Source organism: Adlercreutzia sp. CNCM I-6215 (assembly GCF_977072315.1).
The window spans coordinates 115,344-157,325 of sequence record NZ_CDRVMA010000007.1; the positions used below are offsets into that span (position 1 = coordinate 115,344).

General features: G+C 59.0%; 39 protein-coding genes (1 of these 39 cut by a window edge). 21 read left to right on the plus strand and 18 right to left on the minus strand.

Going from position 1 to position 41,982, the window contains the following annotated elements; translation table 11 throughout:
• The 4 genes in view from hemH to ileS are tightly spaced (at most 54 nt apart) and all read right to left on the minus strand, a layout consistent with a single transcriptional unit that may run on beyond the window.
• Window positions 1-75, minus strand: the 5' portion of a protein-coding gene (gene hemH / locus ACW4LP_RS07090) for a ferrochelatase (RefSeq protein ID WP_455803648.1). Its footprint begins 1,101 nt before the window's first position; only the first 75 of its 1,176 coding nucleotides appear in the window; the start codon lies at window positions 73-75; the stop codon falls past the left edge of the window.
• Window positions 68-1,126, minus strand: coding sequence for an RluA family pseudouridine synthase (locus ACW4LP_RS07095; RefSeq protein ID WP_173115260.1), 1,059 nt, complete (start codon window positions 1,124-1,126; stop codon window positions 68-70). The genes hemH and ACW4LP_RS07095 overlap by 8 nt, the downstream gene beginning before the upstream one ends.
• 48 nt (window positions 1,127-1,174) lie before the next feature.
• The gene (gene lspA / locus ACW4LP_RS07100; protein WP_241521320.1) at window positions 1,175-1,696 is read right to left on the minus strand and encodes a signal peptidase II; all 522 of its coding nucleotides are present in this window, start codon (window positions 1,694-1,696) and stop codon (window positions 1,175-1,177) included.
• 54 nt (window positions 1,697-1,750) lie between these two features.
• Window positions 1,751-4,597: an isoleucine--tRNA ligase gene (gene ileS / locus ACW4LP_RS07105; protein WP_455803664.1), complete on the minus strand. Its 2,847-nt coding sequence runs from the start codon at window positions 4,595-4,597 to the stop codon at window positions 1,751-1,753.
• Between the two features lie 247 nt (window positions 4,598-4,844).
• On the opposite strand from ileS, the gene ACW4LP_RS07110 reads away from it, so the two are divergent.
• Genes ACW4LP_RS07110 through ACW4LP_RS07120 form a run of 3 tightly spaced genes read left to right on the plus strand, consistent with a single transcriptional unit; the run spans window position 4,845 to window position 7,878 of the window.
• The gene (locus ACW4LP_RS07110; protein WP_173113076.1) at window positions 4,845-5,717 is read left to right on the plus strand and encodes a DegV family protein; all 873 of its coding nucleotides are present in this window, start codon (window positions 4,845-4,847) and stop codon (window positions 5,715-5,717) included.
• A gap of 43 nt (window positions 5,718-5,760) precedes the next feature.
• Complete coding sequence (gene dinB / locus ACW4LP_RS07115; protein WP_331458044.1) at window positions 5,761-7,005, plus strand: DNA polymerase IV; 1,245 nt, start codon at window positions 5,761-5,763, stop codon at window positions 7,003-7,005.
• A gap of 45 nt (window positions 7,006-7,050) precedes the next feature.
• Window positions 7,051-7,878 (plus strand): type III pantothenate kinase, encoded by an 828-nt coding sequence (locus tag ACW4LP_RS07120; RefSeq protein WP_173113079.1) that lies wholly within the window; start codon window positions 7,051-7,053, stop codon window positions 7,876-7,878.
• On the opposite strand, the gene ACW4LP_RS07125 is transcribed toward ACW4LP_RS07120, so the two are convergent.
• Together ACW4LP_RS07125 and glf are read right to left on the minus strand one after the other, a co-directional pair.
• A complete protein-coding gene (locus ACW4LP_RS07125) occupies window positions 7,875-8,894 on the minus strand; it encodes a glycosyltransferase family 2 protein (protein WP_114539097.1) in 1,020 nt (339 codons plus the stop codon). The genes ACW4LP_RS07120 and ACW4LP_RS07125 overlap by 4 nt on opposite strands.
• Before the next feature lie 55 nt (window positions 8,895-8,949).
• Window positions 8,950-10,179, minus strand: a complete 1,230-nt coding sequence (gene glf, locus ACW4LP_RS07130; protein WP_114539098.1) for a UDP-galactopyranose mutase — start codon at window positions 10,177-10,179, stop codon at window positions 8,950-8,952.
• A 209-nt stretch (window positions 10,180-10,388) separates the two neighbouring features.
• Between glf and pta the strand changes: the two genes are divergently transcribed.
• A complete protein-coding gene (pta, locus tag ACW4LP_RS07135; protein ID WP_197746015.1) occupies window positions 10,389-11,381 on the plus strand; it encodes a phosphate acetyltransferase in 993 nt (330 codons plus the stop codon).
• 187 nt (window positions 11,382-11,568) lie between these two features.
• On the opposite strand, the gene ACW4LP_RS07140 is transcribed toward pta, so the two are convergent.
• Window positions 11,569-13,026, minus strand: a complete 1,458-nt coding sequence (locus ACW4LP_RS07140; protein ID WP_227069504.1) for a response regulator transcription factor — start codon at window positions 13,024-13,026, stop codon at window positions 11,569-11,571.
• A 297-nt stretch (window positions 13,027-13,323) separates the two neighbouring features.
• On the opposite strand from ACW4LP_RS07140, the gene ACW4LP_RS07145 reads away from it, so the two are divergent.
• The gene (locus tag ACW4LP_RS07145) at window positions 13,324-15,282 is read left to right on the plus strand and encodes an FAD-binding protein (RefSeq protein WP_157011559.1); all 1,959 of its coding nucleotides are present in this window, start codon (window positions 13,324-13,326) and stop codon (window positions 15,280-15,282) included.
• A gap of 241 nt (window positions 15,283-15,523) precedes the next feature.
• Here the strand turns inward: ACW4LP_RS07145 and ACW4LP_RS07150 are convergent, their stop codons facing one another.
• From ACW4LP_RS07150 to rnd, 5 genes are all read right to left on the minus strand, one after another.
• Window positions 15,524-16,747: an acetate/propionate family kinase gene (locus ACW4LP_RS07150; RefSeq protein WP_114548381.1), complete on the minus strand. Its 1,224-nt coding sequence runs from the start codon at window positions 16,745-16,747 to the stop codon at window positions 15,524-15,526.
• 250 nt (window positions 16,748-16,997) lie between these two features.
• Window positions 16,998-17,264, minus strand: a complete 267-nt coding sequence (gene xseB, locus ACW4LP_RS07155; protein WP_022739854.1) for an exodeoxyribonuclease VII small subunit — start codon at window positions 17,262-17,264, stop codon at window positions 16,998-17,000.
• Window positions 17,265-17,314: 50 nt separating this feature from the next.
• Window positions 17,315-18,766: an exodeoxyribonuclease VII large subunit gene (gene xseA / locus ACW4LP_RS07160; protein WP_231699471.1), complete on the minus strand. Its 1,452-nt coding sequence runs from the start codon at window positions 18,764-18,766 to the stop codon at window positions 17,315-17,317.
• A gap of 12 nt (window positions 18,767-18,778) precedes the next feature.
• Window positions 18,779-19,444: a zinc metallopeptidase gene (locus ACW4LP_RS07165; RefSeq protein WP_114548382.1), complete on the minus strand. Its 666-nt coding sequence runs from the start codon at window positions 19,442-19,444 to the stop codon at window positions 18,779-18,781.
• 105 nt (window positions 19,445-19,549) lie between these two features.
• The gene (rnd, locus tag ACW4LP_RS07170) at window positions 19,550-20,698 is read right to left on the minus strand and encodes a ribonuclease D (protein WP_022739851.1); all 1,149 of its coding nucleotides are present in this window, start codon (window positions 20,696-20,698) and stop codon (window positions 19,550-19,552) included.
• Window positions 20,699-20,764: 66 nt separating this feature from the next.
• Between rnd and ACW4LP_RS07175 the strand changes: the two genes are divergently transcribed.
• Window positions 20,765-21,703 (plus strand): diacylglycerol/lipid kinase family protein, encoded by a 939-nt coding sequence (locus tag ACW4LP_RS07175; protein ID WP_455803649.1) that lies wholly within the window; start codon window positions 20,765-20,767, stop codon window positions 21,701-21,703.
• A 145-nt stretch (window positions 21,704-21,848) separates the two neighbouring features.
• On the opposite strand, the gene ACW4LP_RS07180 is transcribed toward ACW4LP_RS07175, so the two are convergent.
• The 3 genes from ACW4LP_RS07180 to ACW4LP_RS07190 all read right to left on the minus strand — a co-directional run bounded on the left by ACW4LP_RS07180 (window position 21,849) and on the right by ACW4LP_RS07190 (window position 25,766).
• Window positions 21,849-23,333 (minus strand): basic amino acid/polyamine antiporter, encoded by a 1,485-nt coding sequence (locus ACW4LP_RS07180; protein ID WP_455803665.1) that lies wholly within the window; start codon window positions 23,331-23,333, stop codon window positions 21,849-21,851.
• 194 nt (window positions 23,334-23,527) lie between these two features.
• On the minus strand, window positions 23,528-23,953 hold the full coding sequence (locus ACW4LP_RS07185; protein WP_455803650.1) for a hypothetical protein: 426 nt from the start codon (window positions 23,951-23,953) through the stop codon (window positions 23,528-23,530).
• Window positions 23,946-25,766, minus strand: a complete 1,821-nt coding sequence (locus ACW4LP_RS07190) for a hypothetical protein (protein ID WP_455803651.1) — start codon at window positions 25,764-25,766, stop codon at window positions 23,946-23,948. The genes ACW4LP_RS07185 and ACW4LP_RS07190 overlap by 8 nt, the downstream gene beginning before the upstream one ends.
• A 531-nt stretch (window positions 25,767-26,297) precedes the next feature.
• Here ACW4LP_RS07190 and ACW4LP_RS07195 point away from each other — a divergent pair.
• Together ACW4LP_RS07195 and ACW4LP_RS07200 are read left to right on the plus strand one after the other, a co-directional pair.
• A complete protein-coding gene (locus ACW4LP_RS07195; RefSeq protein ID WP_455803652.1) occupies window positions 26,298-28,178 on the plus strand; it encodes a DUF4368 domain-containing protein in 1,881 nt (626 codons plus the stop codon).
• Between the two features lie 26 nt (window positions 28,179-28,204).
• Complete coding sequence (locus tag ACW4LP_RS07200; protein WP_455803653.1) at window positions 28,205-28,558, plus strand: TnpV protein; 354 nt, start codon at window positions 28,205-28,207, stop codon at window positions 28,556-28,558.
• A 60-nt stretch (window positions 28,559-28,618) separates the two neighbouring features.
• Here the strand turns inward: ACW4LP_RS07200 and ACW4LP_RS07205 are convergent, their stop codons facing one another.
• Window positions 28,619-29,611 carry a helix-turn-helix domain-containing protein gene (locus ACW4LP_RS07205; protein WP_455803654.1) on the minus strand — a complete coding sequence of 331 codons (993 nt, stop codon included), beginning with the start codon at window positions 29,609-29,611 and terminating at the stop codon, window positions 28,619-28,621.
• A gap of 196 nt (window positions 29,612-29,807) precedes the next feature.
• Here ACW4LP_RS07205 and ACW4LP_RS07210 point away from each other — a divergent pair, with 196 nt between their 5' ends.
• From ACW4LP_RS07210 to mobQ, 11 genes are all read left to right on the plus strand, one after another.
• The gene (locus ACW4LP_RS07210; RefSeq protein WP_055194979.1) at window positions 29,808-30,389 is read left to right on the plus strand and encodes an MptD family putative ECF transporter S component; all 582 of its coding nucleotides are present in this window, start codon (window positions 29,808-29,810) and stop codon (window positions 30,387-30,389) included.
• On the plus strand, window positions 30,389-31,126 hold the full coding sequence (locus ACW4LP_RS07215; protein ID WP_455803655.1) for an energy-coupling factor transporter transmembrane component T: 738 nt from the start codon (window positions 30,389-30,391) through the stop codon (window positions 31,124-31,126). The genes ACW4LP_RS07210 and ACW4LP_RS07215 overlap by 1 nt, the downstream gene beginning before the upstream one ends.
• A 5-nt stretch (window positions 31,127-31,131) precedes the next feature.
• Complete coding sequence (locus ACW4LP_RS07220) at window positions 31,132-32,646, plus strand: ABC transporter ATP-binding protein (RefSeq protein WP_455803656.1); 1,515 nt, start codon at window positions 31,132-31,134, stop codon at window positions 32,644-32,646.
• On the plus strand, window positions 32,643-34,388 hold the full coding sequence (locus ACW4LP_RS07225) for an ABC transporter ATP-binding protein (RefSeq protein ID WP_455803657.1): 1,746 nt from the start codon (window positions 32,643-32,645) through the stop codon (window positions 34,386-34,388). The genes ACW4LP_RS07220 and ACW4LP_RS07225 overlap by 4 nt, the downstream gene beginning before the upstream one ends.
• A 14-nt stretch (window positions 34,389-34,402) precedes the next feature.
• A complete protein-coding gene (locus ACW4LP_RS07230; RefSeq protein WP_455803658.1) occupies window positions 34,403-36,139 on the plus strand; it encodes an ABC transporter ATP-binding protein in 1,737 nt (578 codons plus the stop codon).
• A gap of 11 nt (window positions 36,140-36,150) precedes the next feature.
• Window positions 36,151-36,522, plus strand: a complete 372-nt coding sequence (locus tag ACW4LP_RS07235) for a metal-dependent transcriptional regulator (RefSeq protein WP_455803659.1) — start codon at window positions 36,151-36,153, stop codon at window positions 36,520-36,522.
• Window positions 36,523-37,000: 478 nt separating this feature from the next.
• Window positions 37,001-37,414 (plus strand): RNA polymerase sigma factor, encoded by a 414-nt coding sequence (locus ACW4LP_RS07240; protein WP_278544760.1) that lies wholly within the window; start codon window positions 37,001-37,003, stop codon window positions 37,412-37,414.
• Between the two features lie 103 nt (window positions 37,415-37,517).
• Complete coding sequence (locus ACW4LP_RS07245) at window positions 37,518-37,970, plus strand: sigma-24 (RefSeq protein WP_021413289.1); 453 nt, start codon at window positions 37,518-37,520, stop codon at window positions 37,968-37,970.
• 10 nt (window positions 37,971-37,980) lie between these two features.
• A complete protein-coding gene (locus ACW4LP_RS07250) occupies window positions 37,981-38,442 on the plus strand; it encodes an RNA polymerase sigma factor (RefSeq protein WP_009296689.1) in 462 nt (153 codons plus the stop codon).
• A gap of 28 nt (window positions 38,443-38,470) precedes the next feature.
• Window positions 38,471-38,761, plus strand: coding sequence for a DUF3847 domain-containing protein (locus tag ACW4LP_RS07255; protein ID WP_455803666.1), 291 nt, complete (start codon window positions 38,471-38,473; stop codon window positions 38,759-38,761).
• 186 nt (window positions 38,762-38,947) lie between these two features.
• On the plus strand, window positions 38,948-40,393 hold the full coding sequence (gene mobQ, locus ACW4LP_RS07260; protein WP_455803660.1) for a MobQ family relaxase: 1,446 nt from the start codon (window positions 38,948-38,950) through the stop codon (window positions 40,391-40,393).
• A gap of 107 nt (window positions 40,394-40,500) precedes the next feature.
• Here the strand turns inward: mobQ and ACW4LP_RS07265 are convergent, their stop codons facing one another.
• Window positions 40,501-40,791 carry a type II toxin-antitoxin system YafQ family toxin gene (locus tag ACW4LP_RS07265; RefSeq protein WP_002596328.1) on the minus strand — a complete coding sequence of 97 codons (291 nt, stop codon included), beginning with the start codon at window positions 40,789-40,791 and terminating at the stop codon, window positions 40,501-40,503.
• The gene (locus tag ACW4LP_RS07270; protein WP_005924829.1) at window positions 40,788-41,066 is read right to left on the minus strand and encodes a type II toxin-antitoxin system RelB/DinJ family antitoxin; all 279 of its coding nucleotides are present in this window, start codon (window positions 41,064-41,066) and stop codon (window positions 40,788-40,790) included. Before ACW4LP_RS07270 ends, ACW4LP_RS07265 begins: the two co-directional genes overlap by 4 nt.
• A 126-nt stretch (window positions 41,067-41,192) precedes the next feature.
• Between ACW4LP_RS07270 and ACW4LP_RS07275 the strand changes: the two genes are divergently transcribed.
• Both ACW4LP_RS07275 and ACW4LP_RS07280 read left to right on the plus strand, forming a co-directional pair.
• The gene (locus ACW4LP_RS07275) at window positions 41,193-41,591 is read left to right on the plus strand and encodes a cysteine-rich VLP domain-containing protein (RefSeq protein ID WP_455803661.1); all 399 of its coding nucleotides are present in this window, start codon (window positions 41,193-41,195) and stop codon (window positions 41,589-41,591) included.
• Between the two features lie 113 nt (window positions 41,592-41,704).
• Window positions 41,705-41,890, plus strand: a complete 186-nt coding sequence (locus tag ACW4LP_RS07280) for a phage replisome organizer N-terminal domain-containing protein (protein WP_455803662.1) — start codon at window positions 41,705-41,707, stop codon at window positions 41,888-41,890.
• Window positions 41,891-41,982 lie beyond the last annotated feature (92 nt).

Genomic DNA, 41,982 nt, shown 5'->3' on the forward strand with positions numbered 1-41,982 from the left:
TGGCGCCTCCGGGGTGCCCGTGTTGGCAATGATGACGCCCACCTTGCGCGGCGCGGCGGCCTTCTTCTTACTCATCGGGTACCTCTCCTTCCACGGAAGGGACGGGAGAGGCGGCCATGAGCTCGGCCACCTCGCGCCCCGCGTCGGTCTTGCCCAGCGAGCGCTCGGCTAGCGCGTCAAGCGCCTCCTGCAGATCCTGCGGCAGGTTGTCGGCGAAGGCCATGGGCTCGCCGGTCGTCGGGTGCTCGAAGGCGATGCTGTAGGAGTGCAAAAATTGGCGGCGCAGCCCCAGCTGAGCCCGGGCGTCGCGGGGGCCGTGGGCGTTGTAGACCGGGTCGCCCACGATGGGATGGCGCGTGTACTGCATGTGCACGCGGATCTGGTGGGTGCGCCCGGTGAACAGCTTGCACTCGATGAGGCTGTAGCCGTCGTCCTTGGGGCCGGCCTCGAAGCGCTCGAGCACGCGGAAGGTGGTGATGGCCTCCCGGGCGCTCGGCGTATCGCGCACGGCCATGCGGCAGCGCTCGTCGGCCGAGCGCGCGATGGGCGCGTCGATCATGCCGGTATCGTGGGCCATGATGCCGTGAACGAGCGCGATATAGTGGCGGTCGACCGCCCGATCCTGAATTTGCGCCATGAGCTCGCATCCGGCCTCGTCGGTCTTGGCCGCCAGCATGAGCCCGCTCGTGTCGCGGTCGAGCCGGTGCACGATGCCGAGCCGGTCGGCCTCCTCCCCCTGCACGTTGCACAGGTTCTCCTCGCCGCAGTGCCAGATAAGGGCATTGACCAACGTGCCATGGGCGTGATCGACGGAAGGGTGGCAGACGAGCCCGATCTGCTTCGAGAGCACGAGCATGTCCTCGTCTTCGAAGCGCACATCCAAGTCGATGGGTTCGCCGTAGACCACCACGGACTCCGGCTCGTCGTCCACCTCGTAGACGATGGTGTCCCCCGCCGCCACGGCGTGCTTTTTGGAAACCGTGGCGCCGTTCACGAAAACGCGGCCCTCCTCGATGGCGCGCGCGGCGGCCGAGCGGGAAGCGTAGAGCCCCCGGGCGGCACACAGGGCATCCAGGCGGTTTCCTGCGTCCTCGGTGGTGGCGATATGGCAAAGCGAGCGTGACATGGCATCCATTCTATCGACGTCCTGCCAGAGGGTCATCCCCCGAACAGGCTACTTCTCCTCCGATGCGACCTCCTTCGCGGGCGCATCCTTCCTCATGGACCAGAGCATCCCCGCGAAGAACAGCACGAACCCGCAGGTAACCCCGATGTCGGCAACGTTGAACGTAGGGAAGCTGATAAACACCGTGTCGATGAAATCGACCACGTAGCCCAACGTGAAGCGGTCGAGCGCGTTACCCAAGCCGCCGGCCACAATCAGCGCGATCCCCACCGTCTCCATAACGCCGGCGCGCTTGCCGGCCGTGAACAAATACACCGTGAGCGCAACGCAGACGAGCACCGACATCACCCCGAGGGCGAAGGTCGATTCATCGAACATACCCCAGGCGGCACCGGTGTTGTGCACCAGGCGGAACTGCACCAGACCAAGAAAGGGACCAGCCACTACCTGGCCCACGGAGAAGCCGTTGAAGTAAGCTTTCGTGGCGATATCGAGGACAAGCCACAGCGCGGCAAGAGGAACGAAGATGGCGGCGTTGCGCTTGCGCCGGCTGGGAAGCCTCTCCTCCACGGCAGAGGCCTCCCCTTGCTCTTTCTCTATGGTTAACGTCTCGGGGGCGGCCACTTACTCGGCCCCGCCCTGAATGGCGTCCAGCGCGTCCCCGCAGCGCTCGCACACATCCGGATGGTTCGGGTTGCCGCCCAGCTCGCGAATGTTCCAGCAGCGCGGGCACTTCTCGCCCTCGGCCACCGTGACCGCCGCCGTGATCTCGTCGCCGTCGCCTTCCACGAACTGCACCTTGGCCACAATGAACAGCTCCTCGAAGACCGCCGGGTCGAAGGAGCCGGCCGTGGCCACCAGCGCCGCCGGGGCCGTCACGGTAAGCGACGCCTCCTGGCTCTTGCCGATGATCTTCTCGTTTCGCGCCTCCTCCAGCGCCTTGGTGACCACCTCGCGGACGGCCATCATCTCCTCCATGGTCGCCACTTGCGCGCCCGCATCGGCAGGCAGAGAAGGCACGAAGTCGCGCGCGCACGGCCAACCGGCCAGCTGCACCGAGGCCTCGCGGCCCTCGATGGCGCGGAAGGCCGGCGGGTAGCACTCCCACACCTCGTCGGTGGTGAACGACAGGATGGGGGCCATGACCCGCACGAGCACCTCCAGGATGTTCATGAGCACGGTCTGCGCGGCCCGGCGGCGCGGCGAGGCCGGCGCCTCGGCGTACAGGCGATCCTTGGTAACGTCCATGTACACGGCGGAGATGTCGTTCACGTAATCGTATAGGGCCCGGTAGACGCTGTTGAAGCGGTAAGACTCATAAGACGCCTCCACATCGGCGAGCAGCTGCGAGAGGCGCACGAGGGCCCACTGGTCGAGCGGCTCGAGCGCGTCCCAGTCCTCCACGAAGTCATCCGGCGTGAAATCGTTCAAGTTGCCGAGCAGGAAGCGGAAGGTGTTGCGGAAACGGCGGTAGGCGTCCGAGACCTGCTTCAAGATGTTCTCCGAGATGGACACGTCCTGGGAGTAGTCGCAGGACGACACCCAAAGGCGCAGCACGTCGGCGCCTAACTTGTTGCACATCTCCTCCGGATCGATGCCGTTGCCGAGCGACTTCGACATCTTGCGGCCCTCTTCGTCCACGGTGAAGCCGCAGTGCATGACCGACTTGTAGGGAGGCACGCCGTAGGCGCCGATGGAGGTGAGCAGCGACGACTGGAACCAGCCGCGGTGCTGGTCGGAGCCCTCCAGGTACATGTCGGCCGGGAAGGTGAGGCCGTCGGTCTCGGCGCGATGGCGGCAGACGCTCGTGTGCGAGACGCCGGACTCCCACCACACGTCCAGGATGTCCTTTTCGGGGATGAGCTCGGTGCCCCCGCACACCTCGCACTTGGTGCCGCGGGGCAGATACTCGCTCGGAGCCTCGGTGAACCAGGCATCGGCGCCCTTGGTGTTGAACAGCTCGATGACCGCATCGAAGGTTTCGGCCGTGGCCACGGTGTTGCCGCACTTGGCGCACTTGAACACGGGAATCGGCACGCCCCAGCTGCGCTGGCGCGAGATGCACCAGTCGGGACGGTCGGCCACCATGGCACCGATGCGGTTCTTGGCCCAAGCGGGAATCCACTCCACTTCCGAGTTGATGGCGCGCAGGGCGTCCTCGCGCAGGGCGTTCTTGTCCATGGAGACGAACCACTGGTCCGTGGCGCGGAAGATGACCGGCTCGTGGCAGCGCCAGCAGTGCGGGTAGGAGTGGTTGATCTTCTTCTCGGCCACCAGCGTCCCCTGCTCGCGCAGCCAGTCGATGATGACCGGGTTGGCCTCGTCGGTGGAAAGGCCGGCGAACTGGCCCGCCTCGCCGGTGAACACGCCGTTGTCGTCCACGGGCATGAGCATGGGGATGTCGAACTCCAGCGCCACGAGGTAGTCGTCCTGGCCGTGGCCGGGGGCCGTGTGCACGGCGCCGGTGCCGGTGTCCAAGGTGACGTGGTCGCCGTAGATGACCGTGCCTTTGATGTCGCGGCGGACGGGCGCGGTGTAGGTGAGGCCGAACAGCTGCTTGCCCGTCAGCGCCACCGGCTCGCCGTCGGCGCCGCGCACAAAATCATAGTCCTCCCAGCCGGCCACCTCGGCCACGGTTTCCACCAGCTCCTTGGCCATGATGAGGTTGTCACCGCCCACCGTGACCATGACGTAGTCGGCGTCCGGCGCCAGCGACACCGCCGTGTTCGCCGGCAGCGTCCAGGGGGTGGTCGTCCAAATGAGCAGGTAGGCGTCGCCCTCGGCTCCGGAGGCCTCGAACACGCCGGGCATGGCGTCCAGCTTGAACTTCACGTAGATGGAAGGCGACACCTCGTCGGAGTACTCGATCTCCGCTTCGGCGAGCGCCGTATGGCAGTGGGTGCACCAGTGGATGGGCTTGCGGCCGCGGTAGACCGAGCCTTTCAGGTACAGATCCTTGAAGATCTCCACGTTGCCGGCCTCGTAGTTCGGAATGAACGTGAGGTAGGGGTGTTCCCAGTCGGCGTTCACGCCGAGGCGCTTGAAACCGTTGCGCTGGATGTCGACGTACTTCTCGGCCCACTCGCGGCAGCGTTGGCGCAGCTCCACCTGGGAGATCTCGGCCATCTTCTCTGGCCCGAGCGTCACCTCAACCATGTGCTCGATGGGCTGGCCATGGCAGTCCCATCCGGGGATGTAGGGAGTGAAGTACCCGCGCTGGGCATGGCTTTTGACGACGAAGTCCTTCAGGATCTTGTTGAAGGCGTGACCGATGTGGATGGGGCCGTTGGCGTAGGGCGGCCCGTCGTGCAGCACGAAGGGCTTGCCGTCGGCGTTCTTCTCCAGCACGCGGCGGTAGATGTCCATCTCTTGCCATGTGGCGAGCCGCTCCGGCTCGCGGGCCGGCAGGTTCCCGCGCATGGGGAAATCGGTCTCGGGCAGGTTCATGGTGTCCTTGTAGCTGTTTGACACGGCGCTTCCCTCTTCCACTTCGAAATCGTCCTCTATGTCACGGCCTGCGCGCCGGTGGGGCGCCAGGCGTCTGTGAGCGCATCTTGCAAAGTATACGGCAAGGGGGCGCAACAGGGGCAATGGTTACAACTTTTTCTCAGGAAAGGCTTCATTGGCCGCAGCCGGTGCAACGAACCCAATTTGCGCTAGAATGTCCCCAACGCAACTCGGGCGCCGCGCGCCGCCCCCTACCGATAAGGAGCCCTCCATGGCCTTCGCTATCGTCACCGATTCCTCCTCCAACCTCACCGAGGAGGTCATCGACCAGTTCGACCTGCATATCCTCCCCTTAACGTTCATGGTGGACGGCGAGGAGCACCACAGCTACCTCAAGGGGCACAAAACCGACCTTAAGCAGTTCTATACCATGATGCGCGAGGGCAAGGTCATCACCACCTCGCTGCCGAACCTGAAGGATTCCCGCGAACTTCTGGAAGGACTTCTCGCCTCGGGCGAAGACGTGCTCTACATCGGGTTCTCCAGCGGGCTTTCCGGCACCTACCAGGCCATCGACCTTTTGCTGGCGGAACTGGCCGACGCCTACCCCGATCGCACGGTGCTTTCGGTGGACACCCTGGCCGCCTCCCTTGGCGAGGGGCTGCTCGTTTGGTATGCCGCCAAAATGCGCGAAGAGGGCAAGGGCATCCAGGAGGTTTGCGACTGGCTGGAGGCCAACAAGCTGCATCTGGCCCACTGGTTCACGGTGGATGACCTCATGTTCCTGTTCCGCGGCGGTCGCGTCTCGCGCACGAGCGCCTGGGCAGGCACCCTTCTGAACATCAAGCCGGTCATGCACGTAGACGACGAGGGGCACCTCATTCCGCTCGAGAAAGTGCGCGGGCGCAAGAAATCGCTGAAGGCGCTCGTCGACCACATGGAGCAGACGGCCACGGCGCCGGTGGCCGACCAGACGGTGTTCATCACCCACGGCGACTGCATCGAGGACGCCGAGTACGTGGCCGACCTCGTGCGCGAGCGCTTCGGCGTCACCGACATTCTCATCAACTACGTGGATCCGGTCATCGGTGCCCATTCGGGCCCCGGCACCATGGCCCTGTTCTTCCTGGCCAGTGAGCGATAACGGCGCTTGTCTGCCACCGTGGGAAGGGCCGGCCATCCTGCTGGTGGACCTGGACGCCTTCTTCGCCTCCGTCGAGCAGCTGGATCACCCGGCCTGGCGGGGCAAGCCCGTCATCGTCGGCGGCGACGCGGACGCCCACGGAGTCGTCTCCACCTGCTCCTACGAGGCCCGCGCCTTCGGGGTGCGCAGCGCCATGGCCTCGTCGCTGGCGCGAGAGCTGTGCCCTGATGCCATCTGGACCCACGGGAACTTCCACCGCTACCGCAAGGTTTCCGCCGCCATCATGGCCATCCTGAGGGACGAGACGCCCCACGTGCAGCAGGTCTCCATCGACGAGGCCTTCATGGACGTCACCCCCACCGCCGTGAACACCGAGCACCCGGTTCTCGTGGCCCAGCGCATCCAGGAGCGCGTGGCCGCCCTCGGCGTCACCTGCTCCATCGGCGTGGGCACCTCCAAATCTGTGGCGAAAATCGCCTCGGACCGCGACAAGCCCCGAGGGCTCACCGTGGTCTTTCCCGGCACCGAGGCGGCGTTTCTGGAGAAGCTCCCCGTGCGCACGCTCTCCGGCGTGGGCGCCGCCGCCGAGAAGACGCTTCTTGCCCACGGCGTGCGCACCTTGGGAGATATGGGCCGGGCCGACGGTGCCCTGCTGCGAAAGATCTTCGGGAAGAACGGCGAGATGATGCGCGATAGGGCCCTGGGACGAGATCGGTCGGAAGTGGCCGAGGACGACGAGGTGAAGTCGGTCTCCAACGAGGTGACCTATGCGCGCGATTTGGAGACGCGCGAGGACATCGAGGCGGCGCTTTCCACTATTTCGGCGAAGGTGGGAAGGCGTCTGCGCCGAAAGGGGCTCAAAGGTCGCACCGTGGCCGTGAAGGTGCGTTACGACAACCGCACGACCCGCTCGGCCCAGTGCGCGCTTCCCGCTCCCACCGACGACGACATCGCGTTCGCCCCCGTGGCGCACCGCCTGGCACAGGAGCTGTGGGCCCCGGGCATGAAGGTGCGCCTGCTCGGCGTGGCCGTGACCCATTTCGAGGAGGACGGCGCGCCGGTGCAGGAAACGCTCTTCGACGCGGCCGCCCTCGGAGGCGACGACCGTGCAGACGCGACCCAAGGCGCAGCGCTCATCCGCGACGAGAAGAAGCGCCGCAGCCTTCTCGCCGCCACCGACGCTTTGCAGGAGCGCTTCGGCGATGGCACGGTGCGCTTCGGCTTCGAGCTGCGCCAATCCGGCAACACCACCGGCTCCTCCTCGAAAAACGTCGAGGACTACAAGTAGCTTCCCTTACAATAGACGTCAGTAAACGCGACAGAAGGAGCGAGCATGGCGCTGGTTTTGGCGATCGACATACGGAACACGAGGACGAGAATCGGGCTGGCGCTTGACGGGCGGCTCGTCTCCCAGTGGGCCGTCCCCACCGATCCCGACGAGACGGCCGACGGCGCCGTGGCCTGCGTCCTCGGCTTCTTCGACGCCCTCGCCCGCGGCCTGGCGCCCATCGAGGAAGGCGCACCCGGCGCCATCGACCTTCCCGAGAGCGCGCCTTTGGCGGACGGGGCCATCATCGCCTCGGTCATCCCGGCCCTCACCGGCGTATGGGCCGACGCGGCGCGGCGTCTCACGGACGCGCGCCCGCTCACCGTGGGCCCGGGCCTGAAGACGGGCCTCAAGATGAACTTCTCCGATCCTGTGGCCGTGGGCGCCGACCGCGTCGCCGAGATGGTGGGCGCCAAGAGCACCTACGGCGCGCCGGCCCTCGTCATCGATCTGGGTACCTCCACCACCTTCGAGCTTTTGGACGAGACGGGAGCCTTCCGCGGCGGCATCATCGCCCCGGGCATGAAACTCGGCGCCCAGGCGCTGGCCCGCGGGGCCGCCCAGCTGGCCGCCGTGGAGCTTCGAGCCCCCAAGTCGCTGCTCGGCCGCACCACCGTCGAGGCCATGCAGGCGGGCATCGTCATGGGGGAGGTGGCCCGCATCGACGGCCTCATCGATATGATCTGGGCCGATTGCGGCTACACGACCCCCGTCATCCTCGTGGGCCAAGACGCCGAGACCATCGCCGCGCTCATGGCGCACGCCGTCACCGTCGACCAGACCCTCGCCCTCCGCGGCCTTCTGGAACTCTATACCGCGAACACACGACGTTAATTAAACTTGAAGATTTTCTGGGCGATCTGGTAGCCCTTGAGTCCGATCTTCTCGCCGGCCTCCGTGGGCAGATTCGTGGCCAGATTCAGCGCGTTGGAGCGGACCCGGCGGTACAGCGACGGGTTTTGCTCCTTCAAATAGGCCCATATGTCCTTCAGATCCTGCTCGTCGGTCTCGCCTCCGCGCATGCGCAGAAACACCGAGCAGATGCACATCATCATGGAGAGGTAGTTGCGCAGGTAGTGGCGCAGATGGCGGTTGCGCACGGCCTGCGGGTCCACGTTGTCAATCATCTGCCGTGTGACGCGCAGCTGCTGGTCCATGCGGCCCATCATGACCTTCTCGTTGACCGACTGGTCCTCGCGGCCGATGAAGTAATGGTAGGCGTCCACGTTGAAGTAGCGCATGGTGCGCACGTAGACCAAGGGCTCGTAGACGAAGATGTTGTCCACGTAGAAGGTGTGCTCGGGCAGCTCAAGGTGCATTTTGCGCAGCATCTCGGTGCGATAGTACACCGAGTGCATGAGCAAATACTGACTCGGCAGGAAGGTTCCCACCTCGTCCCAGCCGAACTCGTAGCCCTCGGGCAGCACGTTGCCGTAGCCCATGACCTTCTGCTCCCCCTCGTCCACCTTGTCGTAGACGTAGTTGGCCACCACCATGTCGCAGGGCACCGGCGCATCCAGCTGGCTGCGCAGATACACCATGAGCGGAAACATCGCCGCGGGATCCAGCCAGTCGTCGGAGTCGACCACCTTGAAGTAGAAGCCGCTCGCGTTCGCGAGCCCCGTGTTCACCGCGCCGCCGTGGCCCTTGTTGGGCTGATGGATGGCGCGGACAATGTCGGGGTGCTCGTTCTGCCAGCGGTCGCAAATGGCCGCCGTGTCGTCCTTGGTCGACCCGTCGTCCACGAGCAGGATCTCGATGTCCTCGCCGCAGGCGAGCAGCGTCTCCACGCAATGATCCATATAGGCTGTCGAGTTGTAGCAGGGCACGGCGAACGTGATGGTCTTCAAAAGCGCCTCCTTCGTCGGGGTCTCGGTGCGCGGGTGTTCCACCTCGCGCGGCGTCCTAGGCGTCGGCCGTCTCCGTCAGGATCTTCTCGGATGCGGCCAGGGCGTCGGCGACCACCTTGTCCATGTTGAAATAGCGGTACTCGGCCAGACGCCCCAGCGGATGGAAGTTCGGCAGCGCGTCGGTCAGGCGGCGGTAGCGCGCGTAGAGCGCGTCGTTGTCATCGTTGATGATGGCGTAGTAGGGAATCTGGGTCGCCGGATCCTCGTAGGCCCGGGAGTACTCGCGCATGATGGTGGTCTTGTCGCCGGTCTGCTCCGTGAGCCACTTGAACTCGGTGATGCGGGTGTAGTCCTCGGTCACCGTGTAGTTCACGGTGCCGCAGGGCAAATGGTAGGTCTCGTCGAAGGTCTCGTAGACAAAATCGAGGGAGCGGTAGGGCAAGCGCCCGAAGCGTCCCAAGAACAGCTCGTCGAGGGGGCCGGTGTAGACGATGGGTCCCTCGAAGGACGCGCCCTTGATATGAATGGCCTCCAAGGGGGCGTCTTCCTCGCGGCCGGCGAAGACGAGATCGAAGACGCTTTCCGCCTCGGTGCCCAGGCAGACGGTGATCTTCTCGTGGCCGAGCAGGTTCTCGAACAGGCGCGTGTAGCCATCGATCGGCATCCCCTGGAAGGCGTCCTGGAAGTAGCGGTTGTCCCGGGAGATGAACACGGGCACGCGCGCGGTCACCGAGGGATCCACTTCCTCGGGAGTGAGGCCCCATTGCTTCTGGGTATAGTAGAGGAACACGTTCTGGTAGACGAAGTCCGCCACCTCCTGAAGCTCCGGATCCTCCTGGGCGCGCAGCTCGTTGATGGTGACCTTGCGCTCGTCGCCGAAGGTGTCGACGAGCTTCTCGATGAGCCGGGCCGCCTTCTCGTCGCCGAAGGCAATTTCCATGGAGTTCTTGTTGAAGGGCACGGGCATGTAGGTGCCATACCAATCGGCAAGCACCCGGTGCTGGTAGCTCGACCACTCGGTGAAGCGGGCAAGATAGTCGTAGGCGCGCTGGTCGTTGGTATGGAAGATGTGCGGCCCGTAGCGGTGCACGAGCACCCCGGCCTCGTCGTACTCGTCGTACATGTTGCCGGCGATGTGCGCGCGCTTCTCGATGACGAGCACGCGAAGACCGCCCTCTTCGGCAAGCTGCCGGGCACTGACAGCCCCGGCAAAACCGGAGCCGACAACGACGGCGTCGTAGTCTTCGATGGCGATATCGCGGAAATCGGCGTAATTAACGGCCATAACGGGTTCTCTCCCTCGTACTCGTTGATGCGAATGGGGCGCCGGCGCTCGGGCGGCGTCGTTCGGAGGATATTGTACCCAGCCCGCATCCGATGGCCTCCAAACCCCATACAAACCGAATAAATGAACCTGCCGCACGGTCGCGCCGTGCGGGGCGACGGCCCGTGCTCTATCATGAGGGCAGGATACCCGTGAGAAAGGACGTTCCCGTGAGCCAGTTCCTCGATTCCATGATCGCCCGCGCGAAGGCCGACAAGAAGACCATCGTGCTTCCCGAGGGCAACGACATCCGCACCCTCAAGGCCGCCGAGGCGATTCTCGCCGAGGGCATCGCCGACCTCATCGTCTTGGGCGACGCCGACGACATCACCGCTGCCGGCTGCAACTTGGAGGGCGCCCGCATCGTCGACTTCCGCACCTCCGAGCTGCGCGAGCCCTATGCCGAGAAGCTGGCCGAGCTGCGCGCGGCGAAGGGCATGACGCTCGAGCAAGCCCTCGAGCTTATGGACAACGAGCTGTACTTCGGCATGATGATGGTGAAGATGGGCGAAGCGGACGGCCTCGTCTCGGGCGCCTGCCACTCCACCGGCGACGTGCTGCGCCCGGCCCTGCAGATCCTGAAGACCGCTCCTGGCGCGCAGATGGTGAGCTCGTTCTTCGTCATGAACGTGCCCGACTGCGACTTGGGCCACCACGGCACCTTCATCTTCTCCGACTGCGGCCTGGAAGTGCAGCCCGACGCCGATCGCCTGGCCCAGATCGCCATCAACGCCGAGGCGGCGTGGCGGTCGCTGTTCGCCGATGCCGAGCCGGTCATCGCCATGCTGTCGCATTCCTCCTACGGCTCGGCCAAAAACGACGATTCCGACAAGGTGGTGCGCGCGACGGCCAAGGTGAAGGAGCTCGTGCCCGAACTCGCGGTAGACGGCGAGCTGCAGCTGGACGCCGCCATCGTTCCCGAGATCGGCGCGGCGAAGGCGCCGGCCTCTCCTGTCGCGGGTCGCGCCAACGTACTCGTGTTCCCGGACATCGATGCGGGCAACATCGGCTACAAGCTGGTGCAGCGCTTGGCGAAGGCCGAGGCGCTCGGCCCCATCCTGCAGGGTATCGCCGCCCCGGTGAACGACCTGTCGCGCGGCTGCTCGGCCGACGACATCGTGGGCGTGGTGGCCATCACCGCCGTGCAGGCGCAGGGGAAATAGCGCTCCTTCTTGCCTTTCCATCCCTCCGGGCGCGAGGTGGCCGAGGGGGTGTCGTGCTCAGACAACATTGAAGTGCAGGGCTCGACGCGGGTCGTCTCATTTTTCTATGCACTTCAATGAACTGCGCGCGGCACCCCCTCGGCCACCTCGCGCCCTGCTCTTCTGGGATTGGGCGGATTTCTCCTCTCTACCCTTTTTTCTCTTCTCTCTCGATGCCGAGTTTCTCGAAGAGTTCGTCGCGGCTGTGGACGCCGAGCTTCTTGTAGACGTGGCGGATGTGCGACTTCGCCGTGCCGTTGGCCACGACCATGGCAGAGGCCACCTCGCTGGCCGAGCACCCCTCTAAGAGCAGCGTGAGCACCTCCTTCTCGCGCTCGCCCAAACCGCAGGCGGCGGCCACGCGATCCACTTTGGCGCGACGGGCCGCATCGAGATCTCCCGTCGCCTGCTCGCCCTCGAAAAGCTCCGCCGAACGAATCGGCGTGACGCCCCGTCTCACGAGGATGATCATGGCGGCGTTGGCAGCCAGAATAGACAGCAGAACCATGATGTTCGACGCGAATTGCTCGACGAGCGCGAAGCAGAGCGCCATGCCCAGGCGGCCGACGAGGCATCCGGCGGCGAAGGCCACCATAAGGCCCGTGAAGGCCGCAAGAGTGTGCCGCCGAGTCCCCTGCGCGCTGGCGCACAGGAGCACGACGGCATAGGCGAGGAAAAGGAACATGCCAAGCGCCGCCAGATCAAAGGAAAGCGCAGGCTCGAGGTGAAGATAGGAGGCGGCTATGACGGCCACGATGATAGCGGGCACAGCGATGGTCGTCAGCGGGAGGACCGCCGCATTTGCCAAGAGCACCACGGCGCAGATGAGCAGCATCGGAGCGAAGAAATCCCCCGAAGCATAAGAAGCGCTGTCGCCCCCGATACCGGCAAAGGCGATGGCCGTGATGAAGGAGAAGCTGAACAGAAACGTCGCCGAGGCCGGGTAGCGGAAGGCATCCGCCGGCACGGCCGCGGGCACAGCCGCGGGCACAGCCGCGTCGTCTTCCTCCTTGGCCTGCTCCGAGCGCAGCTTGCGAGAGAGCACGAACGTCCCCACGAACATGAGCACTCCCATGCACACGCACAGCTTCACCGCCTCCAGGCCCGAGAACACCCAGATGACGAAGGAGGCGAACACGCCCGCCAGCACGATATTCCAAATCACCGAAAAGGAGCGCCGATCGATATGCACGGCGAACCACGAGGTCATGGCCACGGGCAGATAGACGCCGAAGATAGCGCCGCAAACCCAGTTGACAGGCTCGGGCACGTGGATGCCCGCCCCGAACAGCGCGCAGTACAGCACCAAGGTCGCCTGCACGAGCAGGGCCAGAACCCAAAGCAATCGACTGCCCACGACGAGCCGTCCCCCCCGTCGCAACCTCCAACCAAGCATAAGCGCGCAGAGGAGCTCGGCGACATAGGAGGCATCAGTATAGGAGAACATAAACGCCGTAGTGTGCCACATAGACGGCCAGAAGTACACCTGACCCACGAAGGCCAAGTTGCAGGCCAGGCCCACGAACAAGCTAATGGATCCAGCGCCCCTGAAATGCTCCTCGAACCCGAGGCGCAGCCCCGCGATCGTATTCCACAGACGTTTCATCGCTTACCCCTCCTCTTTTTTGCTATCCCCCATGAAACCACAAATAGCAGATGAGCGCCAGCAGCAAAAATGGCAACCTTTCCTCATTTCCAGAAAGGTGGGTTAGCAAGGTGGGTTAGCAAGTTCCACCACCGCTAACCTACAGGTTATCTCTCACGCTAACCTCAGCGCCGACGCTAAAGTGACCAGTGTGATCGGGGACACCGCGATCCCCGGAGCGCCGGAGCGAATGCGTCACGCGACGTCTTCGCCAGACATCAACCCGGCGCGAAGACACCGACCACAAGGGAGTGGAAAATGGGAAAATACACCCGCCGACAGTTCATCACCAGCGCTGGTGTCGGCATGGCCGCCGTCGCCGGCCTCGGCCTTGCCGGCTGCGCGCCGCAGACCCCGGCCGATAAGGCCATGGCCAACACGGGCAACGGGGGAACCACCTTCGCCGACACCATCGCTTGGGACGGCGAGTACGACGTCGTCGTCATCGGCTTCGGCGGTGCCGGTGCCGTGTCCGCCTGCTACGCCGCCGACGCCGGCGCGAAGGTGTTGCTCATCGATAAGGCCCCTCAGGGCATGGAGGGCGGCAACACGCGCTTCTGCGGCCAGATCATCCTGAACTCCGACGACAAGGAGGCCATGCTCGCCTACAACAAGGCCATGGCCGGCGATTTCGCCGTCGACGACGAGCTCATGGACGCCTACGCCGAGGGCCTCACCCAGACGAAGACCATGCTGCGCGACTTCTTCGGCGTCCCCGAGGAGAACTTCCTCGATTGGAAGGAGGACTCCTCCGCCCAGCCGATGATCGCCATGTTCGTCCCCGAGTATCCCGAGCTCGAGGGTGGCGATGCCCTGCACGTGCTGACCGTGAGCGACAACGTGTGCAACTCCGCTCTGTGGAAGACCTACCGCAACAAGGTCATGTCCATGAGCGACAACATCGACGTGTGGTACATGTCCCCGGCCACGAAGCTCTTCCAGGATCCGGTCAGCCGCGCCGTCATCGGCGTGGAGATCGACAAGGCCGGCGAGACCGTGAACATCCGCGCCAAGAACGGCGTCGTCATGACCATGGGCGGCTTCGAGAACAACAAGCAGATGGTCGAGGACTTCCTGGGCCTCACCAAGAGCACGCCGGCCGGCACCCTGTTCAACACCGGCGACGGCGTGAAGATGGCCATGGGCGTCGGCGCCGATCTGTGGCACATGGAGGCCTATGAGGGCAACTGCTTCGCGCTCGGCGGCATCTCCTTCGTGGTGAACGAGGATCAGCACGCCAAGACGTTCAACGACCTGCGCAACCTCTCCGGCAGCGTCATCGTCGTGGGCAACGGCGGCGAGCGTTACCTGCGCGAGGACGTGTACAACCGCCACGGACACGTGCCGAGCAACGGCGACTGGGTGAACGTGAAGCGCCCGCGCAACACCTACATGGTGTGGGACGCCGCCCAGAACGAGGCCATTGCCGAGTACCACGGCATCCCGGCCGGCTTTGAGGATCAGGTCGTCTCCGCCGCCACCATCGCGGAGCTTGAGGCCGCGCTCGGCATCCCGGCCGGCAAGCTGGAGCAGACCGTGACCGACTTCAATAAGATGGCCAACGATGGCTACGACCCGGCCTTCTTCCGCGCCGCCGAGACCATGCGCGCCTTCGGCGAGGGCCCCTTCTACGCCATCGAGATGATCCAGGCCTTCCTGAACACCCAGGGCGGCGCCCGCCGCAACGCCCGCGCCGAAGTCGTGGGCACCGACGGCGAGCCCATTCCGCACCTCTACTCCGCCGGCGAGTTCGGCGGCATGACCCCGTACCAGTACAACGGCGGCGGCAACATGGCCGAGTGCCTCATCTTCGGCCAGCTGGCCGGCGTGGGCGCGGCGGCCGAGAAGGATCCGCTGCCGGTGCTCCCCATGGGCGTGGCCTCCGAGATCGTCTATACCCAGGGCAGCGGCAGCCACGAGGTCGATCCCGATCCGGCCGCTTCCGCAAAGCTCGGCGAGAACGAGTATCTCGGCACCTCCACCCTGTGCATGGGCAACGAGCTTGCCGTGAAGGTGAAGATGGAGGGCGACAAGATCGCCGCCATCGACATCGTGCAGCAGCAGGAGACCGCCGGTGTGGGCAGCTTGGCTCTCGAGGCCCTGCCGGCCCGGATCATCGAGGCCCAGTCCACCGAGGTCGACGCCGTTGCCGGCGCTACCGTTTCCTCCACGGCCCTGAAGGACGCCGTGAACAACGCACTCGCCCAGGTGAAGTAGCTCGCCTGATGCGATAGGGGCACCATCAAGCGCCCCGCACCCCTCCCCACGAAATCGAGGCTCAAAGCGGGCCTCGATTTCGTTTTCTAGCCCCGAATCGACGGTTGTTTCATCAGAACCGTCGATTCGGGGCTGACATTTTCCCAAAACGGCCTAATTTGGAAGAAAAGAAGCCCCGGATCGACGATGTTGATAGAACAACCGTCAATCCGGGGCTAGCTTATATCTGAGCCTCAGGTGCCTAGACCAGCTCCGTGATCTCGAGCGTACCCTCCTTCACCAGCTGATAGGTGTCGCGGGCGATCATGTACTCCTCATCGGTGGGGATGATGACGATGCGCACCTCGGAATCGTCCGTGGAGATCTCGCGCTCGCCGCGCAGACCGGCTCGGTTCTTCTCCAAGTCGATCTTGATGCCGAGCGGCTGCAGACCCGCGAAGATCATGCGGCGCATCTTGTCGCAGTTCTCGCCCACGCCGGCCGTGAGCACGATGGCATCGACGCCGCCCATGACGGCGATGTACTGGCCGATGTATTTCTTCGCGGAGTTCGAGTACATGTCGTAGGCGAGCTGGGCGCGCTCGTCGCCCTCCTCGGAGGCCTGGCGCACGCTGCGCAGGTCGTTGGAGATGCCAGAGATGCCCAAAAGCCCGCTCTTCTTGTTCATGAGGTCGTTCACCTCGGCCGCCGTGAGGTTCTCCTTCTCCATGATGAAGGGGACGATGGCCGGGTCGATGGCGCCGCAGCGGGTGCCCATCATAAGGCCATCGAGAGGCGTGAGACCCATGGAGGTGTCAACGGCCACGCCGTGGTCGATGGCGGAGATGGAGCAGCCGTTGCCCAGATGGCAGGTGATGAGCTTCAGATCCTCCAAGGGCTCGTCCATGAAGGCGGCCGCGCGCTCGGCAATGTAGCGATGCGAGGTGCCGTGGGCGCCGTACTTGCGGATGGCGTGCTTCTCGTACAGCTCGTAGGGCAACGGGTACATGTAGGCCTTCGGCGGAATGGTCTGGAAGAACGAGGTGTCGAAGACGGCCACCATGGGCTTGCCGGGCATCTGCTCGCGGCAGGCCTCGATGCCCATGAGCGCGGCCTTGTTGTGCAGAGGAGCGAGCTCTGCCAGTTCGTCGATCTTGGCGACGACATCGTCATCGATGAGCACGGAGCGATCGAAGTACTTGCCGCCCTGCACTACGCGGTGCCCCACGGCGTCGATGTCGTCCAGAGAGTCGATGGCCTTGGTGGGGCCGCTCGTCAGCGCCTCCAACACGAGGGCCATGGCGGCGTTGTGATCGGGCATGGGCGTGTCGATGACCACCTCATTCTCGTCGATGCCGTGCTTGTGGAAGGCCTCGGCGGAACCGACACGCTCGCAGATGCCCTTGGCGAGCACTTCATGGGTTTCAACATTGATGAGCTGGTACTTCAGAGAGGAAGAACCGGCGTTGAGGACGAGGACGTTCAATGACTTACCTCCTAATCAATAGTTTCCCCTATTTTAGGAGTGCACGCAGGGCGCGTCGCACCTGCTCGCGTCCTTATCGGCAAGCGGAGCGCCGCTCACCGATTGACGTCCCGTCATCTTTTCCGTTGAATTGCGGAGGCGGCTCCCCGTAGGGGGCGACCTTGGTCGCCCCTTCCAACTGAAGACATCATTCCGGTCGAATGGGCAGACCAAGGTCTGCCCCTACGGAATCTGTCGCGCCGTCACCGTTCTAGGAGAGGGTCGTGTCCTGGGTCTCGTCGTCGGGGGCGGCCACCAGCTCGCCCATGAGCACCTCCACCTGCTGCTCGGCGGCGCCCAAGCGCTTCTGCAGCGAGCCCAAGAGCACCACGCCGCGCTCGTAGGCGGCGAGGGACTCCTCCAGTTCCAGCGTATTGCTCTCCAGCACGGAGACGATGGACTCCAGCTCGCTCAAGGCCTCGCGGAAGGTCAGCTCTTCCACCGGCTTCTTCTCGTCAAGGTTCGCGGCATCGCTCATGGCGCTTCCTTTCTCATCGTTGCGTGTATCACTCGTCGCTGCGCGTATCGTCAGCCCCAGGCCTCGACGGCGCTGTGGATGCGGCGGACGTCGTTCACCGTGCAGTCCAGCTCACCGTCGGAGAGGGTCACCACGAGGCGCTCCCCCGCCGCGACGCCGTCCACCGAGCTCACCACTCGGCCGTCCTCCCCCTTGGCCATGGCGTAACCGCGGCCGATGATGGCCAGAGGCGACAGATCGTGCAGGCGCGCCGCGCTCACGGCCACCGACGCGCGATAGGGGTCGGTCATCGCCGCGCCGGCGCGCATCAGGCGCCCCCGGGCCCCATCGAGCTGCTGACGGGAGCGCTCGCCGAAGTGCTCGCCGAGGTAGCCGAGGCGCCCTGCAGCGGCGCCCACCGCTCCTCTGGGCGCCGAGAGCAGCCCGGGCAGCATGCGGCCCAGCGCCTCGCCGATAAGCCCCAGTCTGTGGCGATCCTCGCGCAGCGCCTCCGGCAGCGCGCGGCCGAGGCGGTCGGACAGGTCGTCCAAGGCCAGCGCCTCGCCGTCGAACAGGCGCGTCGGCTCGCGGAACAGCGGCAGGGAAGCCACCCGTTCCATCTTGATCGACAGCGCGTCCAAACGACGGCTCTCGGCATGGCCCATGGCGGCGCCGAGCCCCTGGATGCGGGCGGCGATCTCGCCCTGAGCCGGCGCCACGGCCTCAGCGGCCGCCGTGGGCGTCGAGGCCCGCACGTCGGCCACCATATCGGCGATGGAGGTGTCCGGCTCATGCCCGATGCCCGTCACCACGGGCACGGGACAGGCGGCAATGGTGCGCGCCAGCCGACGGTCGTTGAAGGGCATGAGATCCTCGAAGGATCCGCCGCCGCGCACGAGGAGCACCACCTCAGCGCCGGCAAAGACCACCTTGGCCAGACCGTCCACGAGCCCGTCGGCCGCCCCGGGGCCCTCCACGGGAACGCCGGCGAACAGGATGCGGGCCAGAGGATAGCGCCTGCGCAGGGTTCGCAGCACGTCGTGGACGGCGGCGCCGCGCGGCGAGGTGACGAGCCCTATGGCCTCGGGATAGGCGGGCAAAGGACGCTTGCGGGCCGGATCCATCAGTCCCATGGCCTCGAGCTCCCGCGCCAAGTTGGCCACCTGCAGCCGCAGCTGTCCTTCGCCGGCCAACGACACCGAGAACACGTCGAAGTTCATGCGCCCCTTGGCCGCGTACAGCGAGAAGCGCCCGGTGAGCTCCACCAGGGCGCCGACGGAAAGCGCCACGCCCGAGGCCTGGTAGCGGTTCATCCACATCATGCACGGAAGCGAGGCCTTCTCGTCCTTCACGGTGAAGTACACGGCCTTGTAGCCGGGCTTGTCGTTCACCTCGGAGACCTCGCCCACCAGGCGCACCACGACCTCTTCCAGGGCGTTTTTGGCCAGGCCCATGGCCGCCGACACCGACAGCGCCGGGGCGACCTCCTCTTCCGTTGTCGTCTCGCGCTCTTCCACCGCCACAGCAGGCTCCGTTTACTCCTGGCGCTGGCCGAGCAGCCACAGAAGCTGCAGAATGGAGGTGAGGGCGGCGGCCAGATAGGTGAAGGCGCAGGCGCGCAGAACGTCGAAGGCGCCCTTGCGCTCCTGGGCGGGCAGGCCGATCTGGCCCATGTAGACCATGGCGCGCTGGGAGGCGTTGAACTCGACGGGCAGGGTCACCAGCTGGAAGAGCACCACCACCGCGTACATGATGATGGCCGCGGTGGTAAGACCGGCGATGTTCAGGACGATGCCGGCCATGAGCAGGAAGATCCAGGCGTTCGAGGCCAGGTTCACCGCCGGCACGATGGCCCCGCGGATCTTCATGGGCGTGTAGTCCTGGGCGTACTGGCAGGCATGGCCCACCTCATGGCAGGCCGTGGCCGTGGCGGTGATGGTGCGCCCGTCGAAGGCCTCGGGCGAGAGCGTCACCGAGTTGCTGCGCGGGTCGAAGTAGTCCTGGCCCGGGCCGCCGCGGAAGACCTGCACATTCGAGATGCCGTAGTAGGAAAGCATCTGGCGCGCCGCCTCGGCGCCGGTCAGCCCCGTGGAGTTCGCCACATGGGAATAGGTCTTCAGTTTGTGGTTCACGTACCACTGGGCGCCCATGCCGATGACGAGCGTCGCGACGATGAGCATGAGGTAACTGCTGGAAATCATAGGGTTCTCCTTGCGTATGCCTTGCATTTTTGGCAGTCAATTATAGGCATGGGAGCGCCCCGGTCGCCCGGGAGGCGCCGAAAGCGTGAAAGATACGTAACCGCCTCAGGAACGCGGCGTCACCACGAGTCCTTCGGGGCCGAGGGACAGGGCGAGCCGGCCGGCGAGAAGCTCCAGCAGCTCGTCCCCCACCATGGCGCGGCGCCAGCCGCGCAGCACATCGACATCGGCGGTGTAGCCCCGGGCGACGCGGGCGAGCTCCGTCCGGGAGGCCAGCGTCTGCATGGCGATGTCGTTCTCCTTGGCGCGCAGCCGCACGAGCGCCTCCATGAGATCGAGCTCGGCATCGACGTTGCGCTCGCTCTTCGGCGACTTGTCCAGCTCGGGCCACGTATCGGGCGCGGCATCGAGACCCCGGACGAGCACGGTGGCCACGGCCCGGGCGTCCCGAGTGTTCAGCTTCTCGCGCACGCCGCGGATCAGGAACAAATCGTCGATGGTGCGGGACTCGCGACGGCAGGCCTCGACGATCTGCTCGTCGGTGAGCACCCACTTGCGCGGCATATCGCGCTCCTGAGCCGTCACCTCGCGCCAGCACGCCACCTCCCGCGCCGCCGAGAGCTGCCGGCGCGTAAGCTGGCCCACGCGCTTGAGCCGCTTGTAGCGCTCGAAGGGGTCGCTCTCGTAATGAGCCGGGTCGCTCATGGCGGCGAAGTCGTTGTCGAGCCAGTGCAGACGCCCCTTCGCCTCCAACTTCTCCACCATGATGCGGTACATCTTCGGCAGATAGATCACGTCGTCGGCAGCGTATTCCAGCTGGGAGGTGGAAAGGGGCCGGCGCGACCAGTCGGTGAACGAGTCGCTCTTCTTCAAGTTCACGCCGCACAGGCTGTGCACCAAAGGCCCGTAGCCGATCTGCTGGGTGTGGCCCAAAAGAGTGGCCGCCACCTGGGTATCGAACAGGGGCGCAGGCAAAACGCCCAGCTCGCGATAGAGGATCTCCAAATCCTGGCCTCCGGCGTGGAAGAGCTTCACGATGGAAGAGTCGGTAAGCAGCGGGGCGAGCACCTTCATGTCCTCGATGGCGAAGGGATCCACGACGGCCACTTCCGCATCCGTAGCCAGCTGAATGAGGCAGAGGTTCGCATAGTAGGTCTTCTCGCGCAGAAACTCCGTATCAATGGCCAAGACCGACGACGAGGCCGCTCTGCGCACGAAGGCCTCCAGGTTTTCTTGGCTTGCAATGTATTCCACGACGGTCCTTGTCTGTAAGAGATGAGGTTGTAGTACCATCCTATAATAGCAAGGGAAAGGATTTATGTGAAACTCCTCATCGTGAACAACCTGGCCTCCGGCTTCCGCGACGGGGCCATTTACGACTTCATGCGCGCCTTTGCGTCCGACGGCGACGAGATTTGCGTGCGCTGCACCGACGGTAACACCGACCTCGCCGATTTTCTGCGCGACGCCGAGAATTTCGACGCCGTGGTAGCCGCCGGCGGCGACGGCACGGTGGCCTCGGTGGCCTACCTTTTGGCCGAGACGGGCATCCCGCTGCTCCCCTTCCCCGCTGGCACCGCGAATCTGCTCGCCATGAACCTCGCCTCGCCGGCCGAGCCCCACGCGCTCGCCCATCTCATGCGCGAGCAGCGCCTCATGGATTTCGACATCGGGGAGATCGAGCTCTCCAATGGCGAGCGCTTCGGATTCTCCATGATCGCGGGAGCCGGCTACGACGCCGCCATCATGGAGGGCGCGGAGCCCTCCAAGCGCCTTCTGGGCCCCATGGCCTACTTCACGGCGGCCTTCGCCAACTTCGCGCCGCAGTTCTCCCGCATCACGCTCACCATCGACGGGAAGACCGTCGAGACCCAGGGCGTGGGGGTGCTCGCCATCAACTTCTCGAAGCTGCAGTTCGACATCTCGCTCGTCCACGAGAACCTGCCGCGCGACGGCATGTTCGACATCGTGGTCATGAACACCCACGACGCCGTGGGGCTTATCCCCGCGATCTTGAGCTGCATGCTCGACCGTGCCGGCGAGTTCCCGAGCCGCCCCGACGCCATGGAGGTGTTCCGCTGTCGGGAGTGCACCGTCGTCGCCGATCCGCCGCTGGCGGTGCAGTACGACGGCGAGGTCACCGGCACCATGACCCCGTTCACCGTGCGCATGCTGCCCGAGGCGGCGCGCTTCGTCGTGAGCGAGGAGTGCCTGAAGCTCTTCGGCGAGGAGAGCGCCTCGCCGCTTAATCTTGACTAGGGACGCGCACGACGAGGCCAGCACGCTCGCCCAAGGGCCCCCGGCTCGCTCCTTCCCTTCCACGGATCCACCACCCGCCCCTTCCATGAAAAAAGCGGCCCCGGCGCAATGCCAGGGCCGCTTTCTCGTTTCGACCGAAGCGTCGCTACACGAGGCCGGGCGTCGTCACCAACAGGTAGATGGACAGGCAGGCCGCCGCGACGATGATGACAAGCACCACCTTGTCCAGCGTGCTCTGGAAGTACTTCTCGCCGCGTTCCCTCTTGCCCCAGATGTACATGAGGATGCCGGGCACGTACAGCAGGCACATGAGGATGACGCCGAGCACGCCCGCGGCCCAGGACAGAAACAGGCTGTAGACGACGCCCACGCAGCCCAGGATGCGCCACATCAGGATGGGGCCGTTAAGACGCCCCTTGAACGCGTCGGGCTCTTTGAAGGCCACCTTCGCGAAGTAGGCGGCCGAAAGCAGGTACGGCAGAAGGATCATACCGGCGGACAGCGTGTAGAAGAACTGGTAGGTGGAATCGGTGAACAGCCAGGTGATGAGGAACAGCTCGATGATGATGTTCGTCACGACGAGGGTAACCACTGGCGCGCCCTTGTCGTTGGTCTTGGCGAAAGCCCTAATGAACACGCCCTCCTCGGCGGCCTCGAAGGGTGACTCGCTGGCGAGCACCGTATAGCCGAGCATGGCGCCGATGAGCGAGAGCGACACGGCAAAGTTGATCAGCACGGCGCCCCAATCGCCCACGGCGGCCTGCATCACGTAGGCCAGAGCCGGATTCTCGAGGTTGGCCAGCTCGGAGAGCGGCATGACGCCCATGGAGAGGATGGACACCGTCAGGTACAGCGTCAGCACGCAGATGAACGCGATGATGGTGGCCTTGCCCACGTCCTTCGCCTTCTTGGCGCGGCCGGAGATGGCCACCGCACCCTCGATGCCGATGAACACCCAGATGGTCACCATCATGGCCGTCTGTACCTGGTCGACGAAGGCCAGCGACGGGTCGGCTCCAGTGGTGAGGTTCGCGATGAAGATGTCGGGCTTGAAGGCGCCGATGAAGATGATGGCGATGATGCCGATGAGCAGGGGCACGAACTTCGAGATGGTGATGACCGCGTTGATGAGGGTCACCTCGCTGATGCCGCGGCTCACAAGGAAGGCGTAGAACCAGATGATGCAGGAGGCTCCGATGACGGCGTAGAGGTTCGTGCCGTTACCGAAGATCGGGAAGAAGTACGACAGCGCGCCGAACAGAAGCGCCGAGAAGCTGACCGTGCACAGAAGGGCCGAGATCCAGTAGCCCCAGGCACTGTTGAAGCCGAGGAAGTCGCCGAATCCCGTGGCGGCGTAGGTGTAGATGCCGCCCTTGAGGTCGGGCTTAACCCGGGAAAGCGCGAAGAACGTCATAACGAGGCAGAACACGCCGATGGCGGAAATGCCCCAGGCGGTCAGTATCGCCCAGCCGCTCGCGCCGCCGGCCGCCGCATCGCCCGACAGCGAGAACACGCCCGCGCCGACGATGAGCGTGATGACCGTGGTGACCATTCGAAACAAGCCGATGCCCTTGGGGTTGGTCACCCCGTCCGCTGCGGCCTGGGGCACGGCGGCCCCTGTCGTGGTCATTGATTCTGTGCTCATGGAAAGACCAACTCCTCGGTAGGGGAACATTGAGAACAATGATACCCCAGGTGAGGTTATTTCGCTTCCACAACTTTTCCACGTAAGGGCGGCGTTACAAAATCAGAGCGGCATAACATGCCATCTGCGAAAACTTCAGCTCATATTGCTCGAAACTCAAACTCAAACGTAGCAGATGCTCACCAATTAGAAATAGCTGCAACTCGCACTTCGCGAGGACTAACCAATAAAAGGCGTTTCTCGACTCGATCAATCGCGTGTTTTGCAGTATTTTGCTTAATTAGTCCTTCATTTGCAGTAGCCGCAAACTCGACCTTGTCTTTGCCCATTTTTGTCACAACCAACGCGATGTTCATGTTGGCCACACCAGCACCAACTACTGCCACGCATTCCATCCCATCATCCGACTGTTCAATGACCTTGCCGACTTCCATGAATGCCTCGGCAAGCTTCTTCGGCGTACAGTCCTTCACCTCAACGGTTGCATAAGCACTGCCGTCAATCAGCTTCCTCACGGACTTGTCGGTAACGACGAACCCGTAGTCAGCCCCGTAGCGCCTCAAGGCCTCCTCGAGCTTTTGTGCTACTTCTTTCTCGTCATTCATCTAAACCACTACCTCCCAACTCCAAAGCGATGTCCATGACCACGGAATCGATGCTTTCCTCCATTAAATCCTCGCTGGGCGCCGCGATGCGCGGGCGTATTTTTACCTGCTCGTTCGCAAGTGGCTCGATGATACCTCTCGCATGCCAGTACCTGTCCTTGCTTGAATGCATCTTCTTCAATGCCTTCTCGTTAATCTTAGCCACAAGCTTGTCCGATATCTTCTCGGCCTCGTCTTGGCTCAGGAGGTACTCCTCGCTTACGTCCCGGAAGGCTGCCTGTATCAACCTGATCATCCTGTCGGTATCTGAGTCGAAGAACTTGCCGGTAGCCTTGTCGATTAGCACGCCAAGCCCACCGCCAGCAACCAGAGAACCCACAAGACCGCCCACGACCGTGCCGACGCCGGGAAGCACCATCGTGCCCACGGTCGATCCGCCGAGCCATCCCGCCGTGCCCCCGACAACCGTTGTGGTCGTCTTGGCGAAGTTGACCGCCAGCTGCGCCCCGGAGATCCTGCCGAGCACTATGTCCTTGACGTCGAACGACGTCAGCACCGCGGTGGTCACCACAGCCGTGATAGCGTTGCCCTTCAGCAATTTGGCGGCGCTGTTGATCGCAGCCCCTCCCGTAAGCGTGGTTCCGCTCCTGAAGGCGTTCGCCAGCGCTGCGTAGGCCTTGGGGCTCAGGGTCTTCGCCAACGCCTGAAAGCTGGGGGTCATCGCGCCGCTGATGCTGGACTTAGCGATCTGGCTTGCCAGGACGGTCGTGACCAGCGTCGTACCGCCTATCTTGATTCCGCTGAATGCAGCGTTCTTCAATGCAACGGTCGGCTCCTCGCCATTCCATATGCTAATGGCCAAGGTTATGGAGGCGCTTACCCCGAAGGCCGAGAGGGAGATGACGGCTCCGGACTTCGCGTCATAGATGATGGAGTCCAGGTTCCCGGCTTTGGCGATGTTCTTCGCTTGCTGGTAGGTGAAGTGTCCCGGCTGCACTATCTCCTTGGCCTTCTCAGGATCCGTGACTCCTTTGACCTGCCCGTTTTCGATTTTGCCGGCCATCGCCTTGCGCGCATCTTCGATGGTGTCGGAGGCCACCTCGATGACCATGGGCTTTCCGTTGCTGTCGAAGTAGCGGAACTCGCCGCTGCCGCCGTTCTCGAAGCAGCCGTTTATGCTCGTTCTTCCGGTCGCGCAGTACTTCGATTGGATTAGAACCTTTGCCCCGTCCGGCTGGTGGATCGCCCTATCAGGGCCGTTCTTGACGTTGTTATCGCCCTCGATGGTAGCTTTCTTGCCATGCAGGCGGTCCTCTAGATTGTTTGCTCTTTCCGCGGCGAATCCGTGGCCTTGCCGAGCATGGAACCTCTCTTCGTCGTACACCTTATTGACGACGCCCCTGCTCCCGACGGTCAGGCCGCCTACTTCTATTCCAGCAGCTTCGTTCTCGTACTCCAGATTGACTCGGCTGTATTCCTCTGCCGCGGCACGGTTGATCCTCTTGATACTTTTGATGAGCTTTGTGATGGCCTCGCAGTCTACGACGTCGCATTTCCACAAATAATCGGCGTTGCTATCGAGCTCAAATTTTACCCCGTAGTCGAATCCTTCCTCAGTTCTCAATATCGCGATTCTACTAACCTCGTCGTACCAGACCTTCTGAGGTTTATTGCGACCGCCGTAGAAATAAGCTTTTGTGTCGCACACTAGAATGCCCGCAGTCGCATCGTGCCTCTTTGATACGTCGACGAGACCGATAACTCTATTCCAATCAAGCTGTGCCGCATATTGGTTGAGCCGATTAGCAATCATCTTTCTTGTGCCATCATTTAAAGTTCGAGTAAATATACAGGACATGCCATCGTTAGCCCGACAGCATCTCCCAAACTCCTGCTGTATTTCTATGAAAGTAGTCATAAGTTGTTGCATGCCTCAGTGAATTGCCACGTCGCCTTCGCTTTCTCCGGTTGGTTCATATGGCAACCTTAATCTCTGATCAGGAATGCCATTCATTGCTAGTCATTACAGGAGCGTTGCCTTCCAGCTACCTGAGACAAAGACAAAAACCAGGATAACCCACCTATAGACTCACAGCACTCGATACAAGGTCTGACCATGCGGTCAGCAATCGGTGCGCAGTACGTCCACCGCAGCTTTAAAACATTACGTTCCTGCAACCTAACGACTTAACTGGATTTGCGGTCGGCCGCATATTGATCCCTTCGATACCACCTCAACCACCTCGCGCAAGGTGATATATGCTCTAAGTGACTTCTTAATCATGATTTTGTCATGGTTAGTGAAGCAATCACTTAGAGCATTTTTGTTTCAGGAGGTACAGCCATGAGAAATGAAAAAATTACCCCACTGTACGAGCGCCTGAGCCGGGACGATGAGTTACAGGGCGAGAGCAACTCCATATCCAACCAAAAACAGATGTTAGAGGATTTTGCCCGCCGGAATGGGCTGCCCAACCCTACGCACTTTACCGATGATGGTATCTCAGGAACCCGTTTTGACCGCCCCGGATTTTTGGCGATGATGGAGGAAGTGGAGGCAGGGCGTGTAGAGGCAATCGTCATCAAGGACATGAGCCGGTTGGGGCGTGACTATCTGAAGGTCGGTCAGGTCATGGAGGTTTTGCGGCAGCGTGGTGTTCGGCTGATCGCCATCAATGACGGTGTAGACAGTCTGAAAGGCGATGACGATTTTACCCCGTTCCGCAACATCATGAATGAATTTTACGCCCGTGATACCAGCCGGAAAATCCGATCTGTGTTTAAGTCAAAAGGCATGAGTGGCAAGCACCTGACCGGCACTGTGATTTACGGCTACTTATGGGACGAAAAGCGGGAACATTGGCTGGTAGATGAGGAAGCCGCCGAAGTGGTACGCCGTATCTTTTCCCTCACGCTGGAGGGATATGGGCCTTATCAGATCGCTTGCAAGTTGTCCGCAGACCGGATTGAAATTCCTGTCGTACACCTTGCCCGATTCAACGAAGGTGTGAACCGTTCAAAGCCGGTCAAAGACCCCTATGGATGGGGATCATCTACCATCGTGAACATTTTGAAAAAACGAGAGTATTTAGGGCATACCATCAATTTCAAGACCCGCAAGCACTTTAAGGACAAGAAAAGCCACTATGTTTCTGAGGATGAATGGACGATCTTTGAGAATACCCATGAAGCCATTATCGACCAGCAGACCTTTGATTTGGCGCAGAAAATCCGCAGCAATGTACGGCGTTATCCAAACGGCTGGGGCGAAGCGGCTCCCCTCACAGGTTTGCTCTATTGTGCCGATTGCGGCGGCAAGATGTATGTCCACCGCACCAACAATGGCAAGCGGGTTTCTCAATATACCTGTTCCAATTATACCAAAGTTCCGTGTGGGACACTATGCCCTACACAACACCGTATCAATGAGAGTGCTGTCCTGACATTGGTTTCCGACACGCTCCGGGCTATCGCTGAATATTCGAGAAATGACCGGACGGAATTTATTCACACTGTTCAGGAGACGCAGGTTGCTCAACAGAGTGCCGATATATCGAAAAAGCGCAGGCGTCTGGCTGCTGCCCAAAAGAGAGCCGGAGAACTGGAAAAACTGATTTGCAAAATCTATGAGGACAACGCCCTCGGCAAGCTGCCGGATGCACGATATAAGGCGCTTGATGCACAGTATGCCAAAGAGCAGGACGCACTTGAGATTGAAATTGCAGAGCTGGAAAAGGCTGTTACCGGCTATGAGCAGAGCCAGAAATCCGCAGAGAAATTTATAGCCCTAATTGATAAGTATGAGAATTTTGACACTCTGACAAACACCATGCTCAACGAGTTTGTAGAGAAAATCCTTGTCCACGAACGCGCCCGAAAAGGCAGCCAGGACACCACGCAGGAAATTGAAATCTACTTCAATTTTTTAGGGCGCTATATCCCACCATCCTTACAGCCAGTTCCTTTAACCCCGGAGGAACAGGAAGAACTGCAGAAAAAAGAAGAACGCAAGGACAGGCTTCATCAGAATTATTTGAAGCGGAAAGCCAGCGGCGCACAGAAACAGTATGAGGACAAAATCAAGGCGAAGAAAAAAGCGGAAATGGACGCTAAGAAAGCCCTGATCCGGGCTGAGGATATGAAAAAAGGTGTTTTTTCTACTGTCGGTCAGCTGCCGAAAGAAGAACCGCGCAAAGGCAGCATAGCAGCCAGCGCAGCAGTCTAATCATCACGAAGCAAAGGAGAATGAATATGAGTAAGTTGACTTACATTCGTTGTGGAGATTATGATATACCCAACCTAAAACTTTCTGAACAGCCGGAAACTTCTATCGGCAAGTACGGCAGAATGCGAAAATCCTACCTAAAGGAACATCGCCCCATTCTCTACAACCATCTGCTGATGAGCGAGAAGCTGTATCCGCACCTGATAGAGATTGACCGGACAGCGCAGGAGCGTGTGGACACCATGTTGCCTCACATGATGGAAGGTGCGGGTGTCACGGAGGAACTGAAAGCCTGTGACCCTATGCGTTGGGTGGGGCTGATGAACACGCTGAAAGCACAGGTGGAGGAAGTTATTTTTCAAGAATTAATTTACGCATGAACTTTTAAGCATAAGTAAGGCCGGGATTTCGCTGACAAGCGGTAAATCCCGGCTTTAGCCTTACCTGTTTTCCAAATTCTTTGACCGCCTGTATTCCAGCGGAGAAAGACCAAACTGCTTTTTGAACACGGCTGCAAATTTTCCCTGATTAGAGTAGCCAATCTGTTCGGATATTTCGGCAATCGGACGCTTTGTGTCCGAAAGAAGCCTTGCGGCTTCGTTCATACGGATTTCCCGCAGCCAGGTGGATATATTCTGTCCATATACGCCTCTAAAATAATTTTTCAGGCTGGTTTCACTGACCGAAAAGCGTTCTGCAACCTGCCGTACAGGAATGTGCTGGCGAAGATCATCGGAAAGGATTTGTGCTGCCCTTTTTGCAATTTCAACCTGTGTTTCCGTGTAGAAGCCGCAGGTTTTCGGAGGCCGGATTTCCATGTTAAGAAGCCGGTGGAGAAGTTCAAGAGTATAGATTTGCAAATGGAAGGCAGAGGGTCTTTCGGATAGCCGCCAGAGTTTTTGAAATATATTTTCCAGCTCGCTGTCCGCTTCGTTGATATATGTTTTATGGTTGCCACAATAACTTTTTTCCAGCGTAGGGATGTCAAGTGAAAAAGATTTCAAAAGTTCACCGCAGGACTGTAAAAGAAGTGACAGGTCAAAATATATTTTTATCCCCTGATACTGCTTCGTAGGAAAGATATATTCTTTCTGTGCGGTCTGTTCACTGACACAAAAATCATTTTCCTTCAGGTAAATGTAGGAGCCGTCATCCAGAAGCAATTCACTTCTGCCTGAAACGCAATAGTTAATCAGCAAAGGCTTTAGATTTGAATTTTCATCCGACTCCGGCCATACGGGAGCATTTACAAAAATAAAAGCCAAAGTCAGCCCCGGAAAGAGCGTATGGAATGTCATGCGTCCCTTGCCATCTGCCCGATCCAAAAGCAATGTGCTGCTATTTGGACTGTTTTTCAAAGTCACATCAGAAACAGTATCGCTGTTTTCTAAAATGCTGTATATCATATCACGCAACTGCTTCGCCCCTTTCATCACGCAAAATCGTTGATATTATTATACCCGCGAGAAAATTCACGGTCAATGGATATGCTGGCAAAACGAAAAAACTCCGTGCTATACGGGCCTAAAATACTGATATGTGCATAGAAACATAATTGAAATATGTGCTACCATTAGAGTTGGTTAGCGAGGTCTAACCGAGAAAGCAATCATGTTAGGAGGTTTCGCAATGAACAACAAATTGCAAGGAAAGGATCTCATCAATATCGGTATTTTCACGGCGATTTATTTTATCGTCATTTTCGCTGCGGCGTCCATCGGTTTTATCCCGATTTTCATTCCGCTTATCAGCGTGGTCGTGCCGCTTGTGGGCGGTATTCCGATGATGTTGTTCTTCTCCAAAATCAAAAAATTCGGTATGCTTACCATCTGCGGGGTGCTGCTCGGTATCATTATGTTGCTGACCGGCATGGGCTGGTGGTGCATCCCTACCGGGCTGATTTTCGGGCTGATTTCCGATTTTATGATGAAAGCCTGTGACTACAAGAACGCCAAGCGTGAAGTGCTGATCCACGGCGTTTTTTCCATGTGGGTAATCGGGGCGTTTATTCCCATCGTTGTGACGCGTGACGCTTACTACCAGAGCCTGCTCCCCGGCTACGGTCAGGAATATGCCGACACGCTCATGGCTTATATGCCCGACTGGATTTTGCCGGTACTGCTTATTGCTGCTTTCGTCAGCGGTCTTGTCGGCGGTCTGATTGGACGGAAGATTTTCAAAAAGCACTTTGAGCGGGCGGGAATTGTATAATGAGCCGCGAACTTCTTGCAAGTCAAAAAAACAATAGCGGAATTTTATTAGACCCCCGGACAAAACTGGCGGTACTGATTACCATAGCTGTCTTTATTTTAGGCGGTTCGTATGAAGGTATCATGCAGTATTACATCATCGTGTTGGCGGCGATCCCTCTGTTACTTTTGTCAGCAGCCAGAAAATGGAAAGGTGTTGTTCTCTATATCCTGATTTTTGGAGGCAGTCTGTGCCTGGAAATGTTCGGTCTGTCTCGACTGGCTGGCGTAGCAAACTACATTGCAGTAGCCATTGTTGGCATTCTGCTGAGGTTCACCCCCGGCGTGGTCATGGGATATTTCGTGGTAACTACAACCACGGTCAGCGAATTTGTTGCGGCGATGGAACGGCTCCACCTGCCGCAGCAGATCACCATTCCTATGTCTGTGATGTTTCGCTTCTTTCCCACGGTTGCGGAAGAATGGAGCGCTATTGGGGACGCCATGCGGATGCGTGGCGTCCGCTTTGGTGGTGGAAAAGTCGGTGCGATTTTAGAGTATCGGATTGTCCCCATGATGATCTGCTCCGTCAAAATCGGAGAGGAACTGTCCCAGGCAGCCCTTACGCGGGGATTGGGAGGCCCGGTAAAACGGACGAATATCTGTAAGCTGGGTTTTCATGTGCAGGATGTTATTTTCCTGCTGATCTGTCTGGGAGCATTTGCAGCGCAAATCTATGTGCTTGCCGCAAGGGGGTGAAGGAAATGATTGAATGTCAAGATGTGTCCTTTTCTTATCCTGCCAGTACCCTTCCCGACAGTGAGAGGCAGGCCGGTGGCGCTTTGAAACATATTTCCTGCACTATTGAGGACGGTTCTTTTGTCCTGCTCTGCGGGACTTCCGGCTGTGGGAAAACAACCATGACCCGGTTGTTTAACGGCTTGATCCCCCATTATCATGAGGGGACTTATACCGGCTCCGTCTATCTGGATGGAAAGGATACCCGTGACCTGTCACTGTTTGATATTTCTCTGAAAGTCGGTTCTGTATTTCAAAATCCGCGTTCTCAGTTTTTCAATGTGGACACGACCAGCGAACTGGCTTTCGGACCAGAGAATCACGGCATAGCGGAAGATCTTGTGCGTGACCGTGTAAAGCGTGTAGCTGCACAGCTAAAGTTGGAGCCGCTGCTTGATAGAAGTATTTTTTCTTTGTCCGGCGGTGAAAAGCAAAAAATCGCCTGCGGATCGGCAGCGGCGATTGACCCGGATATTTATGTGCTTGATGAGCCATCATCCAACCTTGACGCATACGCTATCGCTGATTTCCGGCAGCTTCTCTTTACTTTGAAATCGCAGGGAAAGACCATCATCATCTCTGAACACCGGCTGTATTATCTGTCCGGCCTCTTTGACCGTGTCCTGTACCTAAAAGATGGAGAAATCGAAGGTGATTATACAGCAGCGGAATTTTGCGGCCTGTCGGCAAGACAGCGCGATGATATGGGATTGCGCCCTCTTGATCTTGCGGGGCTTTCAGAAGTTGAAGGCACGCCGCAGAGAATGAATGAGGCGGTTTGGACGATAAAGAATGTGTCCTTCGCCTATAAGCATGAGCCGGAAACCTTGCATATAACGGAAACCTCTTTCTCATCCGGCAGCGCCACGGCCATCATCGGACATAATGGTGCGGGAAAATCCACCTTTGCCCGGTGCCTCTGCGGGTTGGAAAAGCACTTCAAAGGAACGGTGCAGGATCAGAGCAAGAACTATTCCAGAAAAGAACGATTGAAACTCTGTTATATGGTCATGCAGGATGTAAACCACCAGCTCTTTACCGAAAGTGTTCTGGATGAAATTCTGCTCAGTATGAGAACTGAGGATAAGCAGAGGGCAAGAGAAATCTTGCAGGAGATGGACCTGCTGCCTTATGAGGACTGCCACCCGATGGGACTGTCCGGCGGCCAAAAGCAGCGCGTGGCGGTTGCCTCTGCGATTGCTTCGGAGCGCCCTTTGATTTTATTCGATGAACCGACCAGCGGTCTTGACCTGTTTCACATGAGGCAGGTTGCCAATGTTGTTAATCAGGTGGCGAATGCCGGAAGAACTGCGCTTGTGGTAACGCATGACCCGGAATTTATTCTACGCTGCTGCAATTATGTCCTTCACTTAGAAAACGGGCAAATTCAGGAAAGTTATTCCATAGAGGACAGCGATGGCCGAAAACGCCTGCTAAAGTTTTTCCTGAGTGATATGAAGAAGGAGGTGTCCACAGAATGAAGGAGGAAAAGAAAGAGTCGCCCATAGGCGTCTTATGGGGATGGAGCAAGCCCTATCATGGAAAATTCATCGGCAGTGTTATCCTTGCGGTATTAGGCGTGGCCTGCCAGATGGTGCCCTATTTCTGCGTGGCGCATATTGTCACAATGATGTTGTCTGGGGAACAGAATTTTTCCCGCTATGTGACCGCTGGTATTATTGCATTGTGCGGCTACTTTGGGAAGGTGCTGTTTTCCTGTCTTTCTACAACGATTTCCCACACAGCGACCTATTACACGCTGCGTGATCTGCGGGAGAATATCACCGCAAAGCTGGCTCGCGTCCCGATGGGGACGATTTTAGATACTCCGTCCGGCCAGTATAAAACGACGATTGTTGACCGGGTTGAAGGCATGGAATCGACCTTCGCACACCTGATCCCGGAAATGACCGCAAATGTGCTGGTGCCGCTTGTAATCGCCGTGTACCTGTTCCTTTTGGACTGGCGCATGGCGCTCCTGTCCCTTGTTACGCTGGTGGTGGGCCTTGCTGTCATGTCTGCTGGTATGAAGAATTATCCCGTCAAATGGGAGGGTGCTGTCAAGGCAGGCAAGCAGATGGCAAATGCCATTGTAGAGTACATAGGCGGGATTGAGGTGGTAAAGGCGTTCAGCCAATCCGCCGGTTCCTACAAAAAATATTCTGACGCGGTGAATTATAACGCCAACTACTATGTGGACTGGATGCGGGAAAACCAGAAAACCATGAGCGCCTACAACGCCATCCTGCCCTCAGTGCTGATTTGCGTGCTGCCCTGCGGTTTTGCATTCTGGCTCTCCGGCAGTCTGGAGCTTTCCACCTTCCTATCCATTGTGATTTTCTCGCTGGGGCTGATTGGGCCGATTATTGCGGCCTTTACCTTTACGGACGATTTGGCTGTACTGGGGACAAATGTGGAAGAAATCAGCCAGCTTCTGAACGCCGAAGAACTGAACCATAAAGAAACGCCGATCAAGCTGGAAGATACCGGCATTTCTCTTAGGTCTGTGTCGTTTTCCTATGACGGGACAACAGAGGTTTTGCATGATGTGAATCTCGCCATCCACCCCGGAACCATGACCGCCCTTGTAGGGCCGTCCGGCTCCGGCAAGTCTACGGTGGCAAAGCTGATTGCCGGGTATTGGGATGTTACATCCGGCAGCATTACCCTCGGCGGCCATGAGCTGAAGGATATGCCGCTGTCTGAAATTGCAGACCAGATTTCCTATGTATCTCAGGACAACTACCTGTTTAACCGCAGTATCCGGGAGAATATCCGCATGGGAAGACCCAGTGCCACGGACGCAGAGGTGGAGCAGGCAGCCAAACAAAGCGGCTGCGACGCCTTTATCCGCAAGCTGGATAATGGCTATGATACGGTTGTCGGCAGCGCCGGTTCCCATCTTTCCGGCGGTGAGCGCCAGCGGATTGCCATCGCCCGCGCCATGCTGAAAAATGCGCCGGTTGTCATTTTGGACGAGGCAACTGCCTATATCGACCCAGAGAATGAGGCGCTGGTGCAGAAAGCCATTTCCGCTTTAACTGTCGGCAAGACCCTGATTGTGATCGCACACCGGCTGTCTACCATTGTTGGCGCAGATAACATCGTTGTGGTGAAGGATGGAACCATCCACGCACAGGGTACGCATGAGAAGCTGCTGGAAACCTGCCCCCTCTACCGGGATATGTGGCAGGCGCACATCGGTGCGAAAGACCAGATGTAAGGGGGTGTTGTCAGATGTATGGAACATTGAAAAAAATCTTTGCTTTTGCAGGCAGCAAAAAGGGGCTTCTAAAAAAATCCCTGTTATTCTCATTTCTGTCCGGGCTGTTTTCAGCCATGCAGTTTGCCGCCCTCTTTGTGGTAATTGGTGCACTGGTATCTGACAACCGGGACGGAAAGTTTATCTGGCTTTCGCTGGGGATTATGGCCGTTTCCCTCATTGGGCGTATCATCATGACCTATTTCTCCACGATGGAGCAGACAGAAACCGGCTATTGCATGGTGGCGGAAAAGCGTATCCACATCGGAGATCGGCTGCGCTACATCCCGATGGGCTACTTCAACAAGAATAGTATCGGGAATATTACCGCCATTGTCACAACAACTTTGGGTGATGTAGAGAACTCAGCAGCCCGTGTCCTGGTGTCAGTGCTGGGCGGTTTTTTCAACTCGGTTGCCCTCGTCATTGTCCTGTTGGTATTTGACTGGCGGATCGGTCTTGTGGCTGCTGCCGGTGTCCTGATTTACCTTGCGGCGGCGGAACTGGCGCTTCGCAAATCTGCCGCGCTCAGCGGGGTACGCCAGCACACACAGGAGTCCCTTGTGGAGTCTGTGTTGGAGTACATTCAGGGGATGGGGATTGTCAAAGCATTTGGACTGGAACGGGACAGCACGCAGTCTATCGGCAGTGCAATTAAGGCAAGCTGCCGGGATAATCTGAAATTGACAAGGGCCAGCGTTCCCTATGACGCTATCAAACAGGCTGTTGTTCGGGTGTTTAGCGTCCTGTTGCTTTTGGCCTCGGTTTGGTTCTGGCTGGACGGCTCCCTGCCGCTGGCTTACGGTCTGATTTTGGTGATTGCTTCTTTCATGGTGTTCAACGATTTGGAGAACGCCGGGAATATGGCCTCTTTGCTGCAAATGCTGGCGGCCTCGATGGATACGGCAAACTCCATTGATGACACGCCGGTGATGGACGAGAAAGGCGCTGACATTACGCCGAAGTCCAGCGAGATTGTGTTTGACAAGGTGGATTTTTCCTACGCAGACCGCAAGATATTAGATCAGGTCAGCTTTACCATTCCCGAAAAAACGACTACGGCCATTGTCGGCCCTTCCGGGGCAGGAAAGACAACGATGTGCAACCTGATTGCCCGTTTTTGGGATGTGAATGCCGGGAAGATTACCATAGGCGGTACGGATGTACGGGATTTTAAGCTGGACAGCCTGATGAAGAATATCTCGATGGTGTTCCAGAGCGTGTACCTCTTTGCAGATACGATTGAGAACAATATCAAGTTTGGCTGCCCGGACGCCACCCATGAGCAGGTGGTTGAGGCGGCGAAGAAGGCTTGCTGCCATGACTTTATTTCTGCCCTGCCGGATGGCTATGACACTGTGATTGGCGAGGGCGGCGGCACTCTGTCTGGCGGCGAGAAACAGCGGATTTCCATCGCCCGCGCCATGCTGAAGGACGCACCTATCATCATTTTGGACGAGGCAACAAGCAGCGTTGACCCGGAGAATGAGGATGAATTGCAGCGGGCTATCGAGGCATTGACCCATGACAAGACCATCATCATGATTGCCCACCGTCTGAAAACCGTCCGCAACGCCGACCAGATCCTTGTGCTGGACAACGCTCATATCGTCCAGCGCGGCACTCATGCGGAGCTGATCCAGCAAAAAGGCCTGTATGCCGATTTTGTATCGGCCAGACAGGAGGCCATCGGCTGGAATCTGGCTCAGTAAAGGAGGTTCAGATGAAACTTCATGCGTCCGGGGAGGACTACCTGGAAACCATCCTTGTTCTCCAAAAGAAACTCGGTATGGTACGCTCCGTAGATGTGGCCCGGCACATGGAGGTGTCAAAGCCCAGCGTGTGCCATGCAGTGGCTACCTTGCGGGACGGCGGCTTTCTTATGATGGACGAAGATCACTTTCTCCATCTGACCGATGTTGGCCGGGAAGTTGCCGAAAAAATCTACGAGCGTCACTGCTTCTTTACCGAGCAGCTTATCACCGCAGGCGTTGACCCCAGGACTGCGGAGGCTGACGCCTGCCGGATTGAACACATCATCAGCGATGAGAGCTTTTCACGGCTGAAAGAGGCAGCCGAACAAGAGCAAAACTAAAACCGAATAAGCCAAGCGATCCTGCCCCGCAAGACGGGGAAAGAAAAAAACCGTTGCAGGGCAGGCAGCTTTGTGCGCCCAAAATGGATTTTCCGGGTACTGCGGCGGTTTTGAGTAACATCAAGGCCGCCGTTTCTTATGCCCTCGACAAAGGAGTGACGACTACACGCTGACACGGCGGCTTTAGGAGGGAACCGCCATGAAGCACATTGACCGCCGACAAATTCAGACGATATTTCACTACCGTCAAAAAAAGCCCAGTCAACGAACAGGCCCCGTCTGATAGCCGGTGCGAAAATTGTCATTCTGTAAGTGAATATTGGAGTTTTTGCGCTCGAATAGCTTTCTGCTGTCCGGGCGTTTTTTCATACCTGTGGGGCCGTAACATCGGGCCAGCATGGCCCGAACCCTGGCCTCAGTGCCGTTCTCCGCCGCCTCATTCAGATTTACCCAAAAAATCTGAATGGAGGAAAGGCAGATGGAAGTTACCATCAATTATAACGGACAAGCTGTGACCGTGGAGGTCACGCTGGAAGTCTATGAATTTCTTGACCGGGCCGATCACAAAACGGAGAACCTGTTCCATGAACAGCGGCGGCATTGGGATGGCCGGGAGTTTGACGAGTACATCATTACCACCGAGGGTGTAGGGGTCTACGGCGAAACGCCGGAGGAATACCTTTGCCGCATGGAAACGCTGCATGAGCTGATGGCTGTTCTGGACACCTGTACCGAGGCCCAGCGCCGCCGGTTCCTGCTCTATGCGCTTGACGGGCTGAGCCTTGCAGAGATCGGTGTGCTGTGCGGCTGCTCCAAAGTGGCTGTTTATCAAAGTGTGGAGGCGGTCAGAAAAAAATTTATAAATTTCTTTGAGAACAGGCTTAACGAATGACCTGTTTTCTGGCTACCAAGTGAAAGGGATCATTTCCCTTATCTCAGCGAGGGGCGGACAGCGGACGAGCTGTCCGCCTCTCCGATTTTCAGGAGGTAAGCCTATGAAAACAATCAATCTGCGGTGGATGTATCCCCACTACCGGCATGACGAGTTTGTGGATGTTACGGATGAGGTATGGGCAGCGATGTATCAGGCCAAGCGGGAGATGGAGAACTATGAGCGTCGGAAAGTCTACCACCGCGCCTACTACTCTCTGGACGCATACAGCTGGCTGGAAAATTACGCACTGGAACACAGCAGATCGCCGGAAGATATTTTGCTGGAACGAGAAGAAATGACCACCCGCCTATACCTGATTGCAGCTCTGCCGGTGGCTCTGGCTCATGCCACTCCGACACAGGCCCGCCGTGTTCACGCCTACTACATTGCTGGTATCAAGCAGCCGGAAATCTCTCGGATAGAGGGCGTCCACAGCAGCAAGGTTAGCGTTGCCATCCGCCGGGGTCTGCGGAATATGCGCCGCTGCTATGATGGCTTTTTCCAAACAGAGTGAGGGCATGCCTATGCAGACCATCAATCTCAAACAATATTATCCATTTTGCAAAGAGGACATTTTTGTGGAGGTGTCCGATGAGATCGTCGAAGCGTTTCTTCTGGACAAGAGAGCCGAGGCCGCCAGAGATCGCAAGATGTTCCGGTATAAGGCGTTTTATTCCCTCGATTGTAACGATGGAATCGAAAATGCCGCCATCGGCTGGGCGCAGCCATCGCCGGAGGACTACCTGATAGAAAAAGAAGAATTAGCCGAATACGAAGAATTGATACGGCGATTGTACGAAGCCATTTCTTCCCTGCCGCCTATGCAGGCTCGCCGTGTCCATGCCCGCTATATGCTGGGTATGAAAGTGAAAGATATTGCCGCAATGGAGGGTATCACACCATCACAGGCGGGAAAATCCATCCACGCTGCACTGCGGAGGCTGCGCCGGTACTTTGCTCGACAGAAATGGACGGTCAATCTATGAGTATTTTCAAAGAAAAGAGGTGCCTGACATGAACGAAAAAATTACAGCCCACCCCCAAAAAGAAGAACGGGAGAAAGTCCTGAAGGAGATTCGGCAGCTTGAAAACCGAAAGAAGATTTTGGAGAACAAGCAGCGGAACGAAGAACGCAGGGTTCGCACCCGCCGCCTGATTGAGCGCGGAGCCATTTTGGAGGGGATTTTCCCGCTGGCTCCCGACCTTTCCGGCGCGGAGGTCAAAACATTTCTGATTGCCCTGTCCCATCTTCCGGGGGCTGCGGAATTGACTACAAACCTGCCAAAATCCGGGGACACGCCATAAGTCCCTTGTTTACAAGGGCGCACTTATACACCGTTGCCGGTGTCGTGCGCCCTGCCGGGGCTGTTGCGTACTTCGTCCGCGATGGGGCGCTACGCTCCCCAAACCCCTTGTGCGCTCTGCGCAGCCAGACACCCGCTTTGCGTTTGTCCGGCTCCACAGAGCCTGTTATCCCCTCACTGAAAGGAGGTGTTCCCCATAGATTTCTGTCATATCCCCGTCAGTATCATCAAGCGCAGCGCGGGCCGTTCTGCTGTTGCCGCAGCTGCTTACCGCAGCGGAACCAAGCTGACAAATGAATGGGATGGAATGACCCACGACTACACCCGGAAAGGCGGCATTGTCCATGCGGAGATCATGCTGCCTGCCCACGCCCCGCCAGAGTTTGCAGACCGCTCCACCCTCTGGAACAGCGTGGAGCAGATCGAGAAAGCAAGGGACAGCCAGCTTGCCCGCGAGATCGAAGCAGCTCTGCCCCGCGAACTGTCCAGAGAACAGCAGCTTGCCCTTGTGCGCGCCTATGTGAACGACAACTTTGTTGCCGCCGGTATGTGTGCGGACTTTGCACTCCATGACAAAGGGGACGGAAATCCCCATGCCCATATTCTGCTGACCATCCGCCCACTGAAAGAAAATGGCGCATGGGATGCGAAGTGCCGCAAAGCATACGATCTGGACGAGAACGGACAGCGTATCCCGGATGGGAAAGGCGGCTGGAAAAATCATCGGGAGGATACGACCGACTGGAACGATAAAGGAAATGTGGAGATTTGGCGGGCAGCGTGGGCAGCCTACACCAACCGGGCGCTGGAATCTGCCGGTAGACCGGAGCGCATTGACCACCGCAGCTACAAGCGGCAGGGCATTGATAAGATTCCCTCTGTCCATCTGGGGCCAGCTGCCAGCCAAATGGAAAAGCGCGGTATCCGCACCGACAAGGGGGAAGTAAACCGACAGATCGCCGCCGACAACAAGCTGCTGAAAGAAATCAAAGCCCGCATTACCCGTCTTTATCGCTGGTCGAAAGCCGAAACGGAAAAACCACTAACGCAGCAAAGCAGCTTGACAGCTTTGTGGGAGGCTCAGCAGCAGTTGAACGCTCCCCGCACCCGCACCGGAAAAATCCGGGCTTTGCAGGAAAGCGCTGCACTATTCAGCTTTTTGCAGGCAAACGGCATCCAGTCTATGCAGCAGCTTCATGAAAAAATCGCTGATATGAACAGCCGTTACTATGACCTGCGGGGAAAGATCGTCAAAGCTGAGCGTCGGATTGCCATTCTTACCGAGCGCGGGGAGATGTGGGAACAGTACAACCAGTACAAGTCCATCCACAAGCAGCTTGCCAAAGTAAAGCCGGAAAAACGGGAACAGTTTGAGCAGCGCCACAGCCGGGAACTGATCCTGTATGACGCAGCGGCCCGGTATCTGAAAGAACTGAAAGACAGCGGCGAGGCAATCACCCCGAAGGCATGGCAGCGGGAAATCGACCAGCTGACCGCCGGAAAGCAGACGGACACGCTTGCCATGAAATCCATGCGGGAGGATTTGAAAGCAGTGGAACAGCTCCGCAAAACCGCCGAGCAGCTGTCCCGACAGGAACGGGACAAGCCTCACGACCGGGAGCCGGATCGGTAAAGGATACTGCATTTTGGCGTACCCCTGTCAAGTGCGTCGCATTTCACGACATACTTTTGCACACAGAAAAACCGCCGTACAGGTTTCCCCATACGGCGGCAGACTGTTTATTTGCCGAACAAGTCGCTGTGTGTGCCGGTGCGGGCCAGCGTCAGCACCAGAACATCATCTTCTATGCGGTAGACAAGCAGCCAGTCCGGGAGAATGTGACATTCTCGATGGCCTGCCCAATCGCCAGACAGGTCATGGTCACGGTTCTTATCCGGCAGCGGTTCGCCCATTGCCAGCAATGCTACGACCTGCTCCAGCAGTTCGATCTTCAAGCCACGCTTGATGGCTCGTTTGTAGTCTTTTTTGAAACTGGTCGTGTACTTGACGGTATATTTGGTTTCTTTCATCTTTTCAGGTCAGCAAATAACTCGTCAAGGTCATTGTAGCCCTTTACAGACGGGTCTTTTGCAATCCTTTCCGCTTCCAGCATGGCAGCAACCGTTTCTTTGTTCGGCTGTTCCAGCCTTACTTCAAAGGGAATGCCGCCTTCACGAAGCGACTGGCGCACAAAGATGTTAAACGCCGTAGTCAGGTTCATGCCAAGTTCTGTAAACAGTGCGTCCGCCTGCGCTTTCAAATCTGCGTCCATGCGGATACTGATGTTTGTGGTATTTCCAGCCATACGATCAACCCCTTTCTGCTGGCAATTATAGTATATGCCATTTGCACGAAGAAAACAATATTTTGCACGAATATTTAACAATAAATTCATTCAAGGAGGTTACCGGCTTTATGAAAGAAATCATTTATGAAGAACGACAAGACTGAACCTATCCCCGTCATGGATTACCGCCAGTACCGCAGAGCGCGGAGGCTGGTGCATGAGTGCTGTAACTACATCGACGGAAACTGTATCGCCCTGGACGATGGGGAGGAATGTGTCTGTGTCCAGTCTATTTCCTACTCCCTGTTGTGCAGGTGGTTTCGGGCGGCGGTATTGCCGCAGGACAAGGAACTGGAAACGGCGCTGTTCCACCGGCTGGACGCCAAGCGTTGCGCCGTCTGCGGGGCGCTGTTCACCCCCGGCTCCAACCGGGCCAAATACTGCCCGGACTGTGCCACACGCATGAAGCGGATCAATGCCGCAAAGCGCAAGCGGAAACAACGGGAGAAATGTCACGCTTTAGGGGCTGAAAAACCCTTGTAAATCAAGGCTTTTTTCGAGGGTGTCAAAGGCAGGCTGATAGATTTATCCTCTGACCCCTAAAACGGCCTTAAAATGCGTACAGAATCCCAAGAGAAACCCCAAGGAGGAACCCTATGTCAGACAACCGAAAATATTATTACCTGAAACTCAAAGAAAACTATTTTGACGATGATTCCATCGTGCTGCTGGAAAGTATGCAGGATGGTGTGCTGTATTCCAACATTCTGCTCAAGCTGTATCTGAAATCGCTGAAACATGGCGGACGGCTTCAACTTGACGAGGACATTCCTTATGAGTAGTAACCCTCTCCGGTACCAACAATCAGCAGAATCTGGTACCGCCAGTCAGCGGGCTTGGTACCCTGGGTAAGATAAATTGGTACCGCCGCCCA

What these genes read in the sequence shown, in the direction of transcription:
- ACW4LP_RS07095 (WP_173115260.1), bottom strand. Translation starts at nt 1,126, where the DNA reads ATGTCACGCTCGCTTTGCCATATCGCCACCACCGAGGACGCAGGAAAC.
- ACW4LP_RS07110 (WP_173113076.1), top strand. Translation starts at nt 4,845, where the DNA reads ATGGCCTTCGCTATCGTCACCGATTCCTCCTCCAACCTCACCGAGGAG.
- ACW4LP_RS07120 (WP_173113079.1), top strand. Translation starts at nt 7,051, where the DNA reads ATGGCGCTGGTTTTGGCGATCGACATACGGAACACGAGGACGAGAATC.
- glf (WP_114539098.1), bottom strand. Translation starts at nt 10,179, where the DNA reads ATGGCCGTTAATTACGCCGATTTCCGCGATATCGCCATCGAAGACTAC.
- ACW4LP_RS07140 (WP_227069504.1), bottom strand. Translation starts at nt 13,026, where the DNA reads ATGAAACGTCTGTGGAATACGATCGCGGGGCTGCGCCTCGGGTTCGAG.
- ACW4LP_RS07145 (WP_157011559.1), top strand. Translation starts at nt 13,324, where the DNA reads ATGGGAAAATACACCCGCCGACAGTTCATCACCAGCGCTGGTGTCGGC.
- xseB (WP_022739854.1), bottom strand. Translation starts at nt 17,264, where the DNA reads ATGAGCGATGCCGCGAACCTTGACGAGAAGAAGCCGGTGGAAGAGCTG.
- ACW4LP_RS07165 (WP_114548382.1), bottom strand. Translation starts at nt 19,444, where the DNA reads ATGATTTCCAGCAGTTACCTCATGCTCATCGTCGCGACGCTCGTCATC.
- ACW4LP_RS07180 (WP_455803665.1), bottom strand. Translation starts at nt 23,333, where the DNA reads ATGACCACGACAGGGGCCGCCGTGCCCCAGGCCGCAGCGGACGGGGTG.
- ACW4LP_RS07185 (WP_455803650.1), bottom strand. Translation starts at nt 23,953, where the DNA reads ATGAATGACGAGAAAGAAGTAGCACAAAAGCTCGAGGAGGCCTTGAGG.
- ACW4LP_RS07190 (WP_455803651.1), bottom strand. Translation starts at nt 25,766, where the DNA reads ATGATTGCTAATCGGCTCAACCAATATGCGGCACAGCTTGATTGGAAT.
- ACW4LP_RS07195 (WP_455803652.1), top strand. Translation starts at nt 26,298, where the DNA reads ATGAGAAATGAAAAAATTACCCCACTGTACGAGCGCCTGAGCCGGGAC.
- ACW4LP_RS07200 (WP_455803653.1), top strand. Translation starts at nt 28,205, where the DNA reads ATGAGTAAGTTGACTTACATTCGTTGTGGAGATTATGATATACCCAAC.
- ACW4LP_RS07205 (WP_455803654.1), bottom strand. Translation starts at nt 29,611, where the DNA reads ATGAAAGGGGCGAAGCAGTTGCGTGATATGATATACAGCATTTTAGAA.
- ACW4LP_RS07210 (WP_055194979.1), top strand. Translation starts at nt 29,808, where the DNA reads ATGAACAACAAATTGCAAGGAAAGGATCTCATCAATATCGGTATTTTC.
- ACW4LP_RS07215 (WP_455803655.1), top strand. Translation starts at nt 30,389, where the DNA reads ATGAGCCGCGAACTTCTTGCAAGTCAAAAAAACAATAGCGGAATTTTA.
- ACW4LP_RS07220 (WP_455803656.1), top strand. Translation starts at nt 31,132, where the DNA reads ATGATTGAATGTCAAGATGTGTCCTTTTCTTATCCTGCCAGTACCCTT.
- ACW4LP_RS07225 (WP_455803657.1), top strand. Translation starts at nt 32,643, where the DNA reads ATGAAGGAGGAAAAGAAAGAGTCGCCCATAGGCGTCTTATGGGGATGG.
- ACW4LP_RS07230 (WP_455803658.1), top strand. Translation starts at nt 34,403, where the DNA reads ATGTATGGAACATTGAAAAAAATCTTTGCTTTTGCAGGCAGCAAAAAG.
- ACW4LP_RS07235 (WP_455803659.1), top strand. Translation starts at nt 36,151, where the DNA reads ATGAAACTTCATGCGTCCGGGGAGGACTACCTGGAAACCATCCTTGTT.
- ACW4LP_RS07240 (WP_278544760.1), top strand. Translation starts at nt 37,001, where the DNA reads ATGGAAGTTACCATCAATTATAACGGACAAGCTGTGACCGTGGAGGTC.
- ACW4LP_RS07245 (WP_021413289.1), top strand. Translation starts at nt 37,518, where the DNA reads ATGAAAACAATCAATCTGCGGTGGATGTATCCCCACTACCGGCATGAC.
- ACW4LP_RS07250 (WP_009296689.1), top strand. Translation starts at nt 37,981, where the DNA reads ATGCAGACCATCAATCTCAAACAATATTATCCATTTTGCAAAGAGGAC.
- ACW4LP_RS07255 (WP_455803666.1), top strand. Translation starts at nt 38,471, where the DNA reads ATGAACGAAAAAATTACAGCCCACCCCCAAAAAGAAGAACGGGAGAAA.
- ACW4LP_RS07265 (WP_002596328.1), bottom strand. Translation starts at nt 40,791, where the DNA reads ATGAAAGAAACCAAATATACCGTCAAGTACACGACCAGTTTCAAAAAA.
- ACW4LP_RS07270 (WP_005924829.1), bottom strand. Translation starts at nt 41,066, where the DNA reads ATGGCTGGAAATACCACAAACATCAGTATCCGCATGGACGCAGATTTG.
- ACW4LP_RS07275 (WP_455803661.1), top strand. Translation starts at nt 41,193, where the DNA reads ATGAAGAACGACAAGACTGAACCTATCCCCGTCATGGATTACCGCCAG.
- ACW4LP_RS07280 (WP_455803662.1), top strand. Translation starts at nt 41,705, where the DNA reads ATGTCAGACAACCGAAAATATTATTACCTGAAACTCAAAGAAAACTAT.